Genomic DNA, 55,603 nt, shown 5'->3' on the forward strand with positions numbered 1-55,603 from the left:
GCGGTTGCCCGTGAGCTGCTGGCAGAGGGGCTTGGAGAAGCGTACGATCGGCTTGTGGTGCTGGCCTGTGAGGGAGCGCAGTCCGTGGACGATTATGATGAGCATGTGACCAGCGAGGCAATGGGCTCAGGTTTCGTGAGGGAGGAGGCATGATGCATTCAGCGACGATTCTGGTGGCCGACGATGATGCGGTTGCCCGTGAGCTGCTGGCAGAAGCGCTCAGGAAAGAAGGCTATCAGGTCGAGGCGTTTGCAAGCGGGGAAGAGGTGATCGCCAGGGGGCGTGAGGGACGGGTCGATCTGGTGTTGACCGATATTCGCATGGGGGCCGTGGATGGACTCACTGTGCTACGGGAGTTCAAGCGGGTCAGTCCGAATACGGCGGTGGTGGTGCTGACGGCGTTCGGCTCATTGGAGGGTGCGATTGAGGCGATCAAGCAAGGGGCCTACGATTACCTTGCGAAACCGTTCAAGCGGGAAGATATCAAGCTGGTCGTCAAGCGAGGGCTGGATCACTGTCGGTTGCTTCGAGAGAATGCCCGGTTCCGAGAGGAGTTGAAGAGCAAGGGCGAGTGGTCCCCATTGGTCGGAAGCAGCACGGCAATGTTAGAGGTCTACAAGCTGGTCGCCCGTGTGGCGGAGAGTAAGAGCACCGTGTTGCTGCAAGGAGAAAGCGGGACGGGCAAAGAACTGATTGCTCGGGCCATTCATACGAATGGTCCTCGTCGAGATAAGCCCTTTATCCCGGTCAACTGCGGCGCCTTGCCGGATACGCTGCTGGAGTCGGAAATGTTCGGATATGAGAAGGGCGCGTTTACCGGGGCGGTAGGGACCAAGGTCGGACTCTTTGAATCGGCCAATGGGGGGACGTTATTTCTCGATGAAATCGGTGAGCTTGGACAAGCGTTGCAAGTGAAATTGTTGCGGGTGATGCAAGATCAAGAAGTGCGGCGAGTCGGGAGCACGACATCAACTAAAGTCGATGTCCGGATCATTGCCGCGACGAATCGTGATTTGGAGCAGTTGGTGAAGGAAGGAAAGTTTCGGGACGATCTCTTCTACCGCCTGAAAGTGGTGCCGATCACCTTGCCGGCGTTGGTGGAACGCCGGGAAGATATTCCCATGTTGGTGCATCACTTTCTGCAAAAGTGTGCCACGGGGGCCGGGCACGTGGTACGAGGCGTCCTGCCGGAAACCATGACGCTCTTGACCCAGTATCGCTGGCCGGGCAATGTGCGTGAGTTGGAGAATGCGATTGAGCGGGCCGTGTCATTAAGTCACGGCCCCATGTTGACGCCCGAGGATTTGCCGGAAGTGATCCGACAGGGAGTGACCGCTGAAGGGGACGCGAGTGTTGTTCCAGGCGATCCACTCAATGATGCCTATCTGACACTCGAGGAAGTTGAGAAACGGCATCTGATTCGCGTGCTCAAGGAAACCAAGGGTAATAAGGTGAAAGCGGCCAAGATTCTTGGGATTGATCGGCGAACCCTCTATCGGATGGCAGAACGGTTTGGTCTTGACCTGGGAGAAGAAGTAGAGGGAGTAGAGAAAGAATCTGTCGGACCGAGCGGAACATCCTGATAGAGGAGTCGTTATACGTGATAAGTCCGTCACATAGAGGGCAAAAAAAAAGCGCCACGACCGTGAGGCCGTGGCGCTTTTTTCATAACAGGAGACGCGCGCTATTGTTTTGCGCCGTAAAACGTCTCAGTTGTATAAGTGGTCTGGACGATTTTCAGCTCGTTTTTGATTAACCGTAGTTTATTTTGTGCACTCTGTGGGACTTGGGGTGTTGTTGGGCCCCAGCTGTCAAACATCGTTTGCTTGCCCTCAGACGAGACCTGGAGACGGAGGCGAGAGCGCTGATCAGTTTCCGCCGTCACAGACGCTTCAGCCTGGCTTCTGACAACGCCAAACCGTCCTCTCACAAGCCAATCCCAGATGCTCGGCTGCTCGCCCCGATAGCCCGTGTGAAGCTGCGACCCGTCCTTCCAGTCCACACAGCAGTAATCATCATCTGCAAGCACTTTTGTCACAGCGGCCTTAACCCGGTCTGCCGAAACAGGCAGCGTGACTTCCACGACATCTGGCTCCACGGGGTGCTGAACACCGGCACATCCAAACGTAACAGCGGTGAGGGCGACAATGGCGAGGTAGTCCATTCGGATCATTTTGTTCTGGCCTCCTTCAGACGGTAGACAAGGTGAGTATCAGTCTGCGTCACTCCTTCGATACTATGGATCCGACTCAGGACAAGCTGAGTCAGGGCGTCTTGATCAGCGATATGCGCGATCGCGATGATATCCGGATTCCCCCAACAGGGATCAATCGTTTTGATCTCTTTAATTTCCCCCAGTGCTTGGGCGACCGAAGACGTCATCCCAGGCATGACATTGATCAGGACGTAGGCCCGATCCGAAGCAGCCTGAGCCCCCGGTTCAGGGCCATGGATTGTATACGGGACTGAACCGGAAGAGGGCTGCTTTATAGCAAAGGCGGTTTGCCCTGTCAATACGGGCTTGCGGGGCGATGTTTTTGTGGGTGCGGTGGTAGACGGGATGGATTTGAGGTTTGCTTTTGCCATAGTCTCACTTTGGCGCAACAAGCACCTCGATCCGGCAGTGCTCGCTGACGCTGGTTAGGGTGGTTTCGAGCCGTTTGGGGCTTCCGATACGGCCTTCCGGATCGTACACAAAGCAAAAGAGAGTAGAGCAGCGACCTTGGGTCCGGTAATGCGCAGCATCCGCCAGGATCTGGTCCGTGAGTTCTTTCGTCGTCATCCCTGGTCCGGTTTTCTTCGCGACGATGGCGATCTGATCTCGATTCACTAATAGGGTGGTCCGTGAGGCACCTTCTGTGTAGGGCGGTGTCCATTCATCGGTTGCGACCTCATCGAATTCCACTTTCAATAGGGCGCACAACAGGTCCTGTAAGTCGTACTCATCATCGACTTCGATGGTCGGCCGATAGTCCTTTCTCAGGCGGAGCTGGCGGGCGACCGAGTGGAAACGTTGACAGACCTTTCGAATCAGCACGAGTGGGTCGTGATCACGTCCGGTTTCGGACGCGGGTGACATGCTTCGGGTCATCGATGGATTATCCGCCACGAGCGTGTGGGGAGTCTCTCGTATGAGTGGTGCCGCCTTTGGGCCTGTCTCGGGAGCCGGAGCATCGATGTGCGGAGGAGTCAAGGAGGAGGATGTTGGTGGAGCCGCTACAGATGCGGTTGCTGCCTGTGTTGTGTCGATCGGCCTATCAATCGACGGAGGGGTAGGAGAAAGGAGCGGAGGTGAGGCCTTTGGGGGCAGCGGCGCGGTAATGGAGGCGCCTGTTGGGTGCGTGAGGGGTTCGATTGTTGTGGGGAACGGGGTTGGAGTTGGAACAGGTTGAGGAGCGGGTATGGCCGTGAGTGGAGGTGGTGGCGCTACTGGTTCGGGAGCAGTCGGTGGTGCTGATGCCAGGGGAGTGAAAGTCGGTATAGGGGGCCCAGAGGGCGCAGAAATGGGAGCGGGCGTTGGAGGGTGAGGTGCCGGCTCGATCGTCGATTGTGGTGGTATCGGAATACTGGGAGTAGGAGTAGGCCCTACACCTGCTGTTGTGACGACCGCAGCAGCAGTGGGTGCCGGCGGTGAAACAAGTTCCAAGTGTGTCGCGGGACGAGGAGTTGGTGTAGATGAGGAGTCGGTTGTGGCCGTCGGTTTTAGCCCGTGCAATTCAAGCTTTCGGTCCTGCAGGGTTTGAATCAATCCTTTAATGACAACGAGGCTCTGGGCTATCTCCCCCTTGTCTCCAGTCCGAATCTTGAAGTTTCGGTATGTCTGGTATTCCTGCGACCGTTCCCCGAAGGTCTGGCGCAAACACTCCCGAAATTTCAGCTCGGCCTTGCTTCGCGCGGCATCACGGTAGGGAAAGCCGTCTTGGCTGAGGTCATGGATGGCCGCCAGAAGTTCCTGAAATTTATTGATGCCGAGCGAGAGCTCTTCGAGAAGATCGGCCTTGGGTTTCGGGCGTTGCAGTTCCCCTGCGCGTGCTCGTGCCATAGTCGTGGAAAAAGTCTAACTGAGGGGCACGAACCGAGCAAGAAAACAACGGGTTTGCGCCGATGGTCTCGGTGAGTTGTGCGAGAGGGAGCATGAAGGCCTCGCGATCCTATGACCGGCAAGTCGTCATGGTCGAGGCGAAAGGGTTGATGAAGGAGAGGGCGATGCGATATGCGTACTGCCTCGGCGAACGTGGAGCTCCTACCGTGGATTCACCGCTATAAAGTCGTCGATAAAGTCTTTGGCCAGCGGTTCGACGGCGTCTGTGATGATTTGATTCACATTCTCCTGTCGCACCATTCCAATCACACTTGCCGACCACGTGGTGCCCCATGTCTTCTTATTTTTCATGGAGAGCAACCCGACAAGTTGCTTGAGATCCACTGTGACCGTATAGGCATACAACCCAAGTTCTTCCTTCAGCGTATTGACATTGATGTAGAGATACGGGGATGAGCCAGACCTGGTTCGTTCAGTGAGGAGTCGGATACCCTTTGAGCGAAGGGCTTGCTCGACTGTTGTGCGGATGGCCTCTTGTGAGAGTCCATCAGCTGACGCATCGGGACTGACCTCTTCAATGACCAGCCCCAGTCCGAACATCCCTCGTAACGATTCCCGGCTTCCAGAGTCGAGTGCGTTGACGACACCGATATTCCCCCACACCAGGATTCCGATGAGCAGCTGCAACACGTACCGCATAAATCCTCCAGTTCGCTGATAATCACGTATCTTACTCGAATTTGTTCATGATTCCCACTGGGGCAATGGGTCGTCTACAGGCGAATACGCGTTCTCACTCTCATCGAACAAGACAGAAATGGACTGTAGAGGGGAAGTCGCATACTCCCCGCAGAGCGAAGTCCTCATTTGAATATATGCGGTGCGCTGGTGTAGCGTGGGTTGAGATGTGGCCGGAAAGAGTAAAGATTGAATTGACGAGGTCATGATGCGAACGGAAGTGCAGCACGTTCATGTCGGCAATGTTGACGAAGAGGTTGAGCAAGTTGATCAGGTGCAAGCCACCCGCCGGGCCCGTTCCCAGTTTGAGAAGCCGACCGGCTTGGGAGGTAAGGTGGCCGGGTGGATCATGGCACATCGACGATCGAACCGAGAACGAAACGAATGGGCCCTGTCGTTGCTGGAGCTGCAGCCCACGGATCGTGTGTTGGAAGTCGGTTTTGGACCGGGTGTCGCCATCGCCCTTATGAGCAAGGTGGTGACGAACGGGCACATCGTGGGTATTGATCATTCTGAGGTGATGGTCCAGCATGCGAAAAAGCGTAACGCCTCAGCGATTGCACAGGGCCGAGTCGAATTACGACTGGCCTCAGTCTCCGATCTTGCCGGCGGTTACGACCGGTATGATAAGTGTCTCATGGTCAATGCCTTCCACTATTGGGACAATCCTGACGACGCGTTGAGAAGGGTGCACCGTCAGATGAATCCTGGAGGGAAGATCGTGGTCGCGTTTCAGCCCTCTGTGCAGGGTCCCACGGTCGAAGATACCCTGAAGGCCGGTCACACCATGGTCGCCACAGTCAAGGCTGCGGGTTTTTCCAGAGCCCATCTCGAAATCAAATCGATGGCGCCGGATTCTGTTGCTTGCGTGGTAGGGATGAAGGAGGGGTAGGGCTGTCGGAAGAAGAATTCTCTGTTGGTAATCTGATGATAGCTGGGCAGGAGATATGCGTTTCTTACCAGGCAGCGAACTGCGGGTGGAGTTTATCCCACCGCAAAGATTACGCCGATGTCTCAGTGAGCGGTGGGGACGAGTAAGTCTGGTGGTAAATAGAGGAAAAAAGAGCCTGCGGTACGCACAAGCAAGCTTTGGTGTCCCCGATACGAATTGAACGTACGACCCTCGGTTTAGGAAAGCAACTTTAGCATCCCACTCCAGCCTACTCAAGCGCAGTTAAGCCAATTCTATCAATGCGTTCAGCTCACTCACATTTTTGGCTGGAATTGCCTGGAATGGGATGGAATGAGGTGGGCGTGAGCACAAAATGAGCACAAGTGAGAGAGGTGACCTCTTCTGCTTCGCTTAGTATTCAGAAAAGGTTTCCCTCAAATAGTACGGCTTTGGGCCGACAGACGTATGTCTAACCAGCAGCGAGCTCTCAAATCTGGACAGCCACTCCGCTCAGGGAACGGGTACTGGTGTGAGCAATACTGTGTGGCTTCCCGCCTTGCATATTATTTGTCCGAGGTCATTGATGGCGATTGCTTCACTGAGACCCCATCCAGTTCCACTAGCGTCCAGCATTGTATTGAGGTTATGCATCACGCCGTTTGAATAAACAAATGCAAAGTGTCCGTACCCCGGCTTGTTATACCACCCCACAATTTGCCCTGATTTATTAATTCCATTGGCAGAACTCGCATCGATCGTAACCCCAGGTGGACTCAGAAGGTCTACCATTTTGCCATTCGTGTACAGGAAGGCACGCCCTGCTTCCGAGACGCTTGATAGCTTCACCATAGCTTGTCCAACAATTTGCCCCGAGTTATTGATACCCAAGGCGACACTGGAGCGGCCACTAAAGGTATGTAGGTCTGTCATGACGCCATTGTGATACAGAAAGGCGTGACGGGGGCCAAAGTTTATGAGTCCGGCCTGCCCCACGACTTGTCCAGAATCATTTATATCGTAGGCAGCGCTGAAAGGTCCGCCCCACACATTGATATTCGTCAGAACGCCATTGTGGTACATCACCGCATAGGAGGTGGCACTGGTTTGAGTGTAACCGACGGCTACGCCAGAGGCATTGATCGCGTAAGCACGACCATAACCTGCATTACCCGCAATCCCAGGGAGAAGTCGTACGGTACCATGGTCGTACAGGAAGGGATAGCCATCACCCGTCTGTCCCACAATTTGTTCCAAATCATTGATGCCATAAGCACTTGCGTAAACCCCCACCGTGATGCCCAAGCTCATCATCATGTGGCTTTTGTACAGAAAGACGTGCGAGATGTTTCCTGGGACGGTGGACCATCCGACAACCTCTCCAGAGTTATTGATGGCAGTGGCACCGCTCCTGCCTCCACCCAGTGAGCCCAAATCTGTGAGGCTATATTGTCCGGCTTGCACGAGCCGCTCGGTCGCTATAACTATTCCGAGGCTTAGCAGACTGCAAAGTATGACATCATGCCACCGAGAAAAGCAGGGAAAACGCTTCATTTGATCCTCACAGTGAAAAGGAGCAGCCTCATACCGGAAGCTGGTGACGGGCCCGCAGCGGTCATATCTCTGGGCATTTTCTCAGGCTGAGAGCATGATGTATCACGTATCGATATGCCAGGGTCGCATTCTAGTAGCGATATAGTATAATATTATACATAAGCAGTACTCATATACCACATCTTGAGGCTCATGCATAGCACAGGAAGACTTGTAGGTGAATCAAGAGTGCTTCCAGTAACGAGGGTGTGCCGAGGCAGTTGCACAGAGGGAGGAAATTTTTGAAAAAGAATTATGGGGCATACCATGAGGGGGGCAAAATCATACTGACAAGAGTGTTTGTAAACTTCTAACCGTCTTGTCTCATTTCTTGTGGTCAATAGGTTCAAAAATCAGCCATGAGTGATTTTGCTGAGCCATCCTGTTGAGGTGTTGGTCGACTGAATCAGTTTTGGTCTATCGTCCCTCTGAACGCTTCATTGAAATCCGATTGAGTTAGGCGTCAAGCCACCCTCGGCGACGCGCCTCTTCCTCCGAGATGGAACTGGGATTGACGGCCTCTTGCAGCGTCCCCTGAATGCGTTGTACTTCTTCCTGAAACAGCTGTAACGGTATCGCATACTCCGCCTGTCGGACAGCAACAAACCTGGCATATGAGCTGGCCTTTGTGACCCACGACAGAACTGCGTATAAATGCGTGTCCGTCGGAATGCCCTCTTGAGTGTGTTGAAAAGATCTGTCCATCTGACAGACAGTTTGTAATTCGAGGCTGACCCGTTTGAGGTCTTGACTAAACGTTCTTGCTGCTTCGGTTTGGTCATGCAATTTGCCAAACTTCTCAGCCCATCTGATCGCACAATCGACCGCATCGAAGATTTTAGTTAATGATGGTGTGTCGATGCTGTGGATCAGCGCATCTTCAGCCTGTTGGACTTCCTCGGCAAACCGGATCAATGCCTGGTTCTGTTCGTGGCTACCAAATCCGAGCAGACGACGGGCATGATCCTTTGCCGCCGTTGAACTGGTGAGAATCAAATGGAGGGTGGGGACCATCTTATCCTACCTGTGGATTGTTCGTATAAATAACATCTCCCAGCTCGCGACAGCTTTTTTGAAGCCTCTCGCAAAATTCCTCTAGGGCTTCGGCATGTTCTGGATGCGTTACTTCAAACAGTTGGGCAAACGCAGATGCGGCGGTGACTGAATGACGGACCTCAATCAGTGAACCCTTAAACTGACTTTGACTCATGTCCACCGTCCCTTCTTCGCTTTTCACGGGACCACGCTAAGTGCATAGAACTCTGTGTCGACTTTCGAGACTACCAGCGTCAGCGGTATTTCACCAGCATGTAATGGCATTAGGCCACCTGACAACATCGTTGTAAGAGCTGGGCCCATGCCTGTCTCTTCACGATTGTTGTAGCGATCACAAGGATCTGTTTTTGAACTAGGGAAACGATATGCATATCTCTGCAAAAAAATCGACATGAGGAGGAAGTAAAGGGGTCGGATACTGTTTATTGACCACCTTTCGTCTTTGTGAAATGTCGAGTTTCTCCAGGCAGATGCTTTCCCTATTGGGACGTTCAGATCTCACTGAGTGCCATAAAGAACGCTTATCGATCGGATATTTATTTCTTCTCTGAAGGAGCGGTCAGTGTGATATGGGCATCCACATAGACATGCGAGAGATCGGGCGGAAAGGCCGGTAGGGGACTGGTGTTGAGCACCGCTTGTTTTCCTGCCGCATTATAGTTCTCATTGCCGGACGACTGCTCAAGTTGCACCAGGCTGACTGATCTATTCTTATGAAGCCGAAAATGAACGACAGCCGTATAGGTACGATTCGTAAAATCCAGTGCCGAGGCCTTCAATACGTCGCGGATTCGCTGTTGCACGAGCGCAAGATGCGCCGTGACTCCAGGCGCTGGCCCATCGGCCACAGCCTTCTGAGTAGTCTGTACTTGTGCTTGTTCGGCTCCGACGCGTAGAAATAAAGGAGTCTGACCGCTAAAACAGTTCCTGCCACTATGGTCATGTGCGTGCTCGTGGTGAAGCGAAATCTAAATGGATGACCGTCAGCTTGAGGAACCGGCCTGCAGGGTGGTCTTCTGTTCGCGCAAGGAGGTGAACCTAGCAATCTGACGACAAGAGGAGAGAGGGACTACCACTGCTAACTGGTGACACGATGCTCTGTTGAGAGAGCTGGATCGTGATCTTCCCATTCTGGCTCGATCGCTCGACCTTCCGCGAAAAGACTGGCGCCTAATTTCATAACAGGTGAAAACCTCAAGGCCAATGCGGGCCTACCGTCCGTGCCGGTCCAGCAGGATGACGCAACCTGGTTAGACCGTCTCTCACACGCGTCTCTCCCATTCAAGGCTTATCTGACGGGGACCGATATTATACAAGCATACCAATACGTTGAGAACTAGATGAGGCAAGGAGGGCAGTCGAGATGTTGAATACGAAGCCAGCAACCATCCTGATTATTGAGGATGATCCGTCGCTGCGAGACTCGTTGCAACGTACGCTCCGAAAACAAAGCTACACGATCTTACAAGCTGCGGAAGGTGGGGAAGGAATGATGTTGTTGGGGACCCATGCAATCGATGTCGTGCTCGTCGATATTTTTATGCCAGGGAAAGAAGGGATAGAGACTATCCGACAGATTCGCCGATCGTACCCTCAGGTCAAAATCATCGCGATGTCCGGCGGAGGGGAACGAAGGTATATCGATGTTCTGCGCGTGGCCAAGTCGATCGGGTGTCATCAGACTCTAGATAAACCCTTTTCAAACGAAACTCTTATCAACGCCATACAGGCGCAGTTGGCGTAAGATCGCTTATTCAAGGACTTAGAGCGTATCAATCATGACGAAATCTATTCGGTATCGATGGATTCCATTCAACATGGTGGCCGTGACTGCGGTTGCGGCCGGCATCGTGCTATTTGGGATCTCGAAGTTTGAGAGTTATCTGGTCGACCGAACCGGACGGGAGCTGCAGTGGGCGGCCATGGAGATTGCCGAAAAAATTGATCTGCTGCTCGTTGAGCGCTATGGAGACATGAAACTTATCCAAGGTATTTTACCGGAGGTGGGGTACGAAGCACGGGAGAAACACTGGAGCCAGCACTTTAAGAACATTCAGGAGGCATACCCCATTTATGCCTGGATCGGCTTCGTGGATAAAGCCGGTCGAGTCGTCGCCAGTACCGATCCGGCTGCCGTCGGCAAAGAAGCAGGGAGTGCGAGATGGGTGGGCCCAGTAGACGGCAAGCGGGGTATTACGATCCAAGAAATCCAACACGATGAATTGGTGGACGGGCAGTGGACGCTCAGCTTTGCAACTCCGGTGACATTGCCTGCGTGGCCTGGTCGTTCCGGCCCTTTTGAGGGAACCCTTGTTACGCGAATCAGGTTGTCAGAGCTCGACGAGGTGGTGACCCGCTCGCTTCGTGAGATGAAAAGGAAAATGGAATCCCGGGAAGGCATGGAGTATCAAGTGGTCAATAAACAGGGGCAGGTCCTTATCAAGTCACGGCATCTGCTAGAAGGGACCACCAATCTGATCAACCTTGGCGTCAAATCGGCGGAGCGAGCCACTGCCGGAGAAGCGGGATTCATCCTGGAGCAGTATGCGCACCGGCCGGTAGAGGTTCTCACAGGCTATGCGCCGATCCCTGAGCAGAAGGATTTCCCACAGTTGGGGTGGGGCATACTCGTTCAAGTCGATCATCAAACCGTGCTTGGGCCGATCCGTTCTCTCATTCAGACCGTTACGTTCTGGGGGATGGCCATCTTCTTTCCCTTGTGGGCGTTGCTCCTCTGGACGATGCACAGACTGCGAGCGGAATGGCATCAAACAGAGGCTGCGCAGCAAGCGTCACAGGAATTAGTCAATCAAAAGCGCACCTTGTTGGCCACAGTGGAAGCCTTTTTCATCCAACTCAACAATGCGACCGTCGTGGCGGAATGGACTAACCAGGCTGAGCGAACCTTTGGGATCACCGCTGATGAGGCGATCGGGAAACCCTTTGGTGGGCTCGTCATCGCATGGGACTGGCATGTTGTGTCCGAGGCGATCGCGCAGGCGGCGCAGAACCGGGTGGTTGTGCGTCTGAACAAAGTCGTCTTGAGCAAAGAGGGCGAACGACCACGCTATCTCAAGCTCACATTGTCGCCGCTCAAGACGAACAGTGGCCTGGATATCGTTCTCATGGGGGAAGATATCACGGAGTATCTGGCGCTGGAGCATGACCTGAGTCAGGCGCAGAAGCTCGAATCGCTGGGGCAATTGGCGGCCGGCGTGGCCCATGAAATCAACACACCGACTCAATTCGTCGGTGACAACCTACGATTCTTGTCGGACGCTTTCACCGATATAGGGGCCGTGCTTGATCGCCATCACACGTTGTTGACCTCGGCCAAGGCAGGCTCGTGCCAGCAGGAAGCTATTGAGCGCTGTGAAGCGGAGGCGCGACGGGTGGATCTTGAGTATCTGCAGGAAGAAGTACCCAAGGCCATCACGCAATCCTTCGAAGGGGTTGAACGCATCACAAAGATCGTACGTGCGATGAAAGAATTCGCCCATCCAGGCGGAGAGGAGGCTGCGTATGAAGATCTCAACAAAGCTATCCAAACAACGGTGGAAGTCTCACGCAACGAATGGAAGTATGTGGCGGAACTGATTATGGATCTTGCGCCAGACCTCCCGCCGGTCTTCTGCCAGTTAGGTCCCATCAATCAGGTGGTGCTCAACATCATTGTAAATTCTGCCCATGCCATAGGAGATGTCGTGAAGGGCACAACACAGAAGGGGCGGATCACAATTTCTACACGGACGGTCGGCGACGGGGTGGAGATCCGGATACGCGATACCGGAGGCGGAATTCCCGAGACGATCCGGGGAAAGATCTTTGATCCGTTCTTTACGACGAAGCCGGTCGGCAAGGGAACTGGCCAGGGCTTAGCGATTGCCCGATCCGTAGTAGTGGACAAGCATGGCGGAAGAATCGACGTGGAGAGCGAAGTAGACCAGGGCACAATATTTATCATCCACCTGCCGGTGAAACCGAGGGAAGCGCCATCCGTTCGGGAGGCTGCTTGAGGAAGTCCACATGAGACTTGAGCGTGAAACATGCGATCCAAGGCTCGTCTTGTGTCGTTTGCAGGATTCTGCCCTGGATTAGGGGAATAGCAACGCGAACAATGTGGCGATGATGAAACACATTCTTTTCGTCGACGATGAGCAGAGGATTCTGGATGGCTTGAAACGTACATTGCGCTCTATGCGGGACGAATGGAATATGCTCTTTGCGTGTGGAGGTGAAGAGGCGCTGAGGATTCTCGAGCAGTCTGCTATCGATATTGTTATCTCGGATATGCGGATGCCTGGTATGGATGGGGCTCAGTTATTACGGGAAGTCCAGCGGCGATATCCCCACGTCATTCGAGTCATCTTGTCCGGGCAATCCGATAAGGAGATGGTATTGCAATCGATTAGTGCCACGCATCTCTTTCTGGCTAAGCCCTGCGAAGCGAAGGTGCTTCAGGCAACGATTCAACGGGCATGTGTCTTGCCGGGGGCACTGAAGAACGACAGTCTTCGAGCGGTGGTAGGACGGATGCAGACCATTCCGAGCATGCCGAGGCTCTACTCTGAGATCAAGAATTTGGTGGAGTCAGACAATTGGTCGTTGAGGGCTGTGAGCGACATCGTTGCGCAGGATCCCGGGATGACAGCCAAGGTGTTGCAACTCGTCAATTCCGCATACTTCGGGTTGGCCACGAACGTATCAACGGTGGAAGAGGCCGTGAACTTTCTTGGGGTGGATATTGTTCAGTCGCTTATGCTGACGGCCGATGTGTTCACGCAATTTCCCGGTGAGCAGGTGAGCGCGTTCCATATTGACGCCTTGTGGTCGAAAGGGATGATGACCGGCATGTTGGCACGTGCTATCGCTAAAGCAGAACGACGGCCGAGGGTAGAGGTCGAGCAAGCCTTTATAGGCGGCTTGCTTCACGACATAGGCATTCTCATGCTGGCCGCCGGTTGCGGGGAGTCGTATCGCTCTCTACTCGAAACGGCACGCGCTCAGAAAATGAAGCTCTGGGAGATAGAACAGAGCGAGTTTGGCGTGACTCATGCCGAAGTTGGCGCATACCTATTGGCACTTTGGGGAATTGGTCCCTCAATTGTAGAGGCCGTCTCGCTTCATCATTGCCCGGGAGAGTTTCCGACAAATGATTTTAGCCCAGTGACCGCGGTCCATGTGGCTGAGGTCCTCCATCAAGAAATTGCCGGGCCAGCAATGGAATACCTATCTTCTTCGTTGGATCTACCCTATTTGGAGCGGCTCAAGCTGGCCGATAGAGTGCCGTACTGGCGAAATCTTGCTGAGAATACCAGACAGGAGTCAGCATGATGAACGAGCGAATTCTATGCGTGGACGATGATGTGAATATACTCGAGGGATACCGACGGCAGCTACGCAAGGAGTTTTCACTGGAGATTGCTGTTGGACCGACGGAAGGCTTGCAGGTTTTGACAACACAGGGCCCGTTTTCAGTGGTGGTGTCGGATCTCCAAATGCCAGAAATGAATGGAATTCAGTTCTTGTCGAAGGTGCGGGAACTATCGCCCGATACAACGCGTCTGCTGTTGACCGGCAAAGCCGACCTTCAATCAGCGATCAATGCCATCAACCAAGGGCAAATTTTTCGCTTCCTCACGAAGCCCTGCTCCTCAGATCAATTGGCAGACGCCCTCACGGCCGGAGTCTCTCAGTATCGGCTGGTCACGGCTGAACGGGAACTTTTAGAGCAGACGCTTAGCGGTAGCATCAAGGTCTTATGCGAAGTTTTATCGCTGGTCAACCCCGAGGCGTTCGGCCGCTCCACCCGCATCACGAGACTGGCTGAAGCGATCGCCGGACATATGCACATCGCGGAATTATGGCCGATCAAGATTGCGGCCCTCTTATCTCAGATTGGCTGTGTCATCTTGCCGGAAGCGGTTTTGAAGAAGGTTTACCGAGGAGAACCGCTTACTTCTGACGAATCACAACTATACAATCAGCATCCCTATGTTGCCGCTGATTTGGTGGCCAAGATTCCCCGTATGAAACACGTCGGAGACATCATCCGGCTTCAGGATAAACACTACGACAGTGGCGCTGGACCGGACCACGCTCGTTCTTCCTCTCCGGCCCCCGTGGAAGCGAGAATTCTAAAAGTGGCGCTGGATTTCGATGCTCTTGAATCTGCCGGCAAGACTAGGCTGCAAGCGATTAACGACCTTAAGAACAGGACGGGCCGGTATGATCCGAACGTCTTGAACGCCCTGGATGAGGTAATTGCCGATAGTCCCAAATACGACGTTCACCGTATAAGAGCCTGCCAGCTGCGGTTGGGCATGATTCTTGGCGAAGATGTTCGGACCAACAGCGATGTTGTCTTAGCGTCGAAAGGGCAGGAAATAAACGAGTCCATCACGTTGCGGATTCAGAGTTCCGCGCGCATGACTGGTGTGAAGGAGCCATTTATTGTGCTGGTCTCGGCTAATGAAGGATCTGCGGAGACGGATCCGGAAGAGTCACGGAAAGTCGCGTAGATTCATGTGTCCGACCTGTGGGTTGCACAGCGCGTCTAGATAGAACACCTGGAATCTCGTGTGCCGCATGCGTGAGCTGTATCTTGAGCACCATGGCGTGCTCGGCTGTCTGCGACTGTAGGAGGAAGTGCAGTATGTCGGGAACCGTTGTGGCTGCTATTGGGGCGGCCGCCTGATGCGTCGGTTCGGATTCCAGGGCATTCATCATTGACAGCGCTGGAGGAGGAAGCTTCCGGTCTTCTGTCGGTGGGGAGCGCGGAACCATTCGGAGGGAGCTTTACTGTTACGGCCCCCGATACCACATAGGTAACCGACATCACGTACCATAGACCTAGCCAACGAATCCCGCCTGTCTGAGGCTGAGGTGCCTTACCATGTCAGAAATACATGGCTCAATGACGAAAGAGTCTAGTTGGTTGGATACTATTTCTTGACCATCTTTTTCTGGCCTGGAAAGCGAGATGGCTTTCTGGGCTATGATTCGTGCTTGGGGCGTCCAGCGCTCATCGACTGGCTGGTTGTACGGATAGTCACTCCTTCTCTGAGGGAGCGGTCAGGGTGATATGGGCATCAACGTACGCATGTGAGAGATCGGGCGGAAAGGCCGGTAGTGGACTGGCACTGAGCACCGCCTGTCTCCCTGCGGCGTCATAGGACTCATTGCCGGATGACTGCTCGATTTTCACTAGGCTGACTAATCCATTTTTATGAAGCCGAAACTTGACGACCGTCGTATAGGTGCGATTCGTAAAATCCAGCGCCGGGGCTTTCCAGACATTACGGATGCGCTGTTGCACGAGCGCAAGATACCCCTTCGATCCAGGCGTTGCCCCATCGGCCATAGCCTTCGGAGGAGTCTGTACGTGTGTTTGTGCGGCTCCGACGGGGGTTCCTTTGTGCGAGCAGCTTACTAGGCCCAGGATACAGAGCACAAGCAGTGTCCATTTGACACCCCATTGCCCTTCAACCATCTGCCAGTCGTAGGTCATAGCTCCGTGATCCGTTGTTGAACGTCCTTGCCGAGTCATCCTTGCGTCTCGCCGTCTAGGAGCAGGATCGAGATAGAGGTGCAGATCTTCGTTCTTGCATCGTCCGTTATGAGGAGATGAATCCGCTTCACAACACGATGTGAGGTGGTGCACTATTTTGTCACTGCCTGAACGTAAAAAGGAAAGGTTTGGTGCCCCCGATACGAATTGAACGTACGACCCGCGGTTTAGGAAACCGCTGCTCTATCCAACTGAGCTACGGGGGCGTGAGCCGAACTGTAACGCACTGGCAGACAGATTGGAAGGGGAGGGCGGATACTTCTTGCTCTTTCGTCAACCGCAGCATCCGCCGGCGAAAACTTGCCGCTGTCTATGGGCGTTCCAACAGGCGGGACAGAGTTGGACCATGGAGCAGGTAAAGCCGTCGATCGATTCCATTCGTTGCTCAACGACCGCCCCGCAATCTGAACAGGGGCCTGCGGCAGTCTCCGACTGTACGTTACGTGCTTGGGCCATCATGAGTCGTGACCTTTGTGTTGGGGCGAATATGTTGATTGCACACGGAGGACATAAAAGCACGTGTCTGTCGGGAGCCGGTCAAGATCCACAACCGTTTCGCCGGTGAAGTGATCTTGGCTGTCCGTAATCCCGCTTGGAGGTGTTTGAGTCGATCATCCAAGGCGGCTACCGTTTGTTCTAACTTGATGAGCTGATCGCTCGTGACGGAGATGAGTGCTGGCATGATCCCACTCCTTTTCTAAAGAGCGCAATGCCGAATGACGCCGATGACAAGCCCTTCGATCTGAAACTCGTCGGATGGTCGGACAATAATCGGCTGCATCGTATCGTTGGCCGGACGCAGCTCGATATGGCGTTCTTTTTTGTAGTAGATCTTGATCGTCGCTTCACGATTGACCAGAGCCACGACCATTTGTCCATTCTTCGCGGTCTCTTGTTTACGGACGATGACCAAGTCGCCGGGGAGAATGCCTTCGTCCTTCATCGACTCGCCTTTGACCTTCAAGGCGAAGGTTTTTCCGTCCTGGAACATGCTCGGTGGGACGTCAACCAGTTCCGCTTGCGAGACTGGTTCGATTGGCGTTCCAGCGGCAACAAGGCCGGCCATGGGAACCTCGGTTTTTTGTCGTAATTGATTGAGCACGACCGAGACGATGCCGGGAATCTTCCGCATGCCGGCCTCATACCGTGCGACGGATACGCGAGTTGTGTGCAGGGCATCAGCCAGTTGTTGCTGCGTGAGACCTAATTCTTCTCGAAGGCGTCTGACGTCTTGTGGTTTCATGATGTATCCATTGGTAACACATCGCTTTGTTCTCGTCAAGCGGATCGCAGTATAGAAGGAATTTCAGGCTGGAGATAGTGGAGGATGTGCAAAACATGTATGAAATTGGTCTTTGCCCCATGTGCCGGGATATGCGGCCGTGATGATGACCAAAAACTAGGCAAGAAGCTCGATATGAGGGCGTAGCGTGTGTTCGGCATCGGTGGGGATACTTAACCACAGGCTTATCCACAGAAACTGGGGAGAGAGGCGCTATTCCGCGAACTCTTCGTTCAACGCGACTGCTTTGATATGGGCAAACACGCGCTGACCTGGTTTCAATCCTAACAACATCAGCGATTTTCTCGTGATACTGGCGACCAGGGGTGCTCCGATGTCCAACAGAATGTCCACCGACGTGTGATTGATCTCCCGTATCTCAACGATCGTCGCTTCAAGAATATTCAGCACGCTGGTGGGGGAGCCCACCCGCCCGACGACGAGGGTGACATCGGTAGACAGGATGTGCACGCGCATGGACTGCCCGATGGTGGCTGGTTGTAGTGGAATGAAGAGGGACTGGCCTTTGAATTCCAGCTGAGTCAGTCCGTACTGAGCATCGTGGCTTGTAACGTGCGCGTCAAAAATTGCGCCGATTCGATGGGAGCCGAAGCTGCCTCGAAACGGCAGATCGGTCAGCACCTCGTTGAGCGCACCGACTCCCACGACGTGGCCTTCTTTCAGCAGGACGATGCGATCTGCGAGTTGAAGAATTTCAGCTATCGCGTGGCTGACATACACCACCGGGATGTGTAGTTGCTGATGCAGTCGGCGGATGAACGGGAGTAATTCTTGTTTACGTTGAATATCGAGAGAGGCGAGCGGTTCATCCAACAAGAGAAGTTTGGGGCTGGTCAGCAGCGCTCGGCCGATGGCCACTCGCTGTTGCTCTCCGCCGGAGAGTTTGTGGATGCGGCGCTCAAGCAGATGGCCGATGCCGAGGATCTCAACGACCTGTTCCATCGTAATGCGGCGTTCTTTCGAGGGAATGCGGTTGTAGCCGTACCGCAGATTCGAACGGACGTTGTAATGAGGAAACAGGCGCGGCTCTTGGAAGACATACCCGATCGGACGCTTATAGAGAGGCAGGCACAGATCCGTTGTTTCGTCCTGCCAGACTTCCTCGCCGAATTGCATGAAGCCATGTGGAGCTCGCTCAAGTCCGGCGAGACATCTCAGGAGCGTGGTTTTGCCTGATCCGGAGGGGCCAAAGATCGCGGTGATACCCGATATCGGTACATCGAGATCCACATTCAAATGAAATGTCGACAATCGCAGGTCAAATCTTGCTCGTAAGAGACTCATGAGACGTGGATGGGAAATCGACGGTTTGCGACGTACACAGCCAGCAAAACGAGAAACGAAAAGGTCAACAAGACAGTCGCGATCGCATGGGCTTGGCCATACTCCATAGCTTCCACATGCTCAAAAATCGTTGTGGAGAGGACGCGTGTTTCTCCAGGAATCGAGCCACCGACCATGAGGACCACGCCGAACTCACCGATCGTGTGTGCGAACCCCAGTACGATGGCAGTGATATATCCACGCAGGGCGATCGGCGAGACCACGGTCAGGAAGGCATCGAGTCTCGACGCACGAAGTGACCAGGCTGCTTCCAGCGGGGCTTTCCCGACGGCTTCAAACGCCCCTTGGAGCGGTTGGATCACAAACGGCATGGAATAGAAGACCGAGGCGATGACGAGTCCGGTAAATGTGAACGCGAGATTGACGTGTGCCACTCGTCCGAACGGCCCATAGGGACCGAGCGCAATGAGCAGGTAAAATCCAAGGACGGTGGGAGGCAGCACGATGGGAAGCGCAACCAGTGCTTCAATGATCGGTCTGATGCGTGAGCGGGTGTGGGCCAACCACCAGGCAAGTGGTGTGCCGATGAGAAGGAGCACGGCCACCGTCGTAGCGGCGAGTTGTACGGTGACCCACAGTGCACTCAGATCTAGCTCTGTTAAGGCTTCCATGTGTACTTTCTTCGCGGTGAACGATGGCATCTATTGATGGTTCGCATTTATTGTCGGGTGTCAAGTTCGTGAATCGACTGTTTCATGGTTAGCCATGTCTAGATCCTGACTCGCATCGAAATATAAAAATAATCACTGTCTTTATTTCCTCCAGCCGGTAAGCCTGCAGAGGCGGGGAGCCGATCGAAATACGAGCCTTTGAACCAATGGACGTATCCAGCATCGAAATCCAGATTGGCGTTGATCGCCCATTGGGCTTGAAGATCGACATCATGTCCTAAAGAAGCGCCGGCGTTGCCTGTCGCATCTCGCAAGCCAGAATTGCCGAAGAAATCCCGGCTCTGCGCGAGATACCAGACGCGATGTTTGACTTGGAGAATCCAGCCAGGCGCGGGCACGACGATCAATCGCCAACCCGGTGAACTGAGGTTTGTTCTGGAAAATGGACCCCAGAGGCTGGTCGGCTCGTACTCAAAACGTCTGGAGCCAAACAGAGTGTCAAACCCTTCATCTTGACTATCATCAGGCCGATGATCGCCGCTGGCGTAGTCATAATGAAAAACAACCCTTGGCGTCCAGGGGAGATCGAACGTATATCCGAGATCCAGATGATGAAAATAGGCAAAATGGTCAATCACGCCTCTGTTTCCGATTTGCCAGGAACTTTCAATTTCGTAATCCAGCTCTTGCGTCTTGGGATCTTTATAGAGGCGTCCTCCGAACGTGGAATAGGTGCGATGGTTTGACACATTCGCCACGCGCCTATCGTTCAGGCCCAAGTAGTAGGCGTCAAACTGAAACCAGGGGAAATGTTTGCTCTCAAAATAAGTTCCCCAAAAGAGCGACTTGTCGTTCTGTGTATCGAGACTTACCTCGTCTCGGATGACCGGTTCCACGAAAAAGGCTTGGAGTCGCCAGGTCTTGTCTTGACTGATTTGCCAGTGAAGACCATCGAAAGAATTAACGGTGTTGCGAAAGGCGTTTCGTCCGATCAGCCGTCGCTTTCCCACATCCATGGTCATGCGTCCGAAATGAAAATCGGTCCGTAACCCGGTACCCATCACATTCCGCAAGGTCAACGATCCGAGTAACTGTAAAACGTCGAATTCATCGACCGTGGTCGTGTCTCTGAAATCTCCAGGGTCTCCATCTAGAAAGGAACGCGAATCCTGCCCCTCGAAAAGAAATCGCAATGGTCCGTTTCCACCCAATCCAAAGCGAACTCGCGACCTCAGAGGTACTTGTCCATCAGTCCGTCCATTTCCAATGGCTTGGTTTGCCCGCCAGGGGTGGCTATACGACTCGAATCGAGTCCGTTGCTCGAGTCCCAAGTCAATCCAGTCAGGAAGGCGCAGTCCGGATTTGAGGTATCGACTCCACTCGATCTCCTGCCGTCGATTGAGAATCGTATCGGCCGGTTCGATCCAGTTTTTTCCGGTTTGAGCGTCTGCCCGCTGTTTGATGTTGGAGCTCGTTTCTAAAAGATTTGAGGCAAGTTTGGTCTGGACTGACGGTGGCGGCTCAGTCATCGGTCCTTCAGCTAATGCAGGTCCGCTGACGAGCCATTTCATAACTCCTATTACAGCAGACCAGATTCCAAAAATATTGACCACCCCATACTTGTATCATGATGAGCCAACCGTCTTCATGAGAACAATCTCATGCGGGCTCGTAGAGTAAGGGTTTCCCAGTTTCGCAGCCGTATCCGCCTAGGGCTTCAACATCCGTATCAACGCAGGGGGATTTGAGGCGATTGGAAAATAGAATTGGGGATCACATAGGACGATCCGGACTTGATTCAGGGGCATATCCATCATGCTCTACTTCTTGCTCAAACCATTTTGCTATTCAATGCAATTCATATCCATAACGTTCAATTACTGCTTTGGCCTGAGGTCCACCTATGAATTCCATAAGGGCTTTTGCCGCCTGGTTGTCCTTTCCCTTCGTCAGCAAGATCAGGTCCTGTTTGATCGGCTCGTGAAGGTTGCTGGGAACATCCCACAGAGATCCCTTCCCTTTGATCTTCGGGGCCATGACCTGAGACAGGGCTACGAAGCCTAAGTCGGCATTGCCGGACTCGATGAATCCCATCGTCTGGCCGAGGTTCTCCCCCATGACGATTTTGGGCTGTATGCTCTCCCACAGTTCCAGTTTCTGCATCGCTTGCATCGCCGCGAGACCATAGGGGGCCGTCTTGGGGTTCGCGATGGCCAGGCGTGTAAACTTTTTTGAGCGCAGAGTTGCTTCTCCCTTGATGAGGTCGGTATTCGGACTCCACAGCACAAGACGTCCGATTGCATAAGTAAAGCGGGTGTCCTTCACCCCCAGCCCCTCGTCTTCCAGCAGCTTAGGGCGTTCCCTATCGGCAGAAAAGAACACGTCGAAGGGGGCGCCGTTCTTGATCTGTGAATAGAAATTCCCGGATGATCCAGCCGCGACTCTGACGTTGTGACCGGTGGCCGCTTCGAATTCAATCGCGATTTCACGAAACGGGGGCACAAAATTGGCGGCCACGGCCACTAGCGCTTGCTCGGCCGAGGCCGGTGTGACCGCCAGCGCGACGACAACGAAAAAAAACCATGTAAAAATCCTCTGTTTCATGATTAATCCTTTCTAGATCCGAACTCGTATCGAAGCATAAAAATAATCCGAATCCTTGTTTCCACCGGCGGGCATTTGAGCAAGGATGGTGGGGCTATTAAAATACGATCCTTTGAACCAATGGACATACCCGACATCAAAATCAAGATTGGAGGTGACTGCCCATTGGGCGCGAAGTTCCACGTCATGTCCCAACGACGTGCCGGAATTCCCGGTGGTGTCCCGTAAGCCGGAAGTGCCGAAGAAATCCTTGTCCTGAGCCAGATACCAGACGCGATGTTTTACTTGCAGAATCACGTTGGATGCGGGGGTGAGGATCAGCCGCCAACCCGGCGAGATCATGTTGGTTCTGGAGTGCGGGCCCCAAATGCCGGTCGGCCCATACTCCCATCGCCGTGCGCCGAATAGAGTGTCGAATCCTTCATCCTGGCTGTCGTCTGGCTTGTGATCGCCGCTGGCATAGTCGAAATGAAACAGCAGTCGAGGGGTCCAGAGACTGTTGAATGTATATCCGACGTCAAGGTGTTGAAAATGGGCGAAGTGATCGGTGATGCCGCGACGACCGGTTTGCCAGGAGGTCTCGATTTCATAGTCAAGCTCCCCCGGCTTGGGGTCCTTATACAAACGGCCTCCGGCAGTCGAGTAGGTTCGGTGGGCGGTCCCGTTGGGGACTCGTTGATCGTTCAGGCCAAAATAATAGGCGTCCATTTGGAACCAGGGGAAATGTTTGCTCTCCAGATAAGTTCCCCAAAACAAGAGGTTGTGATATTGCTGATCGAGCCGCACGTCATCCCGCACGACCGGTTGCGTCGCAAATGCCCGGACCCTCCAGGTATTTCCTTGAGAGAGTTGCCAGTGGAATCCGTCAAAAGAATTGACCGTGTTTCGGTAGTCATTCCGCGCGATCAAGCGCCGTCGGCCGAAGTCCATGGTCATGCGGCCGAAGTGTAGATCGGTGCGGAGCCCGGTGCCAAAGACGTTGTTTACGGTTAAGGACCCGACTAATTGTAAGATATCGAATTCATTGACCGTGGTGGTATCACGGAAATCTCCGCGATCTCCATCGAAGAAGGAACGTGAATCTTGCCCCTCAAACAGCAGCTTCAACGGGCCGTCGCCGCCCAAACCAATCCGAACACGTGAGCGCAACGCGAGCTGCCCATCCGTCCGGCCGTTGCCGATCGCTTGGTTCGTGCGCCAGGGGTGGTCGTAGGATTCGAATCTGGTCCGGTTTTCGAATCCAAGGTCCAGCCAATCTGGCAAGCGGAGCAGGGATTTTTCATAATGAACCCAATCAATATCTCGTTGTTGATTCAGCACCGCATCGGCCGGTTCGATCCAATTCTTCCCAGTACGATCCGTAGATTTGAAGTAATCCTCATCCGTAATCAGATGCTTATCATGGATGAGTTTGAGCACGGGGTCTTCGGTTTCCTTGAACACCCATTTTCCGTCTTTCTCTACCAGCTCGCCATACTCGACGGCCTTCGCCTGGTTCGTTGCTATCAGAACGAGCGGCACCGTGAGTACGACCCACCATAACGATTTAATCGACATAGACGCTACTCTTCATTCCGACGGTTGTTATGAAAGTGTATTTTTAAATCTTGAAAAAAGGTGATCAGGCGACTCGCAGGGCATGGAGTTTCCCGGTTTCGCTCGTGTCGTATCCTCCGAGGGCTTCGATCTCATCTCGAAAAGGACGGCTAACGAGGGTTTCAAACAGGTGCGTTAACGTCGGATGGGACTTGAGATAGGGTTTGGGGACGACCAGGTCGTACCGCGCGACTTGCAGCGGGACGAAGTCGAGCCCGAAGTGTTGCGCGGCAAAGCGAATTCCAATACCAACTTCCGCACGACGTTCTGCAATAGCCCTCGCCACCTCGAAATGCGTCGAGACGATACGGTCATACCCTCGAACTTGTGCTGGTTCTATCCCGGATGCCCGTAACTGCTGATCGAGCAGCAGTCTTGCTCCAGATCCCTCTTCTCGATTCATCAGGGTCACCATCGGCTCTGCAAGGTCGGCAGCTGAGCGGATGGATAGGGGATTCCCGGCTCTAACGAGAAAGCCTTCCTCCCAGGTCGCAAAGGTCACAACCTCATAGCCGGATCCTTTCAAAGATCGCCTGAGAAACGGCAAGTTCGATTCGCCCGTCACCGGGTCGAAGAGGTGCATGCCGGCTACATGGACTTCGCCACGTTGCAAGGATTGGAGAGCCGCCATGCTGCTCATGGTCCAGCCGACGACGGTGGTTCGGTCTTTATGGCGTCGCAAATGTTCACCGACCAAGAAAATCGCAGGGTCACAACCGGCCACGGAGATTTCTTGTTCAATGGCTTCTCGATCTCGTGAGAGTTTCACACGAACTGTGGTGCCGGACTGCTTGCCGGATGTCTCGGTGACATAGCCGTCGGCAGGGACAGCAAAGGAGAGTTGCTCGCCTAAGTCTGTGACAGGTCGCACGACCGTTCGCGTTCCAACGGAGGAGACTTTGACACGGATTGGGTGGGTGCTCGTCTCAGCTTGAGGAAGCGACCCGATCAACGTGCCTTCCACAATGTCTTCGGTTGGGACAAGGCTGAAGAGGTCTTCCACACGGCAACTCAGCACCGAAGCCAACCGGAGGGCTACAGCGGTTGTCGGGAGGTAGAGGTTCGATTCAATGGCCGAAACAGCCTGTCTGGTCACGCCAGCCCGCACAGCAAGTTCTTCTTGTGAAAATCCATGTTTGGTACGAACAGATCGCAGGTGATTCGTGAACTGGGCCGAGTCTTTAGTCTGTTGATGTTGAGTGCTCATGGCGCACTGTATAGCAATATAACTTTACATATGTCAATTAAACTTAACTCATCGGTGCATTGTGATGAGCGTAATAGAATAAATTTGAATCATTATTTTTATAAATATTTGTAAAATTGATTGTTGACAATGTTAATAAACTTACGATATAAACACTGAAAATTAATCTTGATCGGATTTATGATGATTAAAACATGACGTTCAGGGGGAGGGGTAAGGCTGTGTCCAGGCTAGAGCAAGAAGCCAGAGGGTCGTATTCGGATCAAGAAGTTGAAGAGGCCATTTTACTCGCGCTCAAAGGACTTCGGTTCGGGTCGGTAGAGATCACTGTCCACGACTCCCGAGTCGTGCAAATCGAACGGAAAGAGAAGATGCGAATGGGCGGCCGTAAAGGTCAGATTCAGAAAAGCGGACTTAGTCTCTCTTCATTATAAGGAGAGGCGCACGGTAGCTCGGCCACCCATATCCTGGGAGCCAATCCTGCATTCCTAACAATATCAATCGGTGGATTGACCGGACAACCGGAGGTTCCCCTCACAAGAAGGAGATTCCTCCATGAGAAGGCTGTGGTTGCTCAGAGTGACGGTGGTGATGAGCGTCAGTGTCGGGTCCGGGGTGCAGGCTCAGGTGCAGGATGTGGGAACGCCGGAGAAGTCACTCGAACAGCGATTTGAGGAGTTGGATCAAGAAGTGCGTGTTCTGAAGAGAAAGCGGGAGTTGGATCAAGAAGCTGCAGAAAATGCAAAGAGAACTGTGCCGGTTCCTAAGGTCGGCAGCTCCGGACTCTCCGTCGAGTCGGCAGACGGGAGTCATATTATTCGGCTGCGCGGCATATTACAGGCCGATCATCGACTGTTTATCGAGGGCGCGAACGATGTGCGTAATCGCACGGATCAACGTGCCGGCGATCTCAATGAAACGGGCTTCCATGGTGCTAGTGACGGGTGGCTTCTTCGTCGGCTTCGGCCCACTCTGGAAGGGACACTGTTCGAGAAGTATGACTTTCGCATCATGCCCGACTTCGCCGGTGGAACGGTTACTCTTATTGACGGCTATATCGATGCCAGATTGAATCCAGCCTTCAAGATACGCGTCGGAAAATTCAAGAGCTTCGTCGGGTTAGAACGCTTGCAAAGTGCCGCGGATATCAAGTTTCTGGAGCGGAGCTATGTGACGAACACGCTTCTCCCGAACCGCGATCTGGGCATCGCGGTGCATGGTGATCTCTTCGGGGACAGACTGAATTATGCATTTGGCATCATGAGCGGGGTAAGTGACGGCGGCAATATCAGCACCGGCCCTGAGTTTGATAGTCGGAAAGAGTTCACGGGGCGAGTGTTTGCCACACCCTTCGTGAATGACGCGTCGGTGTTGAGTGGGCTCGGCATCGGAGCAGCGGTCACCTATACGGATGTGGCCGGTGAGCGGAATCTGAACTTTACGGATACAACTTTGGCCGATGCCACAAGAAACGGCCTCTCCGGCTATCTCACTGACGGTCAGAACACGTTTTTTCGATACAGCGGTGCGGCTGTCGCCGATGGCATGCGGCTACGAATCTCGCCACAAGCCTATTATTACTGGGGCCCTCTCGGGATTCTGTCCGAATATGCCCGCGTCATTCAGGATGTCAGTGTGACCACCGGAGGGTCGCCAGCGGCCGGCGGTCCGGGCTCGAACACCGTTTTTACTCCTAACAGTGGCCGTCAGTTACACCATCAAGCCTGGCATGTCAGTGTTTCATATCTCTTGACCGGCGAAACGGCTTCGTTTCGTGGCGTGACGCCTCTGAAGAATTTTGAATTTGGAAAAGGCTGGGGGGCTTGGGAGCTCGTGGGACGCTATAGCGAAATTATTCTGGATGATGACACGTTCAAGAACCCTGCCGGGACATCGTTTACGGGGGGATATGCAAATCTTTCTGAAAGCGCAAGGCGTGCACGCTCTTGGACGGTCGGGGTGAACTGGTACCTCAATCAGAGTGTGAGACTGGCGTTGAATTATGGACAAACGACCTTCACCGGCGGTGCCGGGGACGGTATTGCGGCCATTAACGCTGCGGGAACGAACGTGCAGGATCGTCCTGATGAGCGGATCTTCTCAACCCGCATGCAACTCGCATTCTAATTGGACCGACAATGGATCAATTTATATTTACACGGGAGGGATAGAGCATGAAGAGTCTCTGGCAAAGGATAGTTATCGCCGTAGGTGCGCTGTTTCTTGTGGTCAGCCCACTGTCTGTGCAGGCGGAGGACGTCACACTGTTGAACGTCTCCTATGATCCGACACGGGAGTTCTATCAGGAGTTCAACGTCGCCTTTGCGAAGCATTGGCAAAAGGAAAAAGGTCAAACCGTTGCCGTGAAGCAATCGCATGGAGGCTCGGGCAAGCAAGCGCGGGCGGTCATTGATGGCCTCGATGCGGACGTCGTCACGCTTGCCTTGGCTTACGATATCGACGCCATCTCCGAGAAAGCCAAGGTGATTCCCCGCAACTGGCAAAGTCGCCTTCCTCACAATAGTGCTCCCTATACCTCCACGATCGTGTTCCTAGTTCGGAAAGGAAATCCCAAAGGTATTCGGGATTGGGACGATCTCGTGAAACCAGGTGTGGCCATCATTCCAGCAAATCCGAAAACATCAGGAGCAGCACGCTGGGCCTACTTATCGGTCTGGGGCTATGCACTGAAAAAGTACGGCAATGATCAAGAGAAGGCCAAGGAGTTCATCGGAAAATTTTATGCCAATGTGCCGGTGTTTGATACCGGTGCGCGCGGAGCCACTACGACATTCGTCGAACGGGGGATCGGGGATGTGCTGGTTGGATGGGAGAATGAGGCGTATCTCGCGCTCAAGGAACTTGGTGCGGGAAAATTCGAGCTTGTGACCCCGTCAATCAGCATCCTTGCCGAGCCGACCGTCACCGTGGTGGACAAGGTGGTGGCGCGAAAAGGGACAGAAGCGGTGGCGCAAGCCTATCTGCAATATCTCTATTCAGATGAGGGGCAAGAACTTGCCGCCAAGCATTTTTACCGCCCTCGAGCCCAGACTGTGGCGGCAAAGTACGCAGGGCAATTCGCCAAGTTGAATTTATTCACGATCGATGAGGTATTCGGAGGATGGCAAAAAGCGCAACAGACGCATTTTTCCGATGGCGGCATATTTGACGAAATCTACAAGCCGAAATAACGAATCCGCCGAGTGGGCAGTTCGAACGAGGATGGGCATGAACCTACTGATTATAGGGGGAGACTCTGCAGAGGTCTTCCGGCAACGAACAGAAGGCAGGAGCAGTCGGGTAGAACATTGGTCAGGACGGAAGCACCGTGATCTCGTCCGGACCATCCCCAAAGCGACAGAAGCTGTCGTCGTCGTGTTGGATCGTGTCAGCCATGCGCTTGCGAAACGGGTGCGTGGGGAAGCGTCGCGCCGCGGCCTTCCGGTGTACTTTCTAAACCGGGGCGAGCAGCGTGATGTCGGCTCTCAGCTGGGTTCGGCTTGCTTTGATCTGAAGCAATACCGAAAGTTGTCCGCCCATGGATAATCTTGTGGAGCGTATCCCGCATATCGGGATTGTGGCAGGAACGGCGGAGGGAGCGGCGCTCTGTTACAGGACCTTGTGTCAGGAAGCAGAGAGTGTGATGGAGCGCCGATATGCGCATCCTGAGATCACGCTCCATTCGATCTCGCTACACCGGTATCTCGATGCGATCGATCAGGACGATTGGGACGCGGTGGCTTCGCTGATGATCCAGTCGGCATCTAAATTGGTACAGGTCGGAGCCGACGTCATTATTTGCCCGAACAATACCTTGCATAAAGCCTTTCGATTAGTCGAGTCGCCGGTTCCATGGATTCATATTGCGAGATCCGTGGTGAAGGAAGTAGAAGCCCGACGTTGGCGTCGAGTGGGAATTCTCGGCACTCAGACCGTGGTGGAAGGTGCGATCTATTCGGAACCGTTGGGCCAAGCCAATATCGATCTCGTTGCTCCCACGCTGGATGATCGTGCTCGAATTCAGCACATCATTCGGCATGAATTGATCGCAGGACTGTGCACGGTGAAGTCAGCGCTATTTGTCCAGAAGGTGATTGCGGAGATGGCGCTCAACGGCGCAGAAGCCGTGATCCTTGCTTGTACGGAGCTGCCATTGCTCATGGCGGGATACCAGGCGGCTGTTCCATTGCTGGACTCGACGCGTTTACTGGCTCGGGCCGCGTTGCGTTATCGGGTGCCAGCGGAGCGATATTCCGACGGGAAGAACCTCATCCATCGTTGAGTCGTGACGACAGAGACGGTTTTATAGGTTTGGGAGTGCTTCAACGTCTAGCAAGGATAATAATATCATGAACGCCATCTTGAAACAGCCCAGCGTCCTTCCAGGATTCGGCCTGACCCTAGGGTTTACGCTCTTTTATTTTAGCCTCATCGTATTGATTCCACTCAGCGGGCTCTTTGTGAAAACCAGTGCGTTGTCATGGGAGCAGTTTTGGACTGTCGTCACCGATCCTCGAGCGATCGCATCTTACCGACTGACATTCGGCGCATCGCTTGTTGGAGCCCTTATCAACGGAATTTTCGGGTCGATCATTGCCTGGGTGTTGGTTCGGTACCGTTTCCCGGGCCGTTCCGTTGTTGATGCCCTCGTGGACCTTCCATTTGCGTTACCGACCGCCGTGGCCGGCATTACGCTCACCTCGATTTATGCATCGAACGGGTGGATCGGGCGTTATCTCGAACCATTAGGCATTCAGGTGGCCTTCACCCCCCTGGGTGTGCTGGTCGCGTTGACCTTCATCGGGTTGCCGTTCGTCGTCCGGACTGTGCAGCCGGTACTACAAGATTTGGATCGAGAGGTTGAAGAGGCGGCAACCACACTAGGGGCCAACCGGTGGCAAACATTTTGGGCGGTAGTCGTCCCCGAGCTGTGGCCGGCACTGCTGACGGGAATTGCCATGGCCTTCGCTCGTGCCGTGGGGGAATACGGTTCGGTGATTTTCATCGCGGGCAATATGCCGCTCAAGTCTGAGATCACCCCGCTCCTCATCATGACCAAGTTGGAACAGTATGACTATGCGGGCGCCACCTCTCTGGGTGTAGTCATGTTGGTGGTCTCGTTTGCGCTGGCCTTGGCGATCAATCTGCTTCAATGGTGGAGCAGTGCTCGCCACATGAATCACTAGAAAGAGGAAGACATGAGCTTGCTCAGCAGCACGACGACCGCCGAGAAGAGCGTGCAATGGAAAGACTCGATCACGACGGAGAGTATGCTTGTCCGACGACTGTTGATCGGGGCGGCAGCCTTGCACCTCACCTTCTTTCTCCTTATTCCATTGGCAGCAATTTTTGCTGAAGCATTGAAGCATGGACTGGACGGGTATCTCGGTTCTCTCGTGGATGAGGATGCGCTGGCGGCCATCCGCTTGACGCTTCTGGTGGCGGCGATCGCCGTGCCACTGAACGCCCTGTTCGGGGTGGCCGCGGCTTGGGCCATCGCCAAATTCGATTTCGTCGGCAAACACATTCTTATTTCTCTGATCGATCTACCCTTGGCTGTCTCGCCGGTCATCTCCGGTTTAATTTACGTCCTCCTCTTTGGAGCGCAAGGGTGGCTTGGCCCATGGCTGGCTGAGCACGAGATCAAGATGATTTTTGCGTTGCCCGGGATCGTGCTGGCCACGATCTTTGTGACCGTGCCGTTTGTCGCGCGCGAGCTCATCCCCCTGATGCAGGCGCAAGGGCGAGAGGAAGAGGAGGCGGCTCTCACTCTGGGGGCTTCGGGCTGGCAGATGTTTACCCGTGTCACGCTGCCGAACATTAAGTGGAGTTTGCTCTACGGGGTCATCCTGTGCAATGCGCGCGCGATGGGCGAGTTCGGCGCGGTGTCGGTGGTCTCCGGTCATATCCGAGGGCTGACCAATACGATGCCGTTGCACGTGGAAATTTTGTACAACGAGTACAACGGCGTCTCGGCGTTTGCGGTGGCGTCGCTGTTGACGTTGCTAGCCATTGTGACCCTGATCGCGAAAACCGTGATCGAACGAAAAACTATGTCGCCCGATCGGCGGAAAATTTGAAAGCAGTGACGTGTAAGAATGATCCAACCTGGGGAGTTCAACATGAGTATTCAAGTCGACCATGTCACCAAACGATTCGGCGCCTTTACGGTGCTGAATGACGTCAACCTTCATGTGCAGTCGGGGGAATTGATCGCCCTGCTTGGTCCCTCTGGCTGCGGCAAGACAACGTTGTTAAGAATTCTTGCCGGACTGGAAAGACCTGATCAAGGACGGATCGTTCTGCACGGGACGGAGGTGACCGATCAGCGGATCACGGAACGCCAAGTGGGGTTTGTCTTTCAACATTATGCCCTGTTTCGTCACATGACCGTAGCGGACAATGTGGCGTTTGGACTCACGGTGAAGCCTCGATCGCAACGCCCCTCGACATCGCGGATTCAGGAGAAAGTCCGTGAATTGCTGACGCTTGTCCAGCTGCAGGCCATGGCTGATCGATATCCGAGTCAGCTGTCAGGCGGACAGCGACAACGTGTCGCCCTGGCTCGTGCATTGGCCGTGGAGCCAAAACTGTTGCTATTGGATGAGCCGTTCGGCGCGCTGGATGCCAAGGTCAGGAAAGAATTGCGCCGCTGGTTGCGTCGACTCCATGACGAGCTGCACATCACGGGAATTCTCGTCACGCACGATCAGGAAGAGGCATTGGAAGTCGCTGATCGTGTCGTGGTGATGCATCAGGGGAATGTCGAACAGATCGGCACACCGGATGAAGTGTATGAGAATCCAGCGACACCGTTCGTGTATCAATTTCTCGGCGATGTGAATGTGTTTCATGGACGTCTGTCGCATGGGCGGATGGTGGAGGGAGAGGACGGCATCGTGCGCGCTTCAGGCGATGATCTGTCGAACGAACAGGAAGTGACGTTTGTGCGTCCTCATGATCTAGAACTAAGTCCAAGCCGGACCATGCCGGAACAGCTGGAAGCCATGGTGCAGTTTGTCAACGCGGCGGGCGCAAGAGTTCATCTAGAGTTAGAGTCGAAGGAATCCCCTGGACTGATTGTCGTGGAATTGACGAAGGAGCGGTATCGGGAGTTGAAGATTCAGCAAGGCGATGTGGTCTTTATACACCCGAAACAATTGCATGTGTTCAAAGTGCCGAGTTCCGGTTGATCAAAGGGTATTAATCATAAGGCTGGGAGCGAGACCTCCCCACTCATCGTGAATAAAAGGAGGTTCTATATGAATTCACTGTCTCGGGTTATGGCAATTTTCGTGCTCGCGATCGTTGGCCTCGCAGGGAGTGCGCACGAAGGGTACTTGGCGGCAGGTGGTAATCCTCGGAGTGCAGCGGACCTCAAGGCCGTCCTGCGTGATCTGTGGTCAGGGCATAACTTTTGGATCCGGAATGTCGCATTGGACAACACGACGAATAATCGCAAAGCGCTGGACTATGCCGAGAAGTCCGTGACGGCTAATGCCAAACAGATTGCAAACGTGTTTGTCCCGTTCTACGGCGAAGCGGCATCGGAGCAGCTCTTTACCCTCCTGGTCAAGCATTCTGGCGCGATCAAAGCCTATTCCGAAGCCACCGTTGCTGGAAGCAAGAGCCGGCAGGATGCGGCCCGGGCCGACTATGCTTCGAATGCCGAGGAGATCGCCGCATTCTTCAGTGGGATCAATCGCTATCTACCAAAGGATGCGGTGCGAGGTTTGTTCGCTGCGCATGGAGCTCATCAGTTTGAGCTGATCAAGGAGTTGCAAGAGGAGGATTACGGCCACGAGGCGGAAACGTGGCATGCAATGGAACAACATGGCCATGCGATTGCCGATACGTTGACGGCAGGACTGGAGAAACAGTTTCCGGCCAAGTTTCCAAGTGTTCATGTTCAATGATGAGGGGGGATCCGCAGTCCCTTGCATTGATTGTGGAGAAAGCATATTCGTACGAGTGACCAGTAGCATTGGAGCGTAATATCGCGATCTTGCTATTCGGGAAAGAGACATGGGAATAACTTGCTCGGAGAAGGTGACCAAGAAGGCAACGGCGACTTAAACTATTGGCCTGGTATCCGACAGTCTGTCCGGGAATTCGTCGTTCTGAGACGTCGAAGAATGTGGGAAATTAGCAGCAGCCCAATGGACGGAATCCAGATCCACGTGATTTCGCTGGTGAGGATGCGCAACGCATCCAGGCTGAAAAATTGGCCAATGCCGATTGGGGATACGGCGACCGGTCGAAATGGGAAGAAATATCGGGTGAGATCAAATGGAGAGAAGAAGGCGATGCCAAGGCCTCCGTCTGTCATTGCGTCGAGAACGCCATGGGATGCTGTGCAAAAGAAGAGATACAATCCTATTCCTGCTTTGGTGGCCCGTGACTCCTGCCGATAGCTGAGAGCAACGAGCACGGCGCTGAGTAGGCCGGCGAAGAAGAGGGAATGGGTCATGCCGCGGTGGCCCCAGAGGCCACCGTACTGAATGCCGAAGGCAAATCCGATCACATCGAGATCCGGTACAATGGAACAGACTGCACCGGTCAGGAGGACCGGCCATCTCATCGCACGATGCGCGGTGATCTTATCGAGTGTGAGTGCCACGAATGCATGGGAGAATGCCGAGGCCATGAAGCTCTCTACTGCTGACGGAATGAATGTCAGCGTCCGTCCTGAAAATTCATCTGCCGCCAGGCTTCATACACAACCACTGCGACCGCGTTGGAGAGATTGAGGCTACGACTCTCCGGACGCATTGGGAGACGAATGCGTCGTTCTGCTGAGAAGGCTTCCAGTAAGTCGGTTGGGAGTCCACGGGTTTCTGGACCGAACAGAAATGCATCATCCGGTGCATAGGTGATGCGATCGTAACGCTGAGTATTCCGGGTGGAAACCGCAAACAGACGGCGATTGTTGAACCGTTCGGCACACTCGGGCCAATTCTCATAGACGCTGAGTGTGGCAAACTCATGATAGTCCAACCCGGCCCGTAGTAACTGTTTATCTTCGAGGGAGAATCCCAAGGGTTTCACCAGGTGCAGTCGCACGCCGCTGTTGGCGCAGAGGCGGATGATATTGCCGGTGTTCGGAGGAATCTCGGGTTGATAGAGAATGACGTCGAACATCTAGGGGGGAGTGTAACACGACCGCTATCTGCGGCACGACGATCCTGAGGTGGGTTGCCACGGCATAGCTTAGGTTACGGGGTTGGGAGAATTGTACCCGTGAGGATTGAAGCTCTGCCACTTCCACGTATCGACGCACATGTCGGCGAGGCTTCGGTTCGCTTGCCAGCCGAGTAGGGCAGCTGCTTTGCTAGGATCGGCGTAACAAGCTGCGACGTCGCCTGGTCGACGAGGCGCGATCTTGTATATCACCGGTTTGCCGCTGGCTTGTTGGAATGCCCGCACAATCTCCAGTACGCTGTACCCAGTCCCGGTTCCCAGATTGACCGTAAGGCATTCCGTTTGGTGCGGTGCACGCCCAAGCGCTTCCAGTGCCTTAAGGTGCCCGATGGCGAGGTCCACGACGTGGATGTAGTCACGTACGCCGGTCCCATCCAGCGTGGGATAGTCTTCACCGAACACGTTGAGGTGCGGACGACGGCCGACCGCCACTTGCGCCACGAACGGCATCAAGTTATTCGGCGTGCCCTGCGGATCTTCTCCGATCAATCCACTCTCGTGCGCGCCGACCGGGTTGAAGTATCGGAGTATCCCGATACGCCATGAGGTGTCGCTGCGCTGCACATCACGGAGGATGTGCTCAACCGTGAGTTTCGTTTGCCCGTAGGGATTGGTTGCCGAAAGCGGATGATCTTCCGTCAACGGCAGCCGTTGCGGGTCGCCGTACACCGTGGCGGAGGAGCTGAACACCAGCGTCTTGACGCCACAGAGGCCCATCGCTTCCAACAGACGCAGAGACCCGACGACATTATTGTCGTAGTAGGCGAGTGGTTGTTGCACGGACTCGCCGACGGCTTTGAGTCCCGCAAAATGAATCACCGCATGTGCGCCACTTTCCCGCAGCGCCGTCACTAGCGCATCATGGTCTCGGATGTCGCCACGGATGAGGCGGAGCTGTTTTCCTGTGATCCGTTGGACACGTTCGAGTGATTCAGGATGGCTGTTGCAGCAATTATCAAAGACGGTCACGTCATGTCCCGCCTGAAGTAGTTCGACGCAGGTGTGAGAACCTATATACCCGGCACCACCTGTCACTAAAATCACGGCGTACCTCCAGTAGAATTGTTGTCAGGGATTCGACTTGGGCTAGACTAACGAGATCATGAATGGCGGTCAAGGAATGGATTGAATCAACGGTGCGACTTATGAAGGGCGGTATGATGGAAGCCCTGTCGGATATATTTGCTCTGCTTCTTGGTATAGTGAGTTCCACAGGCAGAGGAGTGTACAACACAACAATGATCGTAGTATCTGCTAGGCGAGGCTTCGGGAGGCGACAGCAGCCCTTCGCTCAAGTGGTTCGAGTGGTGAGCCTGCTGGTGCTTGTTGTGGTAGCTGCTCCCTGCGCTCTCGCAGATGATGGGCGGAGGGCTTCGGTTGAACAGATAGTTGAACAGGCCAAATCGGCCTGGGACAGTGGGGCAGTGACCTCAGCGCTTGAATTGCTCGAACAAGGGGTACATGCCCATCCACATGCGCCTGCTCTTCATAAGTTGCGCGGGGATATTCTTTCCACGTTTCGCGATCCAAAGGAAGCCGTTCATGCCTACGATCAAGCTCTTGCTGCAGAGCCTGCTGCGCTGGATGTCCGTTGGGCGAAATGGGCAGTGCTGGTTCGGTGGGGACAGGAAGCTGAGGCGATTGCCGAGCTTCGCTCCATCGCACAGATTGATGCTCAGAATCCACTGGCCCATTGGCGGTTGGCACAGGAGCTTCGAAAAATAGATCGTTTGGAGGATTCGCTCGAGTCCTATCAGCGGGCGGTGGAACTGAAGCCCGAGTTCCTGGGCTGGCGACTAGCCTTGGCCCGTGCCCGCTTTGACGTGCTGGATTATTCAGGCGCGGATGCTGATCTTCGTTATGTACTGGAACACGTTCCGCCTGGTTCTCCTCTTGAGCTACCGGCCAAGAATCAACTTGCCCAGCTCCATGAGTCGATGGAGCGAGGGCGACGCTTCACCCCGGCACTGACGCCCACGGCCTCTGCCACACAGCTGAAGGAATGGGCCGCCATGCGGTCGGATGCCTGGAAGTTGTTTGAGGCAGGGCGATACCGAGAAGCTGAACCGGTGTATCGTCGGTTGCTGATGCTCAATCCCAGTGATCCCATCGCCACCCATCAATTAGGGCTGACGCTCATGGAATTGGACCGGTGCGAGGAGGCGCTCGCGGTGTTCGGCAATATCTCGAACCTCAATCCGAACGAGGAGGATTTTGCAGATACGACGTTCCGGATGGGACAGTGTTATGTGAAATTAGAACGGTGGGACGAAGCCTTCATCCACTTTCAACTGTTGTATGACGCAGCCGTTGAGTTTGAGCAGGCGAATAAGGATGTCCCCTTTCCAGCCGGCACTCGCGTGCTTGCGAAGGACAAAATTGCTCGGTGGCTCGATAAGGTGAAGCCCCATGTTCCTGAGCTGGTGAAGCTGAAGGAGGAAGAGGCGAACAGGGAACGCGAGGTACGTGACCAGCCCGTACCATCGGAAGAAGCCCTCTATGCGAGGGCAACTGAAAGAATAAAGGCACAGAAGACGTTGGAAACAGGGGCGGCGATTGCCGGTCGCGACGCCGATTTCAGCTGGTTTCGATTCGTGATTCCGGCGACCAAAGTCGTGCGCGATGACTTTCCAACCGGCGCCCACGAGTTCATTCCCCTCAATCCTGGCGACACATTCTCGACCACTCAATCAGAAATTTATTTGGTGTTTCGACTGCTGTCGGATTCATTCGATGCCGTGCCACTGACTGCGCGATGTTCAGTTGAAACTCGTGATATGACGGAAGACCAGCAGACGCTGGTCCAGGATCGCGTCATGACCACCACGAATGATCGCTCGGGCTATTTTCTTCTCACCCCTCCGAAAACAGGCTGGTCTCCAGGCCTCTACCGCTGCGGCCTGTTTGCTGGAGAACAGACCTCGGCTTATTCGTATGTGGACGAGGTCCGGTTTAGGATTATCGAAGCTCGCTGACTATCGAATCCACTGTTTTATTCCTCGATGCTACTTACCTGGTCCAAAGAGTTGAGCCACGAGCTGATCGCGACTGATGTCAAAATGGGTTGCGACATCAGTAAGAATTGCCGAAAGCGTTCCAATACGGAGCGGTGAATGTTGTGGGATTGTGATGTGGTGCTCGCCATGTTGAAGCGTCGTGAGGCGAAGATGGCTACCGGCCTGGCGAGTAATGGAATAACCGAGCTGGCGAAGTGCTTGGGCGAGATCATTTCCAGACAGATCGCGAGGAAGCCTCATACGGCGATAACTTCTTCGCGAACATGGTGGAGGCGAACAATTTTTGGGCCCTTTCCTTCCTCAAAGTGACAGCGGACTGCATCCCTGACTTTTTCAGGCAATTCTGCCAGGGTATCCGCTTCAGTAAAAATAGATTGGCCTAGTGCGCGGGCGGTAAATCCACCATCAGGGGCTTCTTCGACAAGGAAGATCAATTCGCTCATTATTAAGCCTCATCAAGTATTCCTTGGTCATCGTAGCTTGGTGTTGCTACGTTGTCCAGCCCTGCTGGATTCTTTATGAGACTTCGTTGGGCAGCCAATTTCCCCTTCAGCATCCACGTCGAGGATGTCGGTAGCCCCGCCTAAGTGGACAAATGTCCCAAGAACAGTAACCCCAATTGATCTCTTTTCCTACTCAGAGGTAGACTGAGGGCGTGACTCCTACCAAATCCCCTCCAACAAGAAATTGGCAGCTGAGTGGCATGATTGCGCGATGGGTGGGAATCATTGCCATTGCCCTCGGCTTCGTCATCGGCATGTACGGTCTTGATCATCCTGACTCACATTGGTTACAGACTGCATTGGGGTTACTCGTGACTGGGATGGTGGCCCAAGGCTATGCGCTCTACTGCTCGATCAAACGGATGCAGCAAAGAAACTACTGACCAGCGTAGCTGCATCTATTTCCCTATCAATTTCCATTAACTGACCGGACTGGAGTATTCTTGAGCGTCAACGTCGACGCATTTTGTTGTTGTGAGTATGCCATGGGGAAGAAGCGGGTTTCTAATCCTCCGGTACCTACATCAAGCGGTGGGGCTAGGCTGTCAAGATCTCAACGAGCCTTGGACAAGAAGCTTTCTGATATTGATGGAAATAGAATTGAGCAAGGGCAAGAGGCTTACGGGCTTTCTCGAATTTATCAAGGCTCCATCTATGTTATGGGAGACTTGGTGAATGTGGATCGTTTCGCTCATGCCGCTCATGGTTTCCGAGAATTAATGGAGAAGTTGGCACGTAGTGTTCCTTCAGCTCAAGTGCCGAGTTCAAAAGGAAGCCCACCCACGTTGAACGCAATGGTTAAGGACATAGGTAAAGCATGGGGGAAAGCAAAGAGGAACACCAAGAATCTAAATGGTGGGAAATGGGAGGGAGTAATTGATCCCCACATCGCAAAGTTTCTTGGATCCTTAGAGCATTTTTTTAATGCCGCAAACACTTTTAAGCCCCCCAAAGCTCATCAGGGAGAGAATTTGCTGAAGTACACAGATTTTCAATGGTACCCTCTTCCGGAACAGATTGAGCGGATCCGTATTCAAGAGTGGAGAGCCTATGATGAATACTTCCAGAGAATTGCCCATCACGGATCTCTAGCTAGTGAAGATGAGTTCGCAAGATATGTAAGAAGCTTTGAAGAATTCCTATTGGCCCGTTTAATCCCCAAGACTAGTCGTTCAAAGAGGACATTACTTGCGATAATTAAAGAAGGCGAAGGAAATGTCTAGCCGTGAACTCGTCAAGAAGGCGCTTCAGGCTATAGAGCGGCCAGTAGACTTTGAATTCTTCTTTAGTGAATTGAAGTCGCCAGATTGGCTGGAACCTCTCGCCGCAGAGGGCGTGTTTGACAAGCCGTATCCTCCAGTTGAGGAGAAAGAATGGATCAGTTTTCCCATGTGGCCCCCCTCAAGGTATCTGGTACGGATGGCTGAGAAAGCGCCGGATCTTGTTGCACAACTTGCACTACGAATCCCAGAAACTGCTAATGTCAGAATCCACGAAGACCTTACTGATGCTTCCCTTGCGATGCCCCCAGATATTGCTCAAAGAATAGTTCCCAAGGCGATAGGGTGGGCTAAGTCCAAGTATCAGCTTCGACTCGCAGACAGGCTCGGAAAATTGATCAGTCATCTCGCTCATGGGGGACAAATTGAGAAGGCGTTAGACCTAGCGACGGCATTGTTAGAGCTGCACAAAGAGCAGAAAGAGCCGATAGAAGGCTTTGAAGGTGAAAAGCTCTCATATCCACCCGAACCAAAATCAGTTCTTTCTGATTGGAACTATGAGCGTATTTTAAAGGAGCATATCCCCGATCTGGTTTCAGCAGAGGGATTGAAGGCGCTCGATTTACTTTGTGATCTGCTTGAGCAGGCCATTGTTTTCTCGGGTGGGGACGCAGACACAGAGTCAGAAGACTATTCATATATTTGGAGAACTGCAATCGAAAGTCACAGCCAGAACGAAGGGCGGGATTTAAGAGGAAGTCTGGTGTCGGCTGTACGCGATGCAAGCGAAGCAATCACCGCTGCTAACCCAATGCTCGTCCGAGAGGTTGTCCGCTGTGTGCGTTACAACTCGCATAATGCGACCCCTCGCAAATGGAAAGTGTTCGACAGGATCGCGCTCCACATCATAAGGGAACGTCCGGACGCGGTAAGCGACCTTATTCGGGGAGAACTGTTGAAGCCTACAAATTTTGACGATACAGGTATCTCGCATGAGTATCGCCTCCTTTTAAAAAAAATGTTTGGAGTACTGGACTTGTCAGATCAGCAGATCATTCTAGGTTGGATTGAGGCTGGGCCTCCTGACGTGGATGGATGGGTACAGCGTGTCACGGAAGCAACTGGCGAGGCCCCGAGCGTAGAAGACACGGAAAAGTATAAGAGGGCCTGGCAACTTAAGAGGTTGGCCGTCTTTAGTGAGTCGCTTTCTGAGCCGTGGGTAGGTCGATACCGCGCTCTAGTGGAGGAATTTGGTCCACCCGAATATCCAGAATTCTCTTTCTATTCGATCGGCGTTACGAGAGGACCCATGAGTCCCAAGAGGGCAACTGACCTGTCGCAGATGCAAGAAGATGAACTTTGCCGATTCTTAACGGATTGGAAGCCAGGAGAAGAAGTGCTCGGCATTGTGCCGTCCCGAGAAGGATTGGGGCGAGAGATCAGTCAAATGGTGGCGAACGATCCTGCAAAGTATGCTCCGCTTGCACCGTCGTTCGAAGGACTTGACCCCACCTACGTCCGGTCATTCCTGCAAGGGTTTCGAGATGCGATTGGGCAAAAGAAGCCGTTTGCATGGGCCCCGGTAATCGACTTGTCATATTGGGTAGTAACTCAGGCAAGAGAAATTGCTGGTCGCAAAGTTGACAAGTGGGGGACGGATCCGGATTGGAGTTGGGCACGTAAGACTGTGGCAGGTTTGCTCTCGTCAGGCTTTTTGGAAGGTGGTGGTTCTATCCCATGGCATTTGCGAGAACGGGCGTGGGCAGCTCTCATCCCCGTTACCAATGATCCACACCCTGAACCTGAGGACGAAGTCGAAAGAATAGGGCTCAGCGCCGACCCGTCACATGTTGCGATCAACAGCGTTCGAGGGGAAGCTATCGAGGCCGTAGTTCGCTATGCCTGCTGGGTCAAGCGAAATCTATCTAACGAAGGCAAGAAGAGATTAGCTGGGCAGGGGCTAAAGTCGATGCCAGAAGTTCGCGATGTGCTGGATGCACATTTAGAACCAACAAGAGATCCCTCACTGGCGATTCGATCTGTATATGGTCTTTGGTTCCCCACACTTCATTGGTTAGATGACAAGTGGGCAATTCAAAATGTTAGGAAGATCTTTCCCGAGACGACCGGGTTGCGCAAGTACAAAGACGCTGCATGGGACGCCTACATCATTTTCTCAACGCCATACCTAAACATGTTGGATGTCCTGCGTGCACAATACTCAAGAGCTGTCGCAGAACTTAACAGTTCATTAACCATTGAGCATGGGGTAGGAGATCCCAAAGAGAAATTGGCCGAGCATTTGATGACCTTCCATTGGCACGGCAAACTGCCTTACCGAGGGACATCGGGGATTCTAGGAAAATTCTTCTCAATCGCTACCGATAAGCTCCGCGGGCACGCGCTTGAGGTCCTGGGGCGATGGATTCATTCCTCAGGAAAAGTATCTCCTGCGGTTATTGAACGACTCCGTAAGCTTTGGGAAGGGCAGGTTGCAAAGGCTAAGGACGATCCGGCTCAGAACATAAGAACCTTGACAGCATATGGATGGTGGTTTGCATCGGGTAAATTCCCACAGAAATGGTCAATGGCCCAGCTGACGATAGTTCTTCGACTGGCTAAGACGATAGATGTGGACTATTTGGTCCTCGAGCGTCTCCTCGTTGTTAGTCGTATTATGCCTCTGGAGGTCATACGCTGTCTTCGTTTGTTCTGCGAGGCTTCAGAGCAACAGTGGGAGATCTCAAGTCGGCTTGATGCAATCAAGAAGATTCTTTCCCCCATGTTGAAAGGTAAGAGAAGTGCAGTGAAGGAAGAGGCCATTGATCTCGCTGAATTTCTTACAGCGAAGGGATTTCGATACTTTGACGACCTGCTTGATGATGCATATCAGGCCGCTACCTAATGCGGCTTAAATTGGTGCCTCCTGTATAGTTGATTTTCCCACAGATATATCGGCGTGCCATACATCTTGGCGGTTTTTCGAGCCGCTTTGGCCGCTCGGCGGAGTGCACGTCCGACGTTCTGAACGAATCGCGTATTTTCCGTCTGTTGCTTGGTCTTCATGTGGCTCACCTCATCAGCTGTGGGCAAGTCTAGTCAACCGCCCACTGTCCCAATCAGCTGGCGACGGGCTGCTGATAATCCACTTCAATGGTGAAGCCCAGATCTTCGATCATGCCCCAGACTTCGGGAGCCGGCGCACCAGGCGTCGTCAAATAACCGTTTACGAAGACGGAGTCGGCCGGATAGAGGGCCAATGGTTGGAGAGATCGAAGATTATGTTCGCGACCCCCAGCGATGCGGATTTCAGTCCGAGGATGCAAGAATCGGAACAGACAGAGCACTTTCAAACAGCGTTGAGGCGTGAGGTTCTCGGCCTGTTCGAATGGGGTACCGGAGACTGGGGTGAGCATGTTCAAGGGAATGGAGTCCGGCTTGACATCTTGCAGGGCCGTGGCCAGCTCAATCAGATCCTCGTCTGACTCACCCATACCAACGATGCCCCCGGAGCAAATTTCTAATCCCGCTGCGCGTGCGTTCTTGATCGTTGCCATCCGGTCTTGAAAGGTGTGCGTGGTGCAGATCGATGCGTGAAAGGCTTCGCTGGTGTTCAGGTTGTGATTCACCCGGTCGACACCGGCGGCTTTGAGGCGCTTGGCCTGGGATTCGCTCATCAAGCCGAGTGAACAGCAGATTTGAATCGGAACCTCCTGCTTGATGGAACGGACCGCTCCGGCGATTTCGTCGATCTCTCGATCCAATGGGCTCCGTCCGCTGATGACGATGCAGTAGCGCTGAGCCTTGGAGGCGGCGGCTTGTCGCGCACCTTCCATCATCTGTTTCTGCGGAAGCAGGTTATACCGTTCGATCGGCGCCGTCGAAATGGACGACTGTGAACAGTAGTGGCAATCTTCCTGGCAGGCTCCACTCTTGGCGTTCTGCAGCATCTGGAGGCGAACCGTTCGGCCGAAGTACTTGGATCGCACCTGAAAGGCTGCATGCAGCAAGGCAAGCAGGTCGTCGTTTGTGGTATTCAACACGGAGTGACATTCTTCTTTGGTCAGAGATTCGTCATGGAGCGCTTTGTCCGCCAACGTCATGTAGGTCATAGGTTCCTCAATAAATGATACGACAGATGATCTGTTGAGATTACAGTCTGTTCACTGACAGGGGCAAGGAATTACAGCCTTGTCCGTTCAAGTATGCAGCAGGTGCCGGCGGGAAAGCTACACGGTTTCAAATGGAGAAGCAATGCCTTGGTAGGGCACAGACGGGCTTGGGGACGGGTCCTTCTCTGGGTTGGTGGAGACCTGACTGGTTTCGATCCAGGGGAGGGCCGTGAGCGTATTCCACCTGGCACAGCGGCGGCACCGGCCTGTCCAGTCGACGGATTCTTGTTGGCATTGGGTACAGATATACGGTACCACCACACGTTTCTTGAAACTCAGCGCTTTCTTGAGCGAGGTAATCGCCTCTTCGAACTGTTGTTTTCGGAGGTACAGATTGGCCATGATCTTGTGGTAGTCCAACAGATGATCTTGCGGACCTTCAATCGTTGAAAGGAGGTCAAACGCTTCATCCACCATTTCGAGTCGGTAATAGAGTTTACCCAGGTAGAACTGGAGCACGGGATTCTGCGGGTCTTGCTGCAGCGCGTCCTGATAGATCCTGATGATTTCGCTGGGTTCGCCTTGATCCAGGAACAGCTCCTCCAGCCGATGGAGAATGATGACGCTCCTGGTACGTGTGTAGACCTTTTTCAGAATCTCGACGGCGTCTTTTGTTTTTCCCTCATGAATCAGAATTTCCCCGATGCCGATATAGGCAGGGAGGAAGGCACGGTCTTTCTTAATGGCGCCGCGGAAGTATCGTCGGGCCTTGTCGGGATGGCCGCGTTCGAGCAGCTGGCGTCCCACCTCATACATGCACCCCAGGAGCAGTGCGGCCTCAGTCTGTTTTTCCGGGGCGGGGAGGTTGGCTTTGAGCAGACGGTGCTGGATTTCCAGCGCCTCATTCCATCGCTCCAGGCGGATGTTGAGGTCTCGTTTTCTGATCAAGGCCGTGAGGTTATCAGGTTCGATCTTGAGGATTTGCTGCAGGGCCTGCAGGGCTTCTTCATACCGCTTGGCTCCTTCAAGATCCTTCCCCAACTCCAGTAATACTTCGATGTTCCGATCGTCCACCCGCTGCGCATGTTGGTGGAGTCGGATGGCCTCGGAAAAGTTCTGTTCCGAGCGATAGATGTTTCCCAGCCAGAGCAGTGAATCGACTCTGGTCGGATCAATTGCAAGAGCTTTTTCCAACAGGGTAATGGCTTCCGAGGTACGTTTCGACATAAACGCATGGGTGCCGTCTCGGTGAAGCGTATCGACCTTTTCTTTGCGGCGTACGAGACGTTGACTGCGCCAATTGAGGATGAGGTGGGCGGTCTGTTGCAAACCGACGACGAATGTTGCGAGGACGGCTCCGCCGGCCATCGAGATGAGTATCAATGTGACGGGGCTGAGATCGAAGGCCACTCCGGGACTGGTATGGATGATGACCGTCCCTGGATTGAGCTCGCGGAAGTAGCTATACACAAACACGCCGGCACTGATGAGAAAAATGGTGATCAGCAGTTTGAACATCGCTTAAACCATCTTCTACGAACGTGCCTTCCGGGTCAGCCGCTCCTTTGTCTCTGGAGTCGGTGCCGAGGCCTTGTCTGAAATAGGAATGTGCCGTGCGTCACTCCACAGACGCTCAAGCGCGTAATGCGAGCGGGCGTCCTGTCGAAACACATGGGCTACGACATCGCCAAAATCGATAAGAACCCACTGCCCTGAAGTTGTCCCTTCAAGACTCAGTGGCCGTTGGTTCAGACGAGACAGCGCGTCGACGATCGAATCAGCCACTGCGCACGTCTGCCGATCGGATTCGGCAGAACCCAGGACCAGATAGTCAGCGATTGAAGTCAGCGGGGCGACATGGAGGACTTGAACATCAAGGGCCTTCTTGTCGAGCATCGCGTTGGCGACGGCGAGGGCTGTGGCCTTAGATGTGCGTGCGATTACGGTCCTCCTGATAAAGGCTATGCTGAAGTATATAAGATTCCACCGGGGGGGGCAACATATTTGCCAGCGGGAGGCCGCATTGTACCCTTCTCCTGATCTCCGACGCCGAGATGAGACAGGGGGAAAGAGGTACACAGGTGAGACCGGATGACTCAGGGACGGCGATCTCCACCTGGTCCAAGGTACCGAGATCCAGTTGCCGAAGGGCTTGTGCATCCAGGTTGGACAGTAGGGGCATCTTGCTGAGGGATTGGAATGACTGTCCTGGGCGGGTGACGACCACAAAATGGCAGAGCCGCAGAAGTTGTTCAGGGGCTCTCCAGGTGGAGAATTCGAGAAAGGCATCTAAGCCAATGATAAAGAACAGGTTCCATGATGGACCATACTGGGATTGGACTTCACGGATGGTATCGATCGAGTACGACTTCCCAACCCGATTGATCTCGATTGCCGATACCTCGAAAAATGGGGTTTCAGCGATGGCAAGTTCGACCATTTTGAGGCGAGTCCCTGCGGGGGCTAGTGATCCGCTCTGCTTGTGGGGCGGGTCACCGGTTGGAATAAAGAGAACTCGAGTGAGTTGCAAGCGTTCAAATACCTGATGGGCGATAGTAAGGTGGCCGTTGTGAATAGGGTTAAAGCTGCCACCGAGAAGGCCGAGGCGTTGCGGACGGGAGGATTGAGTCTCGAGGGAGGAGTGCTGAGGATTTGAAACATTCATAACTCGGGACCGCGGCCTCAGCACTAAAGAATCACGAGATTGTCGCGGTGAATCACTTCCTCATACTCTTGGGAGCCGAACTGTTCCTGAATGACGCTCGTCTTGAGGCCTTTCATCCGGTCTAAGAGTTCCGACGACACGTTCACCAGGCCTTTGGCAAATTCCTTTCCGTTTGGATCGAAGCAACTCACCGGATCGCCGGCTTCGAATGGCCCGTTCACCTTGCAAATACCGGATGCGAGCAGGCTTTTCCCTCGTTGCGCAAGGGCATCGACGGCCCCCTGGTCGAGATGCAGCTGGCCACGCGGGCGAAGCGTGAACGCGATCCAATGTTTTCGGCTGTTCAGGCGGCGTTCCTTTGCCAGAAACAGACTTCCGCCGGTTCCTGTCGTCAACGCTGTGGCGAGGAGCCCTGCTCGCTCTCCATTGAGAATCAAGGTAGAGATTCCGTATTGCCCGACCTTCTTAGCCGCCCGGAGTTTGGTGGCCATGCCGCCTGTGCCCTCGAAGGTGCTGGACACGCCGGCTAATTGCTCAATGTCATCAGTGATAGCCGGGATGAACGGGATCAGGGTCGCAGAAGGGTTCTTGCGAGGATCTTCTGTGTACAGTCCATCGACGTCCGATAAAATCACCAGGAGGTCGGCATCGGCCAGGTGAGCTACTTCACTGGCCAGGGTATCGTTGTCACCCACTCTGATCTCATCGACTGCGACGGTATCGTTTTCATTGATGATCGGAACGATGCCGAAATCAATCAGTGCCGAAAGGGTATGGCGGGCGTTGAGGAAACGGCGGCGGTCTTCAAGGTCCTGGTGGGTGAGGAGAATCTGTGCTACCTGAGTCGAAAGACGTTCGAAAGCCTTTTCATAGGCCCACATCAGGCGACTTTGTCCTACGGCTGCCGCAGCCTGCTTGACCGGAAGGTTTTTTGGGTATTCTTTGAGTTGCAGTTTTTTGATGCCGGAGACAATGGCGCCGGAGGAGACGATCAGGATCTCTCGTCCCTGTTTCTTCAGGGTGGCGATTTCGTCGGCCAACTGCTCAATTCTGTCGGGGCGTAGCCCTTCAGCACGCGAAGCGATCAGGCTACTGCCGATTTTGATGACGATCCGCGTGGCCTGCGTTAGGACTGTGTCTCGCATGGCAGCATCCGTAACATATCAACCTGTTTCCCGACATAGAGGATCAACTGATCCAGCCCTGTATTTGTGGCGGCTGAGATCGGGAAGCAGGGATATCCTCGGTCTCGGCAATAGGCTTGAATTTGTTCCAGCCGTTCACCTGCCCCAGTGACATCAATCTTAGTTGGAACGACGGCAAAGGGGCGGGTGGTCAGCCCCTGGTCATAGGCGGCCAGTTCTTGCCGGAGGGTCTCGAAGCTGTTTTGGGGGTCGTCGGTCGCCCATTCCGAGACGTCGATCAAGTGGAGCAAAAATGCGGTTCGCTCAATATGGCGGAGAAACTGCACTCCCAGGCCTTTTCCTTCGTGTGCTCCTTCGATCAAACCCGGGATATCGGCGACCACAAAACTGCGGTCGGATCCCCATCTGACGACACCAAGGTTAGGAATCAATGTGGTAAAGGGATAATCGGCGATTTTTGGACGAGCCGCAGAAATGGCAGAGATCAGGGTCGACTTTCCCGCATTGGGAAATCCCACAAGACCAACATCAGCCAGTAACTTGAGTTCGAGCCGTAGGGTACGCTCTTCTCCGGAACTCCCCGGCGTGCACTTGGTTGGTACGCGATTGACGGATGTGGCGAAGTTGCTATTGCCCTTTCCGCCACGCCCACCTTGGGCGATCACGGCTGTTTGGCCGTCTTCGGTGAAATCCGCGAGGATCTCCTTTGACTGGTCATCGTAGACGATGGTTCCGACTGGCACTCCGATCGTGACGTCATCCCCTGAGCGTCCGGTACAGTTGGAGCCACCACCGTGTTTTCCGTCTTGTGCCTCGTAGTGATTTTGATATCGGAGGTCGAGCAGGGTCGTCAGCCGATGTGAGGCAGTCATGATGACGTCGCCCCCACGACCGCCGTCACCACCATCCGGTCCGCCGCGAGGGACAAACATCTCTCTCCGAAAGCTACAGATGCCGTTCCCGCCTCGACCAGCCCGTACCGTCACGCGTACTTCGTCGACAAACATGGGTACCAGTTTCCTACAGCCGAAAGTAAGGAGAGAGAAAAGTATACCTGACTTTGAGGCGAAGAAGCAGGGAGACCCTATGTCTGCCCTGCTTGTGCGAGAGGGAGTAGAAAGGGAAGGCTAAGACTTAGCGGAGCTCGGATATACACTGACTTTTCGTCTGCCGCGCCCACCTTCAAACTTAACCACACCAGTTGTTTTGGCGAACAGCGTATGGTCCCTTCCCAGATCCACATTGAAGCCCGGAAAGAACTTGGTCCCGCGCTGGCGGACGATGATACTGCCGGCCGTGACCGTCTGACCGCCATAGGCCTTCACTCCCAAGTATTGGGGGTTACTGTCACGACCGTTACGTGAGGATCCGCCACCTTTGTTTGTTGCCATGGTCTATCCTTCCTACTCGAATTTATGCCGTTGCAATACCGGTAATCAGGAGCTTGGTGAACCCCTGCCGGTGCCCGCGAGTACGTCGGTAGTTCTTGCGGCGTTTCTTCTTGAAAACGGTAATCGATCGAGTCCGTCCATGACGCACAATTTCCGCCGTGACCTTGGCTCCGGCAACGAGTGGTTGCCCGATGAGGACCGCAGCGTCACCATGCACGAGACGAACCTGGTCGAGTTCCACTTGCGCGCCGACATCACCAGGCAGGCTTCCAACCTGAATCGTCGCCCCTGCTTCTACCCGATACTGCTTACCACCTGTTTCTACAATCGCGTACATATCTCTTCTCCAGTCTTGAGGAACGGTTCATTTAACATGTGGGTGTGAGAAGTGTCAAGCCATAGGGAGTGGTTTCACTTGATCAGTGAGCATACACTCCCCCTCTTTTGTGGGCTAGGATCATCTCAGAGCTCCCACGTATTCTTGCGCCACAAACAGTCCCGTCGTCGCTGTGGTAGTGACCGTCATCCCACGACAAGAGAGTGATGAACGCATGGCGCATACCAGCAAGTTTGTAATTCGAACCTATCACCGGATTCCCATTCGATGTGAAGCCTATTACATGGGTGGGGACTTCCTCGGAAAGGGAACCGTCATGAACCTCTGCCGAAACGGGTTTCGTGTACTTGGCGACCATCAAGTCGTACCGGGAATGGAACTCGTTGTCCGTCTTTCTCTGCCGGATAAGGATGCGCCGGTGGAAATCCAACGCGTCGCTGTTCGGTGGGTTCGCGGCCTACTGTTTGGGGCCAGAATCATGACGATGAGTCCGGACGGAGAAGATCGAGTGGCCACGTTTCTGAGTGCTCGCCTTCGTGCCTATTGTGCCTCTTCCTAAATAGCCTATTCAACAAGATACCGGAAGCCACAGTGTGTGCCGAGGACGAATGCGCTCCCATGTTTCGTGATGGCCGTATCGGTCGAGTTGGTCTTGACGCAGGCTGAGGGTTCGTTTGCTTGACCCGAGGTCAGCTGCACGCTATAGTCCCTCACGCAACTCAAGGCAGTACCTTTTTATCCCTCGCTGGAGCGCACACTCATATGTTGGAGCCGGTTGAAAAAATTTGGATGGACGGGAAGTTCGTGCCATGGGGAGAGGCGAATGTTCATGTCCTCACTCATTCACTGCATTATGGGCTGGCAGCCTTCGAAGGTGTGCGCTGTTACAAAGGCAAGTCAGGATCCGCCATTTTTCGGCTTCAGGAGCATGTCGATCGATTATTCGACTCGGCACACATCAGCATGATGGTCATCCCGTACGATAAAAAGCAGATGACCGAGGCCATCGTTGAAACGGTTCGTGTGAATCGACTGGATGCCTGTTACATCCGTCCCTTGGTCTTTATCGGGTATGGGGCGATGGGGGTGCATCCTGGGGACAACCCGATTCGGGTGGCCATCGCCGCGTGGAAGTGGGGGGCCTATTTGGGAGAGGAGGCTCTTGCCAATGGGATGCGTGCTTGCGTGTCTTCCTTTACGCGACACCATGTCAATGTGTCCATGACCAGAGGGAAGATCTCCGGGTATTATGTGAACTCTATCCTAGCGAAGCAACAAGCAAAGGCCGACGGGTATGACGAAGCGATTCTTCTTGATCCGGAGGGGTATGTTGCCGAGGGAACAGGCGAGAACGTGTTCATTATCCGCCGCGGTGTGCTCAAGACGACGCCGTTGACATCGGTGCTGGAGGGGATTACGAGAGATTCCGTCATTCAGTTGGCGCAAGAACGGAACATCAGGGTCGTGGAAGAACGATTTACGCGTGATGAAATGTACATTGCCGATGAAGTATTTGTGACAGGGACAGCTGCTGAACTGACTCCGGTCAGAGAGATCGACAATCGCCGTATTGGGACCGGCACACCCGGGCCGATTACGCGCGCGCTCCAAGACACCTTCTTCTCGATCGTACGCGGGGAAGACACCGCGCATCAATCCTGGTTGACCAAGATCTAATTATCGCGGCGAGCCATTGCTATGCTGCCGGGAGAAGCGAGAAGATCTTCCCGGCCCAGTAGGCGTCCGTTTGTGGAGCGCTAGCAGGTTGCGAACCCCTCGATTATTGCCAGCCCAGTAGTGAGAAGGTTCCGTCCGGCAGTCAAACCACAAGAGCTTCAGGATGCTCAAAAGGCCGTCCAGTAAGGCAGCAGCGAGCGAAGGGGCGAGGCGTGCGCGTCGGTACGTTGAGTCTCAGAGCGATGCGAGAACGCCGCTGGCAGACTTTTTTAACATTCCTGTCAGGCCGTCTCCTGCGATCGATTAGTGGCCAGTGGAGGGAGATTCCCCTGAGGAGGAGTGGGACTCTCCAGATGGCTGAGCAGGCGGTGCAGCCGGAGCAGGTGCCGTCTCGCTCTTGTGGTCGAGGTCAATGATCGTCGAGGAGACATTTCGCTGTTTTGCCAAGATGGCCAAGCTGAGTGACGTCACCATAAAAATGGCTGCAACGAACACCGTCAACTTACTGAGAAAGTTAGCAGGGCCACGGCTTCCGAACACCGTTTGACTCGACCCGCCAAAGGCGGCTCCGATCTCTGCCCCTTTGCCAGACTGAAGGAGAATCGCTCCAATCATCAGAAAACAGATGAATACGTGGACGACCACGATTAGCGTGTATAGCATGAACGTTCAGACTCCGATTGATCGTGTAGTAGAAGTAAGTTGGGCGATTGTAGCAAAGGAGTTCACCTCTAGACAAGCGCCGCCGATAAGTGCACCGTCCACCTGGTCCGACGATAAGAGGGAGGCGATATTCTGCGTCGTCACGCTGCCTCCATACAGAATCCTCGTCCGTTCGGCGACGAGGGGAGAGGCGGTGGCGGCAAGAACAGCTCGAATCGTCCGATGGGCGGCAACGGCTTGCTCGGTGGTAGCCGATCGGCCGGTTCCGATGGCCCAGATCGGCTCATACGCGACGGTGAGGGTTTCCAGGGACTCGGCGGCAAAGCCGGCCAAGCTCTCGTGGATCTGTTGAGCAAGCACATCGTCGGTTGAGCCGGCTTCTCGCTGAGTGAGTGATTCACCGATACAGAGGATCGGGCGGAGTTCATGTGCGAAGGCCGCCTGCAGTTTCTTACGAATCTCATCGCCCCGTTCACCAAAGAGCGTTCGCCGTTCAGAATGGCCAAGAATCACATAGCGGCAACCAAGGTCCTTCAGCATGGGGGCGGAGATCTCTCCGGTGTACGCTCCCTGCGTTTCCCAAAACAGATTTTGCGCCCCGAGCTGGATCGGAGATCCTGGGCCCAAGACCCTGCCGACCGACTCCAATGCCGTAAATGGGGGAGCCACAACCAGTTCCACGCCCGTAGGAGTCTTCGAAAGATGCCGGCTCAGTTCGCCGATAAACCTAGCCGCTTCGGACGCGGTCTTGTTCATTTTCCAATTGCCGACAATGAGCCGTGTACGCACAGGGTTCCTGGGGCTGAGATTGTACTGAAAAATCGTCGTCAGTTCTGGCGGTCAGGCAATGCTGCAAGGCCGGGTAACGTTTTGCCTTCAAGCAGTTCCAGCGCTGCGCCACCACCGGTCGAGATGAATGACATGCTCTCTGACACACCGGCTCGATGAACGGCGAGGGCAGTTTCACCGCCACCGACGATCGTGAGGGCGTATGCATCGGCGATAGCATGGGCCATAGCCAAGGTCCCCCGTGCGTAGGCATCAATTTCAAAGACACCCATTGGTCCGTTCCACAGGATGGTCTTGGCGTTTTGGACCGCCTCATTGAAGAGCTTGACGGAGGCCGGACCAATGTCGAGGGCGTACCACCCTTTCGGAATCTCCTGCACGGGGACAATCTTGGTTTCTGCGCCGATCTCTCGACTGGCTGCAACCACACAGTCGACAGGGAGATAAAACTTGACCCCTCGTGAGAGGGCATGGTCCTCAATGCCTCGGGCAAAATCCAGCATGTCCATTTCGCAGAGCGAGTTGCCGATCTCCATGCCCTTTGCTTTCAAGAAGGTGAACGCCATGCCGCCACCGATAATGACCTTGTCGACTTTCTTGCCGAGATTTTCAATGACTCCGATTTTTCCGGACACTTTGGCTCCACCCAGAATGGCGGCAAATGGGCGCACGGGATTGGCGACGGCTCCCTCAAGGTACTCGATCTCTTTCTTAAGCAGCGCTCCTGCTGCAGCATCCTTGATGTGTTTCGTAATACCGACCGTCGAGGCGTGGGCACGGTGCGCGGCTCCAAAGGCGTCGTTGATAAACACGTCTCCCAACGAGGCCAGGGCCTTCGCGAAATCATCGTCGTTCTTCTCTTCGCCGGCATGAAACCGGAGGTTTTCGAGTAAGAGCACATCCCCGTCCTTCATCTTGGCGACCAGCTTCTCGACGGCCGGTCCCATGCAATCCGGAGCGAAGAGGACTTCTTTCCCGAGCAGTCGCCCCAACCGTTTGGCGACAGGAGCGAGGCTGTATTTTGGTTCGAACGTTCCCTTCGGTCTGCCGAGGTGTGAGCAAAGAATGACTTTCGCGCCCTCATCCACGACACGATTGATCGTCGGCAGGGTGGAACGAATGCGGGTGTCGTCGGTAATCTGTAGCGACTCGTCTAGAGGGACGTTGAAATCCGCTCGAATAATGACCCGTTTGCCACGAAGTTGCACATCATCGATGGTTTTTTTGTGCAAGTTCACGGAAAGCTCCTTGGTGTAGGTTCATTCAGCAGTCAACACTTCGGGATGAGATGAGCGATGGAGCGGGCTCGATCATCCCCGGCGCAGTCAAGTTACGTCGTTGTTGATTTTCCAGCCAGGACCTTGACGAGGTCGCGGACTCGGCATGAATAGCCCCATTCATTGTCGTACCAGGCCGTGACTTTGACCAGGCGCTTGTCGACAACGTTCGTCAGCGGGGCATCGACCGTGGCTGAGTGAGCGTCTCCCTTTTGGTCGATGGAGACAATGGGATCTTCCGAATACTTGAGAATTCCCTTGAGGGGGCCGTCCGCAGCCTTTTTGAATGCGGCATTCACGGAGGCAATGTCACAATCTTTTTCGGTTTCCACCGTGAGGTCGACGAGCGAGACGTTCGGGGTTGGCACCCGAATGGCGAGCCCGTCCAACTTGCCCTTCAATTCAGGGATCACAAGGTGCAGGGCTTTGGCCGCACCGGTGCTCGTCGGAATCATCGACATTCCTGCTGCACGGGCACGACGGAGATCCTTGTGCGGCAGGTCTAGGAGTTGTTGGTCGTTGGTATAGGAGTGGATAGTGGTCATAATCCCGTGCTTGATACCGAACGTTTCCAGCAAGACCTTGGCGACTGGAGCTAAGCAGTTCGTCGTGCAGGAGGCATTCGAGACGATATGATGCGATTTGGGGTCGAACTTGTCGTCGTTGACACCCAGAACAACCGTGACATCGGGGTCTTTGGACGGTGCGGAGATAATGACATGCTGTGCGCCCGCTGATAGATGTTTCCCTGCGGCATCTCGGTCGGTGAAGCGACCGGTCGACTCGATCACGACATCGACATTCAACGACTTCCAGGGCAGTTCCTTAGGGTCCTTGACCGCGAGGACCTTCAGGGGTTTCCCGTCGACGAAGATTTGGTCGTTCTTAGCCTCAACCTCGGACGGGAGGGTGCCGTGGACTGAGTCGTACTTGAGCAGATATGCGAGAGTTTTTGCATCGGTGAGGTCATTGATCGCGACGATCTCGAGGTCCTTGTCTCCTATCGAGGCGCGAAACACGTTGCGTCCGATACGTCCAAATCCATTGATGCCGATCCGAATGGCCATAGTGTAATCCTCTAGGTGCAATTATAGTGTATGTCTGTGGGACCAGACCGTACGATCCGAATGTCGATAGTATCGATGCGCTTTCCTTCTTGTCAAGATAGAACAAGCAGGTGGTGCCTCAAAAAAACGTCAAAATGACCGATGCCTGCACGTCAGAACCTGTGTATCACTTGCGTCCTCTTTCGGCAGTTCGTTAGAGTTCGGCACGCGTTCAATACCAAAGGAATGTGCAATGGCCCAGATCTTATCAGAACAAGCAGCCCAGGTGGTGGAATGGCCCAGAGTTTTGGACTATGTGGCGCAGCAGGCCCAGTCGGCCATCGGCGGTACCAAGTGTCGAACGCTGGTTTTGTCGAGCGAACTTGAAGTGGCGCGTCGCCGTCAGCAGGAGACGACCGAAATGGTGCGTCTGGTGGAAGGGAGTGATCCACCGCCGAGCTTGGCCTTTCCCGATATCCGAGAGCAGCTGATCCGGGCAGAAAAGGGAGGCGTGCTCGAAGTCGGCGAGTTACGGGATTGTGCGATCACCCTGGCCTTGATGGTTGAACTGGAACGCTATGCACAGGTGCATCAAGACGAGATCCAAGCCCTGGCGCAGGTCTTTGAGCCACTGCACCTCACCAAAGGGCTACGGGGCCTTCAACACGCCATTGAGCATGCCATCCAGCCGGATGGGTTCATGAAGGACACGGCTTCGCCCGAGCTACGGCGTCTCACGCATCAGGCGCAAGGCTTAAAGCAAGAGATGCGGGGACAACTGGAGCAGATTCTCCATTCGCGGCGCTATGAGGACGTCCTGCAGGAATCATATTTTGCCCAGCGCGAGGGGCGCTATGTCGTGCCGGTGAAGGCGGATATGCGGGGGCGGATTCCTGGGATCGTCCATGATGTCTCAGCCAGTGGCGCGACCGTCTTTCTGGAGCCGCGCGAGTTGGTTGAGCTCAACAATTCCATCAAGGTGACGGATTTGGAGATCGAGCGGGAGGTACAGCGTATCTTGCGGGAGCTGACGGCGCTTGTGGCGGTCCAAGCGGACGCGATGGCCCAGGGGATTGGGGCGTTGGTGGATTGTGACGTCATCAGGGCCAAGGCCGAGATGAGCCGACGGCTGAAATGTAATCCGATCACGCTGAATGATATGGGCCGTGTCGTGCTGAAACAGGCACGCCATCCGCTGCTGCTCCTTACGAAAGAGCAGGTCGTCGCGAACGATATTCTTATGGACGAGACGATCCGCGTTCTCGTCATATCCGGGCCCAATACCGGTGGCAAGACCGTCACTCTCAAGATTGTGGGACTCTTTGCCCTCATGGTGCGAGCCGGACTGCATCTTCCCTGCGCGCCGGAGTCGGAGATGGCGCTTTTTACCGATCTCTATGCCGATATTGGCGACGCCCAGGATCTGAGTCGCGATCTCTCCAGTTTCTCGGCGCATATGACTCAGATGATTCGACTCCTCTCTGAGCGCACCGACTGTTCGACGACCGACGTTGCCGCTCCACCACGTTCGCTGGTGCTACTTGATGAGCCGGTAACCTCGACGGACCCTCAAGAAGGGGCGGCACTGGCGGAGGCGTTGCTCTGTCGCTTGGCAGAACTCAATATGAAAGTCGTGGCGACCACGCATTATAGGGGGCTTAAAGAATTGGCACAGACCACTCCCGGCTTCGCCAATGCCAGCGTGGAATTTGATGTGGAACGCTTGGCGCCGACCTATCGCGTCTTCATGGGGATGCCTGGCGGCTCCTCCGCTTTGGAGATTGCCCGCCGGCTTGGCATGGACGAGCGTTTGGTGAACGAGGCGCGCAGGCGACTGCATCGCACCGACCAACGGCTCGATCTGATGATGGCCGATCTGCAGCGTACTCAACGTCAACTGGCTGACGATGGGGAGCGCGCGCGGCAGGCTCGGCAAGCGGCTGAGCAGGCGGCCCGTGACGCTGAGGTGCTCCGTGTGCAACTTGAACAGGCTGAACAAGAGGCGAA

The 55,603-nt window shown here is 54.2% G+C and carries 59 protein-coding genes and 1 tRNA gene (2 of these 60 only partly in view); 25 read left to right on the plus strand and 35 right to left on the minus strand.

Going from position 1 to position 55,603, the window contains the following annotated elements; genetic code table 11:
• Positions 1 to 153: the 3' portion of a hypothetical protein gene (locus tag COMA1_RS21195; RefSeq protein WP_176698144.1), read on the plus strand. The gene continues 15 nt to the left of window position 1, outside the view; only the last 153 of its 168 coding nucleotides appear in the window; its start codon lies beyond the left edge, outside the window; the stop codon is at positions 151 to 153.
• Complete coding sequence (locus COMA1_RS17285; protein WP_245631140.1) at positions 150 to 1,583, plus strand: sigma-54-dependent transcriptional regulator; 1,434 nt, start codon at positions 150 to 152, stop codon at positions 1,581 to 1,583. The genes COMA1_RS21195 and COMA1_RS17285 overlap by 4 nt, the downstream gene beginning before the upstream one ends.
• Before the next feature lie 101 nt (positions 1,584 to 1,684).
• On the opposite strand, the gene COMA1_RS17290 is transcribed toward COMA1_RS17285, so the two are convergent.
• The 3 genes from COMA1_RS17290 to COMA1_RS17300 are packed head-to-tail and all read right to left on the minus strand — an operon-like array spanning position 1,685 to position 3,079.
• A complete protein-coding gene (locus tag COMA1_RS17290; protein WP_090750787.1) occupies positions 1,685 to 2,173 on the minus strand; it encodes a hypothetical protein in 489 nt (162 codons plus the stop codon).
• Complete coding sequence (locus tag COMA1_RS21675) at positions 2,170 to 2,586, minus strand: Lrp/AsnC family transcriptional regulator (RefSeq protein WP_245631141.1); 417 nt, start codon at positions 2,584 to 2,586, stop codon at positions 2,170 to 2,172. The genes COMA1_RS17290 and COMA1_RS21675 overlap by 4 nt, the downstream gene beginning before the upstream one ends.
• A 4-nt stretch (positions 2,587 to 2,590) precedes the next feature.
• A complete protein-coding gene (locus tag COMA1_RS17300) occupies positions 2,591 to 3,079 on the minus strand; it encodes a PD-(D/E)XK nuclease domain-containing protein (RefSeq protein ID WP_090750788.1) in 489 nt (162 codons plus the stop codon).
• Between the two features lie 52 nt (positions 3,080 to 3,131).
• Between COMA1_RS17300 and COMA1_RS17305 the strand changes: the two genes are divergently transcribed.
• Together COMA1_RS17305 and COMA1_RS17310 are read left to right on the plus strand one after the other, a co-directional pair.
• Complete coding sequence (locus COMA1_RS17305; RefSeq protein WP_090750789.1) at positions 3,132 to 3,392, plus strand: hypothetical protein; 261 nt, start codon at positions 3,132 to 3,134, stop codon at positions 3,390 to 3,392.
• Positions 3,393 to 3,709: 317 nt separating this feature from the next.
• Positions 3,710 to 4,117 (plus strand): hypothetical protein, encoded by a 408-nt coding sequence (locus tag COMA1_RS17310; RefSeq protein ID WP_090750790.1) that lies wholly within the window; start codon positions 3,710 to 3,712, stop codon positions 4,115 to 4,117.
• Between the two features lie 126 nt (positions 4,118 to 4,243).
• On the opposite strand, the gene COMA1_RS17315 is transcribed toward COMA1_RS17310, so the two are convergent.
• Positions 4,244 to 4,741 (minus strand): DUF4136 domain-containing protein, encoded by a 498-nt coding sequence (locus tag COMA1_RS17315; RefSeq protein ID WP_090750791.1) that lies wholly within the window; start codon positions 4,739 to 4,741, stop codon positions 4,244 to 4,246.
• A gap of 244 nt (positions 4,742 to 4,985) precedes the next feature.
• Here COMA1_RS17315 and COMA1_RS17320 point away from each other — a divergent pair, with 244 nt between their 5' ends.
• Complete coding sequence (locus COMA1_RS17320) at positions 4,986 to 5,672, plus strand: class I SAM-dependent methyltransferase (protein ID WP_090750792.1); 687 nt, start codon at positions 4,986 to 4,988, stop codon at positions 5,670 to 5,672.
• A gap of 510 nt (positions 5,673 to 6,182) precedes the next feature.
• Here COMA1_RS17320 and COMA1_RS17325 read toward each other — a convergent pair.
• The 3 genes from COMA1_RS17325 to COMA1_RS17340 all read right to left on the minus strand — a co-directional run bounded on the left by COMA1_RS17325 (position 6,183) and on the right by COMA1_RS17340 (position 9,166).
• Positions 6,183 to 7,223: a DUF3466 family protein gene (locus COMA1_RS17325; protein ID WP_090750793.1), complete on the minus strand. Its 1,041-nt coding sequence runs from the start codon at positions 7,221 to 7,223 to the stop codon at positions 6,183 to 6,185.
• Between the two features lie 495 nt (positions 7,224 to 7,718).
• Positions 7,719 to 8,276, minus strand: coding sequence for a hypothetical protein (locus COMA1_RS17330; RefSeq protein ID WP_090750794.1), 558 nt, complete (start codon positions 8,274 to 8,276; stop codon positions 7,719 to 7,721).
• Between the two features lie 578 nt (positions 8,277 to 8,854).
• On the minus strand, positions 8,855 to 9,166 hold the full coding sequence (locus tag COMA1_RS17340; protein ID WP_176698145.1) for a TonB C-terminal domain-containing protein: 312 nt from the start codon (positions 9,164 to 9,166) through the stop codon (positions 8,855 to 8,857).
• A 515-nt stretch (positions 9,167 to 9,681) separates the two neighbouring features.
• On the opposite strand from COMA1_RS17340, the gene COMA1_RS17345 reads away from it, so the two are divergent.
• The 4 genes from COMA1_RS17345 (at position 9,682) to COMA1_RS17360 (ending at position 14,839) form a co-directional block, all read left to right on the plus strand.
• Complete coding sequence (locus COMA1_RS17345) at positions 9,682 to 10,062, plus strand: response regulator (protein WP_090750797.1); 381 nt, start codon at positions 9,682 to 9,684, stop codon at positions 10,060 to 10,062.
• Positions 10,063 to 10,096: 34 nt separating this feature from the next.
• Positions 10,097 to 12,334 (plus strand): ATP-binding protein, encoded by a 2,238-nt coding sequence (locus COMA1_RS17350; protein ID WP_090750798.1) that lies wholly within the window; start codon positions 10,097 to 10,099, stop codon positions 12,332 to 12,334.
• A 109-nt stretch (positions 12,335 to 12,443) separates the two neighbouring features.
• Complete coding sequence (locus COMA1_RS17355; RefSeq protein ID WP_090750799.1) at positions 12,444 to 13,652, plus strand: response regulator; 1,209 nt, start codon at positions 12,444 to 12,446, stop codon at positions 13,650 to 13,652.
• The gene (locus COMA1_RS17360) at positions 13,649 to 14,839 is read left to right on the plus strand and encodes an HD domain-containing phosphohydrolase (RefSeq protein ID WP_090750800.1); all 1,191 of its coding nucleotides are present in this window, start codon (positions 13,649 to 13,651) and stop codon (positions 14,837 to 14,839) included. Before COMA1_RS17355 ends, COMA1_RS17360 begins: the two co-directional genes overlap by 4 nt.
• Positions 14,840 to 15,369: 530 nt before the next feature.
• On the opposite strand, the gene COMA1_RS17365 is transcribed toward COMA1_RS17360, so the two are convergent.
• The 10 genes from COMA1_RS17365 to COMA1_RS17410 form a co-directional block, all read right to left on the minus strand.
• The gene (locus COMA1_RS17365; RefSeq protein ID WP_090750801.1) at positions 15,370 to 15,867 is read right to left on the minus strand and encodes an energy transducer TonB; all 498 of its coding nucleotides are present in this window, start codon (positions 15,865 to 15,867) and stop codon (positions 15,370 to 15,372) included.
• A gap of 150 nt (positions 15,868 to 16,017) precedes the next feature.
• A tRNA-Arg gene (locus tag COMA1_RS17370) sits at positions 16,018 to 16,094 on the minus strand.
• Between the two features lie 233 nt (positions 16,095 to 16,327).
• The gene (locus tag COMA1_RS17375; protein WP_090750802.1) at positions 16,328 to 16,570 is read right to left on the minus strand and encodes a hypothetical protein; all 243 of its coding nucleotides are present in this window, start codon (positions 16,568 to 16,570) and stop codon (positions 16,328 to 16,330) included.
• 15 nt (positions 16,571 to 16,585) lie between these two features.
• On the minus strand, positions 16,586 to 17,131 hold the full coding sequence (gene lexA / locus COMA1_RS17380; RefSeq protein ID WP_176698146.1) for a transcriptional repressor LexA: 546 nt from the start codon (positions 17,129 to 17,131) through the stop codon (positions 16,586 to 16,588).
• Positions 17,132 to 17,383: 252 nt separating this feature from the next.
• Positions 17,384 to 18,475, minus strand: a complete 1,092-nt coding sequence (gene modC, locus COMA1_RS17385) for a molybdenum ABC transporter ATP-binding protein (RefSeq protein WP_090750803.1) — start codon at positions 18,473 to 18,475, stop codon at positions 17,384 to 17,386.
• Positions 18,472 to 19,146: a molybdate ABC transporter permease subunit gene (modB, locus tag COMA1_RS17390; RefSeq protein WP_090750804.1), complete on the minus strand. Its 675-nt coding sequence runs from the start codon at positions 19,144 to 19,146 to the stop codon at positions 18,472 to 18,474. Before modB ends, modC begins: the two co-directional genes overlap by 4 nt.
• A gap of 98 nt (positions 19,147 to 19,244) precedes the next feature.
• Complete coding sequence (locus COMA1_RS17395) at positions 19,245 to 20,717, minus strand: alginate export family protein (RefSeq protein WP_090750805.1); 1,473 nt, start codon at positions 20,715 to 20,717, stop codon at positions 19,245 to 19,247.
• A 277-nt stretch (positions 20,718 to 20,994) separates the two neighbouring features.
• On the minus strand, positions 20,995 to 21,750 hold the full coding sequence (gene modA, locus COMA1_RS17400) for a molybdate ABC transporter substrate-binding protein (protein ID WP_090750806.1): 756 nt from the start codon (positions 21,748 to 21,750) through the stop codon (positions 20,995 to 20,997).
• 12 nt (positions 21,751 to 21,762) lie between these two features.
• A complete protein-coding gene (locus COMA1_RS17405) occupies positions 21,763 to 23,307 on the minus strand; it encodes an alginate export family protein (protein ID WP_090750807.1) in 1,545 nt (514 codons plus the stop codon).
• A gap of 64 nt (positions 23,308 to 23,371) precedes the next feature.
• Positions 23,372 to 24,553, minus strand: a complete 1,182-nt coding sequence (locus COMA1_RS17410) for a substrate-binding domain-containing protein (RefSeq protein ID WP_090750808.1) — start codon at positions 24,551 to 24,553, stop codon at positions 23,372 to 23,374.
• Positions 24,554 to 24,834: 281 nt separating this feature from the next.
• Here COMA1_RS17410 and COMA1_RS17415 point away from each other — a divergent pair, with 281 nt between their 5' ends.
• The 9 genes from COMA1_RS17415 to COMA1_RS17455 all read left to right on the plus strand — a co-directional run bounded on the left by COMA1_RS17415 (position 24,835) and on the right by COMA1_RS17455 (position 32,469).
• A complete protein-coding gene (locus COMA1_RS17415) occupies positions 24,835 to 24,987 on the plus strand; it encodes a YezD family protein (RefSeq protein ID WP_342672709.1) in 153 nt (50 codons plus the stop codon).
• Between the two features lie 121 nt (positions 24,988 to 25,108).
• Complete coding sequence (locus COMA1_RS17420) at positions 25,109 to 26,680, plus strand: OprO/OprP family phosphate-selective porin (protein WP_090750810.1); 1,572 nt, start codon at positions 25,109 to 25,111, stop codon at positions 26,678 to 26,680.
• A 47-nt stretch (positions 26,681 to 26,727) separates the two neighbouring features.
• Positions 26,728 to 27,744, plus strand: a complete 1,017-nt coding sequence (locus tag COMA1_RS17425; protein ID WP_090750811.1) for a sulfate ABC transporter substrate-binding protein — start codon at positions 26,728 to 26,730, stop codon at positions 27,742 to 27,744.
• A 37-nt stretch (positions 27,745 to 27,781) separates the two neighbouring features.
• Complete coding sequence (locus tag COMA1_RS17430) at positions 27,782 to 28,099, plus strand: DUF2325 domain-containing protein (RefSeq protein WP_176698147.1); 318 nt, start codon at positions 27,782 to 27,784, stop codon at positions 28,097 to 28,099.
• Positions 28,092 to 28,835: an aspartate/glutamate racemase family protein gene (locus tag COMA1_RS17435; RefSeq protein ID WP_090750813.1), complete on the plus strand. Its 744-nt coding sequence runs from the start codon at positions 28,092 to 28,094 to the stop codon at positions 28,833 to 28,835. The genes COMA1_RS17430 and COMA1_RS17435 overlap by 8 nt, the downstream gene beginning before the upstream one ends.
• A gap of 67 nt (positions 28,836 to 28,902) precedes the next feature.
• Positions 28,903 to 29,739, plus strand: coding sequence for a sulfate ABC transporter permease subunit CysT (gene cysT, locus COMA1_RS17440; RefSeq protein ID WP_176698148.1), 837 nt, complete (start codon positions 28,903 to 28,905; stop codon positions 29,737 to 29,739).
• A gap of 12 nt (positions 29,740 to 29,751) precedes the next feature.
• Complete coding sequence (gene cysW / locus COMA1_RS17445) at positions 29,752 to 30,633, plus strand: sulfate ABC transporter permease subunit CysW (RefSeq protein ID WP_090750814.1); 882 nt, start codon at positions 29,752 to 29,754, stop codon at positions 30,631 to 30,633.
• A gap of 42 nt (positions 30,634 to 30,675) precedes the next feature.
• Positions 30,676 to 31,746, plus strand: coding sequence for a sulfate/molybdate ABC transporter ATP-binding protein (locus COMA1_RS17450; protein ID WP_090750875.1), 1,071 nt, complete (start codon positions 30,676 to 30,678; stop codon positions 31,744 to 31,746).
• 69 nt (positions 31,747 to 31,815) lie between these two features.
• The gene (locus tag COMA1_RS17455; protein WP_090750815.1) at positions 31,816 to 32,469 is read left to right on the plus strand and encodes a hypothetical protein; all 654 of its coding nucleotides are present in this window, start codon (positions 31,816 to 31,818) and stop codon (positions 32,467 to 32,469) included.
• Between the two features lie 161 nt (positions 32,470 to 32,630).
• Here the strand turns inward: COMA1_RS17455 and COMA1_RS17460 are convergent, their stop codons facing one another.
• The 3 genes from COMA1_RS17460 to galE form a co-directional block, all read right to left on the minus strand.
• Positions 32,631 to 33,200, minus strand: a complete 570-nt coding sequence (locus tag COMA1_RS17460; RefSeq protein ID WP_090750816.1) for a metal-dependent hydrolase — start codon at positions 33,198 to 33,200, stop codon at positions 32,631 to 32,633.
• A gap of 29 nt (positions 33,201 to 33,229) precedes the next feature.
• Positions 33,230 to 33,694 carry a tRNA (cytidine(34)-2'-O)-methyltransferase gene (locus COMA1_RS17465; protein WP_090750817.1) on the minus strand — a complete coding sequence of 155 codons (465 nt, stop codon included), beginning with the start codon at positions 33,692 to 33,694 and terminating at the stop codon, positions 33,230 to 33,232.
• A 69-nt stretch (positions 33,695 to 33,763) separates the two neighbouring features.
• Entirely contained in the window at positions 33,764 to 34,798 is a 1,035-nt protein-coding gene (gene galE / locus COMA1_RS17470; RefSeq protein ID WP_090750818.1) for a UDP-glucose 4-epimerase GalE, read from the minus strand.
• Positions 34,799 to 34,992: 194 nt separating this feature from the next.
• On the opposite strand from galE, the gene COMA1_RS17475 reads away from it, so the two are divergent.
• Positions 34,993 to 36,729: a tetratricopeptide repeat protein gene (locus COMA1_RS17475; protein WP_176698149.1), complete on the plus strand. Its 1,737-nt coding sequence runs from the start codon at positions 34,993 to 34,995 to the stop codon at positions 36,727 to 36,729.
• Between the two features lie 30 nt (positions 36,730 to 36,759).
• Here COMA1_RS17475 and COMA1_RS17480 read toward each other — a convergent pair whose 3' ends face one another.
• Positions 36,760 to 37,011, minus strand: a complete 252-nt coding sequence (locus tag COMA1_RS17480) for a type II toxin-antitoxin system HicA family toxin (RefSeq protein ID WP_090750820.1) — start codon at positions 37,009 to 37,011, stop codon at positions 36,760 to 36,762.
• A complete protein-coding gene (locus COMA1_RS17485) occupies positions 37,008 to 37,214 on the minus strand; it encodes a 2-oxoisovalerate dehydrogenase (RefSeq protein ID WP_090750821.1) in 207 nt (68 codons plus the stop codon). Before COMA1_RS17485 ends, COMA1_RS17480 begins: the two co-directional genes overlap by 4 nt.
• 260 nt (positions 37,215 to 37,474) lie before the next feature.
• Here COMA1_RS17485 and COMA1_RS17490 point away from each other — a divergent pair, with 260 nt between their 5' ends.
• The 3 genes from COMA1_RS17490 (at position 37,475) to COMA1_RS17500 (ending at position 41,399) form a co-directional block, all read left to right on the plus strand.
• Positions 37,475 to 37,657 (plus strand): hypothetical protein, encoded by a 183-nt coding sequence (locus tag COMA1_RS17490; RefSeq protein ID WP_090750822.1) that lies wholly within the window; start codon positions 37,475 to 37,477, stop codon positions 37,655 to 37,657.
• A gap of 180 nt (positions 37,658 to 37,837) precedes the next feature.
• Positions 37,838 to 38,497 (plus strand): hypothetical protein, encoded by a 660-nt coding sequence (locus COMA1_RS17495; RefSeq protein ID WP_090750823.1) that lies wholly within the window; start codon positions 37,838 to 37,840, stop codon positions 38,495 to 38,497.
• Positions 38,490 to 41,399 (plus strand): hypothetical protein, encoded by a 2,910-nt coding sequence (locus COMA1_RS17500; RefSeq protein WP_090750824.1) that lies wholly within the window; start codon positions 38,490 to 38,492, stop codon positions 41,397 to 41,399. The genes COMA1_RS17495 and COMA1_RS17500 overlap by 8 nt, the downstream gene beginning before the upstream one ends.
• On the opposite strand, the gene COMA1_RS21200 is transcribed toward COMA1_RS17500, so the two are convergent.
• From COMA1_RS21200 to rplU, 9 genes are all read right to left on the minus strand, one after another.
• Positions 41,396 to 41,560: a hypothetical protein gene (locus tag COMA1_RS21200; RefSeq protein ID WP_176698150.1), complete on the minus strand. Its 165-nt coding sequence runs from the start codon at positions 41,558 to 41,560 to the stop codon at positions 41,396 to 41,398. The two genes, COMA1_RS17500 and COMA1_RS21200, sit on opposite strands and share 4 nt — an antisense overlap.
• 53 nt (positions 41,561 to 41,613) lie before the next feature.
• Entirely contained in the window at positions 41,614 to 42,606 is a 993-nt protein-coding gene (gene bioB / locus COMA1_RS17505) for a biotin synthase BioB (RefSeq protein ID WP_090750825.1), read from the minus strand.
• A gap of 117 nt (positions 42,607 to 42,723) precedes the next feature.
• Complete coding sequence (locus COMA1_RS17510; RefSeq protein ID WP_090750826.1) at positions 42,724 to 44,124, minus strand: tetratricopeptide repeat protein; 1,401 nt, start codon at positions 44,122 to 44,124, stop codon at positions 42,724 to 42,726.
• A 15-nt stretch (positions 44,125 to 44,139) separates the two neighbouring features.
• On the minus strand, positions 44,140 to 44,583 hold the full coding sequence (rsfS, locus tag COMA1_RS17515) for a ribosome silencing factor (protein WP_407921323.1): 444 nt from the start codon (positions 44,581 to 44,583) through the stop codon (positions 44,140 to 44,142).
• Positions 44,531 to 45,271 (minus strand): nicotinate-nucleotide adenylyltransferase, encoded by a 741-nt coding sequence (gene nadD, locus COMA1_RS17520; protein ID WP_090750828.1) that lies wholly within the window; start codon positions 45,269 to 45,271, stop codon positions 44,531 to 44,533. The genes rsfS and nadD overlap by 53 nt, the downstream gene beginning before the upstream one ends.
• Positions 45,272 to 45,294: 23 nt before the next feature.
• Positions 45,295 to 46,416, minus strand: coding sequence for a glutamate 5-kinase (gene proB / locus COMA1_RS17525; protein ID WP_090750829.1), 1,122 nt, complete (start codon positions 46,414 to 46,416; stop codon positions 45,295 to 45,297).
• Positions 46,398 to 47,423: a GTPase ObgE gene (obgE, locus tag COMA1_RS17530; protein ID WP_090750830.1), complete on the minus strand. Its 1,026-nt coding sequence runs from the start codon at positions 47,421 to 47,423 to the stop codon at positions 46,398 to 46,400. Before obgE ends, proB begins: the two co-directional genes overlap by 19 nt.
• Before the next feature lie 120 nt (positions 47,424 to 47,543).
• Positions 47,544 to 47,807 carry a 50S ribosomal protein L27 gene (gene rpmA / locus COMA1_RS17535; RefSeq protein ID WP_090750831.1) on the minus strand — a complete coding sequence of 88 codons (264 nt, stop codon included), beginning with the start codon at positions 47,805 to 47,807 and terminating at the stop codon, positions 47,544 to 47,546.
• Between the two features lie 22 nt (positions 47,808 to 47,829).
• On the minus strand, positions 47,830 to 48,144 hold the full coding sequence (rplU, locus tag COMA1_RS17540; protein WP_090750832.1) for a 50S ribosomal protein L21: 315 nt from the start codon (positions 48,142 to 48,144) through the stop codon (positions 47,830 to 47,832).
• Positions 48,145 to 48,358: 214 nt separating this feature from the next.
• Between rplU and COMA1_RS17545 the strand changes: the two genes are divergently transcribed.
• On the plus strand, positions 48,359 to 48,703 hold the full coding sequence (locus tag COMA1_RS17545) for a PilZ domain-containing protein (protein WP_090750833.1): 345 nt from the start codon (positions 48,359 to 48,361) through the stop codon (positions 48,701 to 48,703).
• Between the two features lie 203 nt (positions 48,704 to 48,906).
• Positions 48,907 to 49,821, plus strand: coding sequence for a branched-chain amino acid transaminase (locus tag COMA1_RS17550; protein WP_090750834.1), 915 nt, complete (start codon positions 48,907 to 48,909; stop codon positions 49,819 to 49,821).
• Between the two features lie 303 nt (positions 49,822 to 50,124).
• Here COMA1_RS17550 and secG read toward each other — a convergent pair whose 3' ends face one another.
• From secG to gap, 4 genes are all read right to left on the minus strand, one after another.
• Positions 50,125 to 50,484 (minus strand): preprotein translocase subunit SecG, encoded by a 360-nt coding sequence (gene secG, locus COMA1_RS17555; protein WP_090750835.1) that lies wholly within the window; start codon positions 50,482 to 50,484, stop codon positions 50,125 to 50,127.
• Between the two features lie 6 nt (positions 50,485 to 50,490).
• Positions 50,491 to 51,273: a triose-phosphate isomerase gene (tpiA, locus tag COMA1_RS17560; protein WP_090750836.1), complete on the minus strand. Its 783-nt coding sequence runs from the start codon at positions 51,271 to 51,273 to the stop codon at positions 50,491 to 50,493.
• A 38-nt stretch (positions 51,274 to 51,311) separates the two neighbouring features.
• Complete coding sequence (locus COMA1_RS17565; RefSeq protein ID WP_141654406.1) at positions 51,312 to 52,505, minus strand: phosphoglycerate kinase; 1,194 nt, start codon at positions 52,503 to 52,505, stop codon at positions 51,312 to 51,314.
• A gap of 98 nt (positions 52,506 to 52,603) precedes the next feature.
• Positions 52,604 to 53,617, minus strand: coding sequence for a type I glyceraldehyde-3-phosphate dehydrogenase (gap, locus tag COMA1_RS17570; RefSeq protein WP_090750838.1), 1,014 nt, complete (start codon positions 53,615 to 53,617; stop codon positions 52,604 to 52,606).
• A gap of 232 nt (positions 53,618 to 53,849) precedes the next feature.
• Between gap and COMA1_RS17575 the strand changes: the two genes are divergently transcribed.
• Positions 53,850 to 55,603: the 5' portion of an endonuclease MutS2 gene (locus tag COMA1_RS17575; RefSeq protein WP_090750839.1), read on the plus strand. 664 nt of this gene lie beyond the right edge of the window; only the first 1,754 of its 2,418 coding nucleotides appear in the window; it begins with the start codon at positions 53,850 to 53,852; its stop codon lies off the right edge, out of view.

Source organism: Candidatus Nitrospira nitrosa (genome assembly GCF_001458735.1).
Classification (GTDB): Bacteria; Nitrospirota; Nitrospiria; order Nitrospirales; family Nitrospiraceae; genus Nitrospira_D; species Nitrospira_D nitrosa.

Excerpts from the sequence above, each read along its gene's own strand:
- COMA1_RS17285 (WP_245631140.1), top strand. The coding sequence starts at position 150 with ATGATGCATTCAGCGACGATTCTGGTGGCCGACGATGATGCGGTTGCC.
- COMA1_RS17290 (WP_090750787.1), bottom strand. The coding sequence starts at position 2,173 with ATGATCCGAATGGACTACCTCGCCATTGTCGCCCTCACCGCTGTTACG.
- COMA1_RS21675 (WP_245631141.1), bottom strand. The coding sequence starts at position 2,586 with ATGGCAAAAGCAAACCTCAAATCCATCCCGTCTACCACCGCACCCACA.
- COMA1_RS17300 (WP_090750788.1), bottom strand. The coding sequence starts at position 3,079 with ATGTCACCCGCGTCCGAAACCGGACGTGATCACGACCCACTCGTGCTG.
- COMA1_RS17305 (WP_090750789.1), top strand. The coding sequence starts at position 3,132 with ATGAGTGGTGCCGCCTTTGGGCCTGTCTCGGGAGCCGGAGCATCGATG.
- COMA1_RS17315 (WP_090750791.1), bottom strand. The coding sequence starts at position 4,741 with ATGCGGTACGTGTTGCAGCTGCTCATCGGAATCCTGGTGTGGGGGAAT.
- COMA1_RS17320 (WP_090750792.1), top strand. The coding sequence starts at position 4,986 with ATGATGCGAACGGAAGTGCAGCACGTTCATGTCGGCAATGTTGACGAA.
- COMA1_RS17325 (WP_090750793.1), bottom strand. The coding sequence starts at position 7,223 with ATGAAGCGTTTTCCCTGCTTTTCTCGGTGGCATGATGTCATACTTTGC.
- COMA1_RS17330 (WP_090750794.1), bottom strand. The coding sequence starts at position 8,276 with ATGGTCCCCACCCTCCATTTGATTCTCACCAGTTCAACGGCGGCAAAG.
- COMA1_RS17345 (WP_090750797.1), top strand. The coding sequence starts at position 9,682 with ATGTTGAATACGAAGCCAGCAACCATCCTGATTATTGAGGATGATCCG.
- COMA1_RS17350 (WP_090750798.1), top strand. The coding sequence starts at position 10,097 with ATGACGAAATCTATTCGGTATCGATGGATTCCATTCAACATGGTGGCC.
- COMA1_RS17355 (WP_090750799.1), top strand. The coding sequence starts at position 12,444 with ATGATGAAACACATTCTTTTCGTCGACGATGAGCAGAGGATTCTGGAT.
- COMA1_RS17360 (WP_090750800.1), top strand. The coding sequence starts at position 13,649 with ATGATGAACGAGCGAATTCTATGCGTGGACGATGATGTGAATATACTC.
- COMA1_RS17365 (WP_090750801.1), bottom strand. The coding sequence starts at position 15,867 with ATGACTCGGCAAGGACGTTCAACAACGGATCACGGAGCTATGACCTAC.
- COMA1_RS17375 (WP_090750802.1), bottom strand. The coding sequence starts at position 16,570 with ATGCCAGCACTCATCTCCGTCACGAGCGATCAGCTCATCAAGTTAGAA.
- lexA (WP_176698146.1), bottom strand. The coding sequence starts at position 17,131 with ATGAAACCACAAGACGTCAGACGCCTTCGAGAAGAATTAGGTCTCACG.
- modC (WP_090750803.1), bottom strand. The coding sequence starts at position 18,475 with ATGAGTCTCTTACGAGCAAGATTTGACCTGCGATTGTCGACATTTCAT.
- modB (WP_090750804.1), bottom strand. The coding sequence starts at position 19,146 with ATGGAAGCCTTAACAGAGCTAGATCTGAGTGCACTGTGGGTCACCGTA.
- COMA1_RS17395 (WP_090750805.1), bottom strand. The coding sequence starts at position 20,717 with ATGAAATGGCTCGTCAGCGGACCTGCATTAGCTGAAGGACCGATGACT.
- modA (WP_090750806.1), bottom strand. The coding sequence starts at position 21,750 with ATGAAACAGAGGATTTTTACATGGTTTTTTTTCGTTGTCGTCGCGCTG.
- COMA1_RS17405 (WP_090750807.1), bottom strand. The coding sequence starts at position 23,307 with ATGTCGATTAAATCGTTATGGTGGGTCGTACTCACGGTGCCGCTCGTT.
- COMA1_RS17410 (WP_090750808.1), bottom strand. The coding sequence starts at position 24,553 with ATGAGCACTCAACATCAACAGACTAAAGACTCGGCCCAGTTCACGAAT.
- COMA1_RS17420 (WP_090750810.1), top strand. The coding sequence starts at position 25,109 with ATGAGAAGGCTGTGGTTGCTCAGAGTGACGGTGGTGATGAGCGTCAGT.
- COMA1_RS17425 (WP_090750811.1), top strand. The coding sequence starts at position 26,728 with ATGAAGAGTCTCTGGCAAAGGATAGTTATCGCCGTAGGTGCGCTGTTT.
- COMA1_RS17430 (WP_176698147.1), top strand. The coding sequence starts at position 27,782 with ATGAACCTACTGATTATAGGGGGAGACTCTGCAGAGGTCTTCCGGCAA.
- COMA1_RS17435 (WP_090750813.1), top strand. The coding sequence starts at position 28,092 with ATGGATAATCTTGTGGAGCGTATCCCGCATATCGGGATTGTGGCAGGA.
- cysT (WP_176698148.1), top strand. The coding sequence starts at position 28,903 with ATGAACGCCATCTTGAAACAGCCCAGCGTCCTTCCAGGATTCGGCCTG.
- cysW (WP_090750814.1), top strand. The coding sequence starts at position 29,752 with ATGAGCTTGCTCAGCAGCACGACGACCGCCGAGAAGAGCGTGCAATGG.
- COMA1_RS17450 (WP_090750875.1), top strand. The coding sequence starts at position 30,676 with ATGAGTATTCAAGTCGACCATGTCACCAAACGATTCGGCGCCTTTACG.
- COMA1_RS17455 (WP_090750815.1), top strand. The coding sequence starts at position 31,816 with ATGAATTCACTGTCTCGGGTTATGGCAATTTTCGTGCTCGCGATCGTT.
- COMA1_RS17460 (WP_090750816.1), bottom strand. The coding sequence starts at position 33,200 with ATGGCCTCGGCATTCTCCCATGCATTCGTGGCACTCACACTCGATAAG.
- COMA1_RS17465 (WP_090750817.1), bottom strand. The coding sequence starts at position 33,694 with ATGTTCGACGTCATTCTCTATCAACCCGAGATTCCTCCGAACACCGGC.
- COMA1_RS17475 (WP_176698149.1), top strand. The coding sequence starts at position 34,993 with ATGATCGTAGTATCTGCTAGGCGAGGCTTCGGGAGGCGACAGCAGCCC.
- COMA1_RS17480 (WP_090750820.1), bottom strand. The coding sequence starts at position 37,011 with ATGAGGCTTCCTCGCGATCTGTCTGGAAATGATCTCGCCCAAGCACTT.
- COMA1_RS17485 (WP_090750821.1), bottom strand. The coding sequence starts at position 37,214 with ATGAGCGAATTGATCTTCCTTGTCGAAGAAGCCCCTGATGGTGGATTT.
- COMA1_RS17490 (WP_090750822.1), top strand. The coding sequence starts at position 37,475 with ATGATTGCGCGATGGGTGGGAATCATTGCCATTGCCCTCGGCTTCGTC.
- COMA1_RS17500 (WP_090750824.1), top strand. The coding sequence starts at position 38,490 with ATGTCTAGCCGTGAACTCGTCAAGAAGGCGCTTCAGGCTATAGAGCGG.
- COMA1_RS21200 (WP_176698150.1), bottom strand. The coding sequence starts at position 41,560 with ATGAAGACCAAGCAACAGACGGAAAATACGCGATTCGTTCAGAACGTC.
- bioB (WP_090750825.1), bottom strand. The coding sequence starts at position 42,606 with ATGACCTACATGACGTTGGCGGACAAAGCGCTCCATGACGAATCTCTG.
- COMA1_RS17510 (WP_090750826.1), bottom strand. The coding sequence starts at position 44,124 with ATGTTCAAACTGCTGATCACCATTTTTCTCATCAGTGCCGGCGTGTTT.
- nadD (WP_090750828.1), bottom strand. The coding sequence starts at position 45,271 with ATGAATGTTTCAAATCCTCAGCACTCCTCCCTCGAGACTCAATCCTCC.
- proB (WP_090750829.1), bottom strand. The coding sequence starts at position 46,416 with ATGCGAGACACAGTCCTAACGCAGGCCACGCGGATCGTCATCAAAATC.
- obgE (WP_090750830.1), bottom strand. The coding sequence starts at position 47,423 with ATGTTTGTCGACGAAGTACGCGTGACGGTACGGGCTGGTCGAGGCGGG.
- rpmA (WP_090750831.1), bottom strand. The coding sequence starts at position 47,807 with ATGGCAACAAACAAAGGTGGCGGATCCTCACGTAACGGTCGTGACAGT.
- rplU (WP_090750832.1), bottom strand. The coding sequence starts at position 48,144 with ATGTACGCGATTGTAGAAACAGGTGGTAAGCAGTATCGGGTAGAAGCA.
- COMA1_RS17545 (WP_090750833.1), top strand. The coding sequence starts at position 48,359 with ATGGCGCATACCAGCAAGTTTGTAATTCGAACCTATCACCGGATTCCC.
- COMA1_RS17550 (WP_090750834.1), top strand. The coding sequence starts at position 48,907 with ATGTTGGAGCCGGTTGAAAAAATTTGGATGGACGGGAAGTTCGTGCCA.
- secG (WP_090750835.1), bottom strand. The coding sequence starts at position 50,484 with ATGCTATACACGCTAATCGTGGTCGTCCACGTATTCATCTGTTTTCTG.
- gap (WP_090750838.1), bottom strand. The coding sequence starts at position 53,617 with ATGGCCATTCGGATCGGCATCAATGGATTTGGACGTATCGGACGCAAC.